The following is a 56,963-nucleotide window of genomic DNA, read 5'->3' on the forward strand; positions in this document are numbered from 1 at the left end:
CCCGCGCCCGCCTGGACGCGTTCCTGGACGGCGAGGGCCGTTACGAGGTCGGCCAGGAAGTGCTGCCCGTCGATGCGCTGAAGTTCAAGGACAGCAAGAAGTACCCCGATCGCCTCAAGGAAGCGCTGGAATCCACCGGCGAGACCGACGCGCTGATCGTGATGGGCGGCGCGGTGATGAGCATGCCGGTCGTGGTGGCGTGTTTCGAGTTCGACTTCATGGGCGGCTCGATGGGCTCCGTGGTCGGCGAGCGTTTCGTGCGCGGCGTGGAAACCGCGATCGAGCAGAAGACGCCGTTCATCTGCTACACCGCCACCGGCGGCGCGCGCATGCAGGAAGGTCTGCTGTCGCTGATGCAGATGGCCAAGACCAACGCGGCGCTGACGCGTCTGGCCAAGGCGAAGCTGCCCTACGTCAGCGTGCTGACCGACCCGACGATGGGCGGCGTGTCGGCGAGCTTCGCGTTCGTCGGCGACATCGTCATCGCCGAGCCCAAGGCGCTGATCGGCTTCGCCGGCCCGCGCGTGATCGAGAACACCGTGCGCGAGAAGCTGCCCCCGGGCTTCCAGCGCGCCGAGTTCCTGATGGAAAAGGGCGCGATCGACATGATCGTGGACCGCCGCAAGCTGCGCGAGGTCATCGCCCGCAACCTGGCCATCCTGCAGCGCCAGAGCAGCGACGCGGTCGCCTGACCGGCGCGGCGCCCCGGCGCCGTCCGACACTCAGCCACGGCCAGACCCGCCCCGGTCTGGCCGTCTTCATTTGAGCTTGAGGTTCCGAATTCCAATGTCTTCGTCCCTTCCTCCGTCCACACCGTCGTCGTCCGCGCCGCCGGCATCGCCCGATCTGGCCATCCCCGTCCTGGCGCCCGGCGCCGATCCGCAGCAGGTGCTGGAGGCCTGGCTGGCGCGCTGCGAGCGCCTCCATCCCAAGGAGATCGACATGACGCTGACCCGCGTCGCGGCGGTCCGCGACGCGCTCGGCCTGGGTTTCGGGGCGGACACGCCGGTGGTGATGGTCGCCGGCACGAACGGCAAGGGCTCCACCTGCGCGATGCTGGAGAGCATCGCGCTGCAGGCCGGCTATCGCGTCGGCCTGTACATCAAGCCGCACCTGGTCCACTTCCAGGAGCGCTGCCGGGTCGCCGGCCGGCCGGTCGACGCGGCCTCGCTGATCCCGCACTTCGAGGCGGTGGAGAAGGCGCGCGGCGACGTGACGCTGACCTACTTCGAGTTCACCACGCTGGCCATCCTGCACCGGCTGGCCTCGGAGCCGCTGGACCTGGTGATCCTGGAGGTCGGCCTGGGCGGGCGGCTCGACGCGGTGAACGTGATCGACGCGGATTGCAGCGTCATCACCAGCATCGACCTGGACCACACCGAGTACCTCGGCCCCGACCGCGAATCGGTCGGACGCGAAAAGGCCCACATCATGCGGCCGGGCAAGCCGGCGATCGTGTCCGATCCGATGCCGCCGGAAACCATCGCCGCGCATGCCGCCGCGATCGGCGCGGACCTGCGCCAGCTCGGCCGCGACTTCAGCTACGGCGGCGACCGCCAGCAGTGGCAATGGGTCGGGCGCGCGCGCCGCTACAGCGGCATGTCGTATCCGGCGCTGCGCGGCGTGAACCAGTTGCTGAACGCCTCGGGCGTGCTGGCGGTGTTCGAGGCGCTCTACGAGCGTCTGCCGGTCAGCGCGCAGGCGGTGCGTGCCGGCCTGGCGCTGGTGGAGCTGCCGGGGCGGTTCCAGGTCGTCCCGGGCTCGCCGATGCTGGTGCTGGACGTGGCGCACAACCCGCACGCGGTCGCCGCGCTGGCGCAGAACCTCGACCAGATGGGCTTCTATCCGCGCACCCGCGCGGTGTTCGGCGCGATGGCCGACAAGGACCTCGCCAACATCCTGGCCCGCATCGCGCCGTTGATCGACCACTGGCACTTCTGCGACCTGCCGATCGCGCGTGCGGCGACCGCCCAGGCGCTGTCCCAGCGCTTCGACGAGGCCCGCGCCGCCGGACAGCTGCGGACGCCGGCCGTCGTCGGGGCGAGCCTGCATCCGGACCCCGCCTCGGCGCTCGCGGCGGCCGCCGCCGAGGCGGACCCCGCTGATAGAATTTTGGTCTTCGGATCGTTCTTCACCGTGGGCGGCGTGCTCAAGAACGGCACCCCGAGGTTGGGCGCCGGCGTCCAGCCCGAGGCTGACGTGTCTTGAGCCCGATGCAACGCTGCATTCGAATCCGTCGCAGTTGAAGTCGGCGGCCCTGACCGTAGCTACGGCAAGGGCCGCTTTCCGCTCCGGGACGCGGCGTTCCGAGGCATCCCGCGAATCACGTGCACCACGCGAGCGTCATGCGAACGGCGTGACGCGGCGGCAACCAGGTCATCCGACTCCATGGGTTTTCTGTCTTTCCTGAAGCGCGGTGAAGCAAGCGACGCCGGTGACCGGGCCAACGATCGCGGAGGCGACCGGGGGCGCGACGGCGGGCGTGGTCGCGGCCGCGGCGGCGCCGAGGCGGTCGACGATGTGCAGCAACTGCGCATCCGGGCGCGTCGCCGCCTGATCGGCGCGGCGGTGCTGGTGGGGGTCGGCGTGATCGTCTTCCCGCTGCTGTTCGAGACCCAGCCCCGTCCGATCCCGGTGGACCTGCCGATCGACATTCCCCGCAAGGACGGCGCCGCACCGCTGAACATCCCCGCGCCGGCGGCCCGCTCCGGCCAACCCGCCACCGAGGGCGACCGGGGCCGCGGCATCATCACCGAGAGCGCCGAGCAGGCCGCGGCCGACCGCGCCGTGCCGCCGCCCGACGCACCGCGCGACCCGGTGGTCGACCAGGTCGCCCAGGCCATGCCACCCACGCGCATGGAGACCAAGCCCGACGAACGCGCGACGATGGCCGAGCCGGCCCGTCCGCGCGTCGATGCCAGGCCGGAACACAAGCCCGAGCCGAAGCCCGAATCCAAGCCCGAGCGCAAGCCGGATCCCAAGCCGGAGAGCAAGCCGGACGTCAAGCCTGAGCGCAAGCCCGATCCCAAGCCGGACACCCGCTCCGCCGATGCCGCCCGCGCGCAGGCGCTGCTGGAAGGCCGGGCCTCGCCGGAGAAGAAGCCCGACACGGCCGCGAGCGCCGGACGCTTCATCGTGCAGGTCGGTGCCTACGCCGACGGCAAGGCGGCGCAGGACGTGCGCATGAAGGTCGAGCGGCTCGGCCTGAAGACCTACACGCAGGCGGTCGAGACCGCCGACGGCAAGCGCATCCGTGTCCGGGTGGGCCCGTTCAATTCCCGCGACGAGGCGGACAAGGCCGCGGCCAAGGTGCGTGGCGGCGGCCTGACCTCGGCCGTGCTGACGCTCTGAGCGCGCCCGGACCGGCGCGGCGCAACGGCGGCATGGATCGCACCAGGGACGGCTCGATGAATGGCTCGGTGAATGGCGGGATGAACGGCACCATGAAGGGCGATGCCCTCCGATGACCTGGGTCGACCTGGCCCTGCTGGGCATGTTCGGCATCTCGGTGCTGCTGGGCGCGTGGCGCGGGCTGGTGTTCGAGGTCATGACGATCGCGGGCTGGATCGTGGCCTACATCGCGTCGCCCTACGTCGCCCCGTGGATCGAACGTTTCCTGCCGCCCGACAAGATGGGCCCGATGCTGCTGCACGCGCTGGGGCTGGTGCTGGGGTTCATGCTGGTGCTGCTGGTGTGGGGCATCGGCGCGAAGTTGATCCGGGCGCTGATCCATGCGACGCCGCTGGGCGTGCTGGACCGGCTCGGCGGCGCGGCCTTCGGCGTGCTGCGCGGCGTGTTGCTGGGGCTGCTGACGGCGGTGATCGTGGGCATGACGCCGGCGGTGCATTCGCAGCCGTGGACGGACTCCCGACTGGCGCCGTGGCTGCGGGAAGCCCTGACGCAGGTGAGGCCGCTGTTGCCGGTGGCCCTGCACGACTACATTCCGGCCTGAACGTCACGAGCGTTCCGGCCACCATCGTTCCAAGATCGTTTTCAGAGCATTGAAGGATTAGGCATGTGCGGCATCGTCGGTGTGATTTCCAAGGCGCCGGTCAACCAGCTGATCTATGACGCGCTGCTGCTGTTGCAGCATCGCGGCCAGGACGCGGCCGGCATCGTCACCATGCAGGGCAACAAGTGCTTCATGCACAAGGCGCGCGGCATGGTGCGCGACGTCTTCCGCACCCGCAACATGCGGGGGTTGCCCGGCAACGTCGGTCTCGGCCAGGTGCGTTACCCCACGGCTGGCAACGCCTACAGCGAGGAAGAGGCGCAGCCGTTCTACGTCAACGCCCCCTACGGCATCGTGCTGGTCCACAACGGCAACCTGACCAACGCGCATGCGCTGAAGGAGGAGCTGTTCGAGGTCGACCGCCGCCACATCAACACCGAGAGCGACACCGAGGTCCTCATCAACGTGCTGGCCCACGAGCTGGAGCGCGCCGGCCGCGAGCTGCCGCTGACGCCCGCGTCGGTGTTCCAGGCGGTGAGCGCCGTGCACAAGCGCATCAAGGGCTCCTACGCGGTGATCGCGCTGATCGCGGGCCACGGCCTGCTGGCCTTCCGCGACCCCTACGGCATCCGCCCGCTGTGCTTCGGCCAGTCGGCCGACGGCGAGGTCATGGTCGCCAGCGAGAGCGTCTCGCTCGAAGGCACCGGCCATCAACTCACGCGCGACGTCGCCCCCGGCGAGGCGCTGTTCATCGACACCTCCGGCACCGTCCACACGCAGCAGTGCGCGGAAACCTCGGTGCTGAACCCCTGCATGTTCGAGTTCGTCTACCTGGCGCGCCCGGATTCGGTGATGGACGGCATCTCGGTGTACCAGGCCCGCCTGAACATGGGCGAGACGCTGGCCCAGCGCCTGATCTCGACCATCCCGCCCAGCGAGATCGACGTCGTCATCCCGATCCCGGAATCGAGCCGCCCGTCCGCGATGCAGCTCGCGCACCGCATCGGCAAGCCGTACCGCGAGGGCTTCGTCAAGAACCGCTATGTCGGCCGGACCTTCATCATGCCGGGCCAGTCCACGCGCAAGAAGTCGGTGCGCCAGAAGCTGAACGCGATCGGCCTGGAGTTCAAGGGCCGCAACGTGCTGCTGGTGGACGACTCCATCGTGCGCGGCACGACCTCGAAGGAGATCGTCCAGATGGCCCGCGAGGCCGGCGCCAACAAGGTCTACCTGGCCTCGGCGGCGCCGCCGGTGCGCTTCCCCAACGTGTACGGCATCGACATGCCGACCTCGGAGGAGCTGATCGCCCATGGCCGCTCCATCGAGGAGATCCGCCAGTTCATCGGCGCCGACGCGCTGATCTACCAGGACGTCGACGCGATGAAGCGCGTCGTGGCCCAACTGCGCCCGGGGCTGAACGGCTTCGAGGCGTCCTGTTTCGACGGCCAGTACATCACCGGCGACGTGTCGGCGGAGGACTTCGCGACCATGCAGGCGCAGCGCAAGTCCCAGCCCGAGGAAGAGGACCTGCCGGCGCGCAGCCGCCTGGCCTTGCAGAGCGGCGGAGACCAGTGATGGGCGCGGACAGTCCATCGACCAAGAAGGGCGGCATCCCGCGCGTCGAGCTGCCGGCCGATGCCCGGCTCGACACGCTGGCCGTGCGCGAGGGCCTGCCGGCGACGCCGTGGGGCGAGAACTCCGAGGCGCTGTTCCTGACCAGCTCCTTCGTGCATCCGGACGCGGCCACCGCCGCGCGCCGTTTCGCCAACGAGGAGGAGGCCTTCGTCTACAGCCGCTTCTCCAACCCGACCGTCATGATGATGGAGCGCCGCCTGGCGGCGCTGGAGGGCACCGAGGCCTGCATCGCGACCTCGTCCGGCATGTCCGCAATCATGCTGCTGGTGATGGGGCTGCTGAAGTCCGGCGATCACGTGGTGTGCTCGCGCTCGGTGTTCGGCTCCACCATCAAGCTGCTGCAGGGCGAGTTCGGCAAGTTCGGCGTCCAGACGACCTTCGTGTCGCAGACCGACCTGACCGAATGGAAGGACGCGTTGCGGCCCAACACCCGGCTGCTTTTCGCCGAGACGCCGACCAACCCGCTGACCGAGGTCTGCGACGTCGCCGCGCTGGCCGAGATCGCGCACGGGCACGGCGCGTTGCTGGCGGTCGACAACTGCTTCGCCTCGCCGGCGCTGCAGCAGCCGGCGAAGATGGGCGCGGACTTCATCATCCACTCCGGCACCAAGTACCTGGACGGGCAGGGCCGTGTGATCGCGGGCGCGATCTGCGCGTCGACCCGGTTCGTCGACGAGGTCTTCACGCCGGTGATGCGTTCGGTGGGCATGTCGCTGTCGCCGTTCAACGCGTGGGTCGTGCTCAAGGGCATGGAGACGCTGTCGGTGCGCATGAAGGCGCAGACCGCCAGCGCCGCGACGCTGGCCGCCTGGCTCGAGGCGCATCCGGCGATCGAGCGCGTTTTTTACCCCGGCCTGAAGTCGCACCCGCAGCATGAGCTGGCGATGCGTCAGCAAGGCGGGCAGGGCGGGGCGGTGGTGTCCTTCATCGTCAGGAGCGACGCCGAGCGGCCCGACGACCGGGGGCGCTCCGCGGCCTTCCATGTCATCGACCAGACGACGATCTGCTCGATCACCGCCAACCTCGGCGACACCAAGACCACCATCACCCATCCGGCCAGCACCTCGCACGGGCGCCTCACCGAGGCGCAGCGCCAGGCGGCCGGCATCACGCAAGGCCTGATCCGCGTCGCGGTCGGCCTGGAAGACATCGAAGACATCCGGGCCGACCTGGCCCGCGGCTTGAATTCCCTATGACGACTCCGAACCTGAACACGACTTCGACGCCCGCGACCCCGGTCCGCACCCGCATCGCTCCCTCGCCCACGGGCTTCCTGCACCTGGGCACGGCGCGCACGGCGCTGTTCTCGTGGGCCTATGCGCGGCACTTCGGTGGCCAGTTCGTGCTTCGCATCGAAGACACCGACGTGGCGCGCTCCACGCAGGATTCGGTCGAGCAGATCCTGGCCTCGATGAGCTGGCTGGGGCTGGACTACGACGAGGGACCGGTCTACCAGATGCAGCGTCTGGCGCGCTACCACGAGGTGGTGGAGCAGATGATCGCCGCCGGCACCGCCTACCGCTGCTACTGCACGCCCGCGGAGCTGGACGAGATGCGCGAGGCCCAGAAGGCCCGCGGCGAGAAGACCCGCTACGACGGCCGCTGGCGCCCCGAGGCCGGCAAGACGCTACCCGCGATCCCGGCCGGCGTGAAGCCGGTGGTGCGCTTCAAGAATCCGGTCGACGGCGACGTGACCTGGCACGACCTGGTCAAAGGCCCGATCACGATCAACAACCGCGAGATCGACGACCTGATCATCATGCGTCCCGCCGACGCGGCGTCGGATGCGGATGCGCTGGGCGTGCCGACCTACAACTTCGCCGTCGTCGTCGACGACTGGGACATGGCGATCACGCATGTCTTCCGCGGTGACGAGCACATCAACAACACGCCCTGGCAGATCAACATCTTCAACGCGCTGGGCGCGCCGCTGCCGGCCTTCGGGCACATCCCGGTGATCCTGGGCGACGACGGCTTGAAGCTGTCCAAGCGCCGCGGCGCGGTCAGCGTGACCGCGTACGAGGAGAACGGCTACCTGCCCGAGGCGATGCTGAACTACCTGTCGCGCCTGGGCTGGAGCCATGGCGACGACGAGCTCTACAGCGTGGAGCAACTGGTGTCGTGGTTCGACGGCGGCCACATCTCCAAGAGTCCCGCGCAATGGGATCCGGCCAAGCTGGAATGGGTCAACGCGCACTACATCAAGCAGGCGCCGGACAGTCGCCTGGCGACGCTGGTCAGCGCGCAACTGGCCAGGCGCGGCCTGCCCGTGCCGGAGCGCCTGGAAGCGCTGTGCGCCTTGTTCAAGGACCGCTGCAGCACGACCGTGGCCATCGCGGACTGGCTGGCGATGTACGTCGCGCCGGTCACGCCGTCCGACGAGGACCGCGCCGCGCACCTGACCGATGCCATCAAGCCGGCGGTGCTGGCGCTGGCGGACAAGCTGGAGACGGCGGCGTGGGACAAGGCCTCGATCAACGCGGCGATCAAGGAAACCATCGCCGCGTTCGGCCTGAAGATGCCGCAGCTGGCCATCCCGGTGCGGGTGCTGGTGTGCGGCCGCACGCAGACGCCGTCGGTGGATGCGGTGCTGGAACTCTTCGACAAAGAAATTTTGTTGAACCGCTTGCGTTCCGTTTAAATCCCGATCTATACTCTCGTTCTCGCTTGAACAGCGCGGCACCAAAACGGTCCCGGTGCAAGGCGAATCGAAAACGGGGAGCGAAAGCTCCCCGACAAGATTCGGACCCGGCAAAAGGATTGGACAGGATGCTCCGGGGGTATAGCTCAGCTGGGAGAGCGCTTGCATGGCATGCAAGAGGTCAGCGGTTCGATCCCGCTTACCTCCACCAAGAGATTCTCTTCGTGGCGCGCGGTTCAAGAGAAGAAGGTTCAGTCCCCTTCGTCTAGAGGCCTAGGACACCACCCTTTCACGGTGATTACAGGGGTTCGAATCCCCTAGGGGACGCCAAGTCATCGAACTTGGTTACTCGCCAGAGATTGAGCGACAAATCGAGATTCTTTCGAAAATCGATTTGATCGACGTCAAAATCAGGTATAGTAACGAAATCGATCGCAATGACGACAATGTCGTGATTGCGGCAGTAAAAATTGATGCAATGACCGAAAGGTCGGCGTATCTGGAGTGGTAGTTCAGTTGGTTAGAATACCGGCCTGTCACGCCGGGGGTCGCGGGTTCGAGCCCCGTCCACTCCGCCAACACAGTTGAGACTCGGGCGGCGTACCGATTCGATGCGAAAGCATTCGGGGGTATAGCTCAGCTGGGAGAGCGCTTGCATGGCATGCAAGAGGTCAGCGGTTCGATCCCGCTTACCTCCACCAGATTTTCTTCGGGAATGACGGACGCAAGGTACGCGCGGTTCGAGTCGCAACAAGAAGGTTCAGTCCCCTTCGTCTAGAGGCCTAGGACACCACCCTTTCACGGTGATTACAGGGGTTCGAATCCCCTAGGGGACGCCAAGTTTGACAAGGCTTGGCTGCACGACGATCCAGCAATGGATTGGATGAGGCAGCGAAACTTGTTCGCAAATGATATCGATGCGCTCAACAGCATCGTATCTGGAGTGGTAGTTCAGTTGGTTAGAATACCGGCCTGTCACGCCGGGGGTCGCGGGTTCGAGCCCCGTCCACTCCGCCAACATTAAAACCCTGTCGATGCAAATCGGCAGGGTTTTTTCTTTGGCGCGAAGAATTTCCTGAAACCTGTTCAGGCCGCCGCATTTCCGGGGTATGTCGATCGGCGGGTATCTAGGGGCGCAAGGGCGGCGCAACCTCATGATTGCATCGAGTATGCGATGCGGGCTTCCCTTAACTGGTAATCAGGTGCCGGCAATCAGATGCCGGGATACTGCGCCTTGCGTTGGGGCGTATATCGCCACCAATCTCGTGGCGCGGCGCCATTCATGAAGTCGACCGCGGCCATGAAGGTATCCAGGACGCAGGGGTCGTGACGTTGCATCGTCAATGTGCATAGCCGTTGATATAGCGCGAACGCATCCGCGCCGACCAGATCATCGGGTGTGCGAATACCCAACAACCCGAAGTCCTTCACCATCGCCGGCCCGACATTGGGGATCTGCCGCAACTGCTGGCAGTCCTCGGCGGAAGCGGCCTTGGTCGCTGCCTTGGCGGCCGGCCAAAGCGCCGTTCCAGTGGAGGACTTCGGCATCGCGTCGCTCAATGGAAGCCGGCGCGGATCAGGCCCACGGCCAGGCCTTCGATCGCGAAACTCTCATCGTCGGCGGGCACCTCGATCGGCTCGAAGTCCGAGTTCTCCGGCAGCAGCCGGATACCGCCCGCATGACGTTGGAAACGCTTCACGGTGACCTCGTCGCCGATGCGCGCCACAACGACCTGGCCATTGCGCGCCTCGCTCGTTTTCTGCACCGCCAGCAGGTCGCCGTCGATGATGCCGATGTCCTTCATGCTCATGCCTTTCACGCGCAGCAGGAAGTCCGGCGCTCGGGAGAACACGGCGGGGTCGACGCTATAGTGCTGCTCCACATGTTCCTCCGCGAGGATGGGGGAGCCCGCCGCGACGCGGCCCACCAGCGGCAACGTCAATTGCGCCAGATGGGGAAGGGGCAGCGAGAACTGGCTGTGCTCTCGGGCCCGATTGACCTGGCGCAGCGTGGGCGTCGGCAGGCGGATGCCGCGGGCCGTGCCGCCCACCAGCTCGATCACGCCCTTGCGGGCCAGGGCCTGCAGGTGTTCCTCGGCGGCGTTGGCGGAGCGGAAACCGAGCTGCTGCGCGATCTCCGCCCGAGTGGGGGGCGAGCCGGTGCGCTCGATGCTGTCGCGAACCAGGTCGAGGATCTGCTGTTGGCGGGCGGTGAGTTTCGGCGGTGTGTCCACGAGCGGCCTTTATGTAGAGCGATGGGAATCCTCATCAGCATCGCCCGTATGTTCGGAACGAGCCTGAGTATCCATCCAGCATCTGTATTTTTATCCAGGAGACGGCAAATTGCAAAGCGCGGGTCAAACCATCGTCATCATCGGCACCGGCGGCACGATCGCGGGCGCGTCCGGTAGCGCCACGGACAACGTCGGCTACACCGCCGGCCAGTTGTCGGTGGCGTCGCTGGTGGCGGCGATTCCCGCGCTCGCCGCGCAGCCGCTGGAGGCTGAGCAACTGGCGCAACTCGACAGCAAGGACATGGACCACGGGACCTGGGCCCGACTGGCGCGACGGGTGCAGGAGCACCTCGATCGCCCGGAGGTCCGCGGCATCGTCATCACGCATGGCACCGACACGCTGGAAGAGACGGCCTACCTGCTGCAGCGCGTGCTCGCGCCCGGCAAGCCGGTGGTGCTGACGGCGGCCATGCGGCCCGCGACGGCGATCCAGGCCGACGGGCCGCAGAACCTGCTCGACGCAGTGGCAGTCGCCGGCGCGGACGGCGTGCGCGGCGTGGTCGCCGTGGTGGCTGGGCAGGCGTGGTCCGGCCTGGAGGTGCGCAAGGTGCACAGCTACCGGTTGGATGCCTTCGAGGCTGGCGCCGATGCCGGGCCGCTGGCGGTGGTGGAGGAGGGCCAGCCGCGCCGCTTCCGCGACTGGCCGGCGGGCGATGCGCTCGGCGCGTCGCTGCTGCCCGAGGACGCGTCGGCCTGGCCTTGGGTGGAGGTGCTCGGCAGCCATGCCGGCGCGGATGCTCGCGCGCTCGATGCGTGGCGCGCGGCCGGCCTGCAGGGGCTGGTGCTGGCCTGCACGGGCAACGGCACCTTGCACCGTGCGCTCGAAGCGTCGGTGCAGACGCTGACCGATGCGGGCGTGCCGGTGTGGCGCACGACGCGTTGCGCGCAAGGGCGCATCGTCGGTGCGGCCGGGGGGGCCGCCGCGGCGCTGTCGCCGTGGGCGGCGCGCATCGAGCTGATGCTGGCGCTGCTCGCCAAGCGGCGCTGACGGCGCGACGAGTCGCCATCGCGCGCCCATGAAAAAAGCGCCGCATCGCGGCGCTTTTTCGTTTCCGGGCACCTCTTCGATCACGCAAGGCCTGACCCCGCGCGATCGAATCGGTGGCCGTGGTTCAGACCACGGTCAGCGTGACGTCGATGTTGCCGCGGGTGGCGTTCGAGTACGGGCAGACCTCGTGGGCGGTCGCGACCAGCGTTTCCAGCTGCGAGCGATCCATGCCCGGCACCGAGATCTTCATCGCCACGGCGATGCCGAAGGCACCCGGCTTGTCGGCGTGCGGGCCGATGGAGACGTCGCTGGTGATCGACACTTCCGCCGGCAACTGGATCTTCTGGCGGGCCGACACGGCCTTCATCGCGCCGATGAAGCAGGCCGAGTAGCCGGCCGCGAACAGCTGTTCCGGGTTGGTGCCGTTGCCGCCCGCGCCGCCGAGTTCCTTCGGCGTGGACAGTTCGACCTTCAGCGCGCCGTCGGACGATTGCGCGGTGCCGGCGCGGCCGCCGGTGGCAGTGGCGGTGGCGGTGTAGAGGGCTTTTTCGATGGCCATGTGGCGCTCCTTGGTGGGTGAGGGGTGAGACGGGGTGTCGATGGGTGCCGCGGTCATTCCGCGGCGGGGTCGCGGGCGATGTGGTTCAGCACATTGCTCCGCAATTCGTGCAGGCGTCGCGTCAGTGTCTGAAGCTCCTGCGGTTGGCAGGCGCTGGCGCAAGCCAGTTCCTGAGGAATCGAGACCGCCTGTTCGCGCAGGGCGCGACCCGCGGCCGTCAGGTGAATCTCGACGCGGCGCTCGTCCGAGGCATTGCGGCGGCGCTCGATCAGATCTTGCGCCTCCAGCCGCTTCAACAGTGGGGTCAGCGTGCCGGAATCCAGGCTCAGGCGTTGCCCCAGCTCGGACACGCCGGGACCGTCGGACTCCCACAGCACCAGCATCACAAGGTATTGAGGGTAGGTCAGGCCCAACGGAGCCAGCAGCGGCTTGTAGAGACGGGTCATCGCCAGCGAGGTCGAATACAGCGCGAAGCACAGCTGCACGTCGAGCTGCAGCCAGTCGATCGTCGCAGCGGCCGACGTCGCGTCGACCGCCGACGTGGCGTCGCGGGACCGGGAAGAGGCGTTGTCGTTCGGCATGGACGAGAATGTAGCGAGCAATTCAATTGCACGCAATCGAAATGGTCTTTCGCGGCGGTTGAGAGCAGCTATCGCCGACCTCGACCTCGACCTCGCCGCCCGTCTCCAAGTCGGCAAGAGAAGCCGGCCCCAAGAAAAAACGCCCCGGACGAGTGTCTCGGGGCGTTGTCTTGTCCGCGTCGAGCGCGGTGATCAGCCGGCTGCCTGCATCGCGTCGATCTGCTCGCTCAACGCCAGCCAGCGCATCTCGGCCGCTTCCTGCTCGTCGCCGATCGCCTTGAGCCGCTTGCCGGCATCGGCGATCTGCGCCGGCGACAGACCGGCGCCCGACAACTGCGCCTCGAGCGACGCGCGTTCCGAGGTCCACGCCTTCATCTTCGCGTCGATCTGGTCCATCTCCTTGCGCAGTGGGCGGGTCTGCTCGGCGATCTTCTGGCGTGCCTGGCCGCTGACCTTGCGGTCCTCGCGCTTGACCGGCGCTGGCGCGGCGACCGGGGCCGCGGCCGGCGCGGGCGGTGGCGCGGCCGGCTCGGCGGCAGGCAGGCCGGCATCGCGGCGCGCCTGCTGCCTGGCCATTTCCTTGGCCAGCTTCGCCGCTTCCTTGGACTGGTCCAGCAGCCACTTCTGGTAGTCGTCCAGGTCGCCGTCGAACGGGCCGACCTTGCCGCCGGCCACCAGCCAGAACTCGTCGCAGACCTCGCGCAGCAGCGCACGGTCATGGCTGACCAGCATCACGGTGCCCTCGAACTCGTTGAGCGCCATCGACAGCGCCTCGCGGGTTTGCAGGTCCAGATGGTTGGTCGGCTCGTCCAGCAGCAGCAGGTTGGGGCGCTGCCAGACCAGCATCGCCAGCACCAGCCGCGCCTTCTCGCCGCCGGACAGGCTGCCGACCTCCTGGTTGACCATGTCGCCGACGAAGCGGAACTGGCCGAGGAAATCGCGCAGCTCCTGTTCGCGGGCGCCCGGGCTGACCTCCTTGGCCAGCCGGATCATGTGCATCAGCGGGCCCTCGTCGGGCCGCAGCACGTCCATCTCCTGCTGGGCGAAATAGCCGATCGACAGGCCCTTGCCCTCGGTGATCGTGCCGCCCATGGCGCGCTGCATGCGCGCCACCGTCTTCACCAGCGTCGACTTGCCCTGGCCGTTCGCGCCCAGGATGCCGAAACGCTGGCCGGCCAGCACCGAGCGGTCGATGCCGCGGACGATGATCTTCTCGCCCTCGTCGGTGTCATAGCCCACCGCGACGTTGTCAAACATCAGCATCGGGTTGGGCAGGTTCAGCGGCTCGCGGAACTCGAAGCTGAAGTCGGCGGAGGCCAGCACCGGCGCCAGCTTCTCCATCCGCTCCAGCGCCTTGACGCGGCTCTGCGCCTGCTTGGCCTTGCTGGCCTTGGCCTTGAAGCGGTCGATGAACTTCTGCAGGTGGGCGACCTTGTCCTGCTGCTTGGAATAGGCCGCCTGCTGCTGCTCCATGCGCTCGGCGCGCATCATCTCGAAGGTGGTGTAGTTGCCGCCGTAACGCGTCAGCTTGGCCTCGTCCAGATGCAGCGTGACCTTGGTGATCGCGTCCAGGAACTCGCGGTCATGGCTGATGATGAGCAGCGTGCCTTCGTAGCGCTGCAGCCAGGCTTCCAGCCAGACCAGCGCGTCCAGGTCCAAGTGGTTGGTGGGCTCGTCCAGCAGCATCAGGTCGGCCGGGCACATCAGCGCGCGCGCCAGCTGCAGGCGCATGCGCCAGCCGCCGGAGAAGCTGTTGACCGGCGCATCGACCTGCGCGCCCTTGAAGCCCAGGCCCATCAGCAGCGCCTGCGCGCGGGCGCGGGCGTCGAAGACACCGGCGTCCATCAGCATGCCGTGCGCCTCGGCGATCGCGTGGCCGTCGCCGGACGCATCGGCCTCTTCCAGCGCCCGGTTCGCGGCCATCAGGCGGATGTCGCCTTCCAGCACGAAGTCGGTCGCGGGCATGTCCGTCTCGGGCATGTGCTGGGCGACCTCGCCGACCGCCCATTGGCGGGGGATGGACACCTCGCCCTTGTCGCTCTGCAGACGGTCGGTCAGCAGCGAGAACAGGCTGGACTTGCCGGCGCCGTTGCGGCCCACCAGGCCGATCTTCTCGCCCGGCTGCAGGGTGACGCTGGCGTCGTTGAGGACGATCTTGGTGCCGCGGCGCAGCGTGACATCGCGCAAGGTGATCATGCGAGCTCCTTCAGCGCTTCGCGCGTCAGCAGCAGGACCTGGTCCTCGCCCGCCGAAGTGTCGAGCCACGCGGCCTCCAGGCGCGGGAAGGCGGCTTCGAAGAACTCGCGCTCGTTGCCGATCTCCAGCACCAGCACGCCGTGTTCGGACAACTGGGCCGGGGCCTCGGCCAGCAGCTTGCGGATGAAGTCCATGCCGTCGGCGCCGCCGGCCAGCGCCAGCGCGGGCTCGGCGCGGTACTCGGCGGGCAGGGCGTCCATCGACGCGCTGTTCACGTAGGGCGGATTGCACAGGATCAGGTCGTACGGACCTTGCGCCGGCGCCAGGCCGTCCCCCTGCAGCAGGCGGATGCGGTCGCCGAGTCCATGCCGCTCGACATTGATCTTCGCGACGGCCAGCGCGTCCTCGCTCAGGTCGATGGCGTCGACGCTCACGTCGGGCCAGGCCATCGCGGCCAGCACGGCCAGGCTGCCGTTGCCGGTGCACAGGTCCAGCACGCGGGTGGTGTGCTCCGAGAGCCAGGCGTCGATCGTGGTTTCGGCCACCAGCTCGGCGATGAAGCTGCGCGGCACGATCGTGCGTTCGTCGACGTAGAACGGCACGCCCTGCAGCCACGCCTCGCGTGTCAGGTAAGCGGCCGGCTTGCGCGTGGCGATGCGCTCGCCGACGAGCGCTTCGACCTGCGCGCGGGCGGCGTCGTCGACCGGGTCGGTCTCATGGTCGCCCAGCGTGTGCAGCGGCAGGTCCAGCTTCCACAAGGTGAGCCAGGCGGCCTCGTCGAACGCGTTCGTCGTGCCATGCCCAAACGAAACGCCCGCCTCGTGGAGGCGGGCGGCCTGGGCCTCGATCAATTCCAGCAAAGTCACAGCAGCAAATTCTCCAGGGTGCGTCGGTAGATGCGCGTCAACGGCGCGATCTGGTCCAGCGGCACGTATTCGTCGATCTTGTGGATGCTCGCATTGAGCGGTCCGAATTCCACCACTTGCGGGCAGAGCTTCGCGATGAAACGACCGTCGGATGTCCCGCCGGTCGTCGAAAGTTGGGCGGTCACGCCGGTTTCGGACGCGATGGCGGCGCCGATCGCCGCGGACAGCTCACCCACCGGGGTCAGGAAGGGCTCGCCCGACAGCGTCCAGTCTAGAACGACCTCCAGCCCGTGACGGTCGAGCAGCGCCCGCACGCGCCGGCGCAGCGATTCTGGCGTCGATTCGGTCGAGAAACGAAAGTTGAAGTCCACCGCCAGTTCGCCGGGGATCACGTTGCCGGCGCCGGTGCCGGCGGCGATGTTGGAGATCTGGAAGGTCGTCGGCGGAAAGTGATCGTTGCCGCCGTCCCATTCGGTGACGGCGAGCTCCGCCAGCGCCGGCGCCGCCTGATGCACCGGGTTGCGCGCCAACTGCGGATAGGCGACGTGGCCCTGCACGCCGATCACGCGCAGGCGCCCCGACAGCGATCCGCGACGACCGTTCTTGACGGTGTCGCCGAGCCGCTCGACCGAGGTCGGCTCGCCGACGACGCAATAGTCCAGCCGCTGGCCGCGCTGGCGCAGGCGCTCCACGCAGACGACGGTGCCGTCGCGCGCCGGGCCTTCCTCGTCGCTGGTCAGCAGGAAGGCGACGCTGCCGGCGTGGCCGGGGTGGCGCGCCACGAAGTCCTCGGCCGCGACGACCATGGCCGCCAGCGAGGTCTTCATGTCCGCCGCGCCGCGCCCGAAGAGACGGTCGCCGCGGACGGTGGGCACGAACGGGTCACTGGTCCACCGGGCGAGGTCGCCGGTGGGCACGACGTCGGTATGGCCCGCGAAGACCAGCACTGGGCCGTCGGCGGACGTGCCGCGCCGCAGCGCCCACAGGTTGTGGACGCGCGCGCCGTCCGGGCCGCTGTCCATCCGCTCCAGGTCGAAGCCGGCGGCGGCCAGGCGGGCGCCGATCAGCTCGAGGCAGCCGGCGTCATCCGGCGTCACCGATGGCCGGGCGATCAGCTGTTCGAGCAGGGGCAGCGTCAGGTCGTCCATGAAATAGGCAGGCAGGCCATCGTGCGGGGCAGGGGGCGAATGGGGCGGGCCGGGTTAAACGTCCAGCGTGATGGAGGTGAAGGTGGCCGCGTCGTTGGCGGGCTCTTCCTTCTTCTGCGCGCCAGGGCCGCCGGGCTTGATGCCGGGGCCGTCGTTCTGTAGTCGCCAGAGCAGGTTGGTCGGCGAGTCGGCGAAGGCCAGGCCCTCCTCGCGGGTGATCGTGCCCTCGGTGATGAGCTGCGCGAAGTGTTCCTCGAAGCTCTGCGAGCCCTCGGCGATGGACTTCTCCATCGCCTCCTTGACGCCCGCGAAGTCGCCTTGCTCGATCAGCTCGGCGATCAGCTTGGTGTTGAGCAGGATCTCGGTGACCGGCACGCGGCCGCCGGCGGCCGCGCGCACCAGGCGCTGGGAGACCACCGCCTTCAGGCCGGCGCCCAGGTCGTTGAGCATCGCCGGGCGGGACTCCGGCGTGTAGAACGACATGATCCGGTTCAGCGCGTGATAGCTGTTGTTGCCATGCAGCGTCGCGACGACCAGGTGGCCGGACAGCGCGTAGGAGATCGCGGCGGTCATCGTCTCGCGGTCGCGGATCTCGCCGATCAGGATGCAGTCCGGGGCCTGGCGCAGCGCGTTCTTCAGCGCGATCTGCAGCGATGCGGTGTCGCGGCCGACCTCGCGCTGGTTGACCAGCGAGCGCTTGTTGGTGAACAGGTACTCGAGCGGATCCTCGATCGTCAGGATGTGGCCCGACATCGTCTGGTTGCGGTGCTCCAGCATCGAGGCGAGCGTGGTGCTCTTGCCGGTGCCGGTGGCGCCGACCATCAGGATCAGGCCGCGCTTCTCGGTGATCAGCTTGCCCAGGATGGGCGGCAGGCCCAGGCTGTCCAGCGTCGGGATCACATGCGGGATGTGGCGGAACACCGCCGCGATCGAGCCGCGCTGGCGGAAGCCCGACAGCCGGAAGCTGCCCACCTTGGGGATGGACACCGCCATGTTGAGCTCGCCGTTGGTGTCGAGCTCGGTCATGTGGCTGGGCTCGATGACTTCCGAGATCAGCGCGCGCGGCTGCGCCGGCGTCAGCAACTGGTCCGACAGTTGCAGCATCTGCCCGTTGATCCGGATCAGCACCGGCATGTTGGCCGACAGGTAGGTGTCGGAGGCGCCCTTCTCGGCCATCAGCCGCAGGATGCGTTCCATGTTTCCGGTGCTCATCTCCGTCCCTTCCTGGTCGACGTCTCAGCGTCGGATCGTATGCGGTCCGCCGCCCTGGCGGTCCGCGGTGGCGGTCTGTCCCCACCCCGCTGAGCCCGGCGCGCCGGCCGGCGGGGAGGGGCCGGACTCAGGCGCGCAGCAGCTCGTTGATGCTGGTCTTGGCGCGGGTGCCGGCGTCGACCTTCTTCACGATGATGGCGGCGTACAGGCTGTACTTGTCGCTCTTGGGCAGGCTGCCGCTGATGACGACGGAGCCGGCCGGGATGCGGCCGTAGCTGACGGTGTCAGTCTCGCGGTCGTAGATCGGGGTGCTCTGGCCGATGTAGACGCCCATCGAGATGACCGAGTTCTCCTCGACGATCACGCCCTCGACGACCTCGGAGCGGGCGCCGATGAAGCAGTTGTCCTCGATGATGGTCGGGTTGGCCTGCAGCGGCTCCAGCACGCCGCCGATGCCGACGCCGCCGGACAGGTGGACGTTCTTGCCGATCTGCGCGCAGGAGCCGACGGTGGCCCAGGTGTCGACCATCGTGCCCTCGTCGACGTAGGCGCCGATGTTCACGTAGCTGGGCATCAGCACGACGTTGCGGGCCATGAAGCTGCCGCGGCGCGCGACCGCCGGCGGCACGACGCGCACGCCGGTGGCGCGCAGTTGCTCGTCGCTGAGATGGCCGAACTTGGTCGGGACCTTGTCGAAGAAGGTCATGTCGCCGGCGCCCATCTGGCGGTTGTCGTTCAGGCGGAACGACAGCAGCACGGCCTTCTTGACCCACTGGTGCACGGTCCATTCGCCGACGGCCTGGCGCTCGGCCACGCGCAGCGTGCCGGCGTCCAGGCGGGCGATGACGTCGTCCACGGCGGCGCGCACGTCGGGGCTGTTGGCCGGGGTCAGGTTGGCGCGGCCTTCCCAGGCGAGGTCGATGATCGATTGCAGGTCTTGCGTCATGGCGGTTCCGGAAAGGGTCGGAGGAGTCGGAAAGATCGAAGAAGAATCTGGCGGGCTTGCGGGAGCGCGGGCGCCGGACCGGTGACGGTCAGGCGCGTTGCTTGGCGAACTGCGCGATGCGGTGGGCCGCTTCCAGGCACTCGGCCTGTTCGGCCACCAGCGCGAGCCGGATGCGGCCCGCGCCCGGATTGACGCCGTGCGCTTCGCGGGCCAGCAGGCTCCCGGGCAAAACGCCGACATTGTATTGAGCGAGCAGATCCTGGGCGAAGCCAATATCGTTACCGTCTGGCACGGCGGCCCACAGGTAGAAACCCGCGTCGGGCAGGGCGACGTCCAGCACCTCGGCCAGCACCGGTGTCACGGCCGCGAACTTGGCGCGGTACTGCGCGCGGTTGGCGACGACATGGTCCTCGTCGTTCCAGGCGGCGACGCTGGCGGCCTGGATCATCGGGCTCATGGCCGAGCCGTGATAGGTGCGGTAGAGCAGGAAGCGCTTGATCCAGGCGGCGTCGCCGGCGACGAAGCCGGAACGCATGCCCGGCACGTTCGAGCGCTTGGACAGGCTGGTGAACGCGATCAGGTTGCGGAAGTCCGGGCGACCGAGCCGCGCCGCGGCCTGCAGGCCCGACAGCGGGGCGGCGTCGGGACCGTCGCGGAAGTAGATCTCGGAGTAGCACTCGTCCGACGCGATCACGAAGCCATGGCGGTCGCTGAGCTCGAACAGCGTCTTCCATTCCGACAGCGGCATCACCGCGCCGGTCGGGTTGCCGGGCGAGCAGACGTACAGCAACTGCGTGCGGGCCCAGGTCGCGTCGTCGATCCGGGACCAGTCGGCGGCGAAGTTGCGGGCCGGATCGGAATTCGCGAACGCGGGCGTGGCGCCGGCCAGCAGCGCGGCGCCCTCGTAGATTTGATAGAACGGATTGGGGCAGACGACGGTGGCGCCGGGGCGCGACGGGTCGATCACCACCTGCGCCAGCGCGAACAGCGCTTCCCGCGAGCCGTTGACCGGCAGGATCTGCGTGGCCGGGTCCAGGCTCAATGCGTAGCGGCGCTGCAGCCAGGCGGCGATCGCCTCGCGCAACTTGGGCTCGCCGGCAGTGGCCGGGTAGCTGGACAAGCCCTTCAGGTTGGCCATCAGCGCGTCCTCGACCAGCTTGGGCGCGGGGTGCTTGGGCTCGCCGATGCCAAGCGAGATGGCGCGGTAGTCAGGGTTCGGGGCGATGCCTTGCGTCAGGGCGCGCAGGCGCTCGAACGGGTAGGGGTTCAGCAGGGCCAGTCGTGGATTGACCGGAGGCGTGGCAGGGGTCGTGCTCATGCAAGGAATCATAGGCGGGCGGGGCTGTCGGTCCCTTACTTACGTCGACAACGGAGGGTTGCGCATGGGACGTAAGGTGCGCGGATGGTCAGCCTGCGGGGATGGCGTAGCGATGCCATCGCACCGACTCGTCGGGCATCAGAAAGACATCGAGCGCTTGATTCACCAGGTCGGCGCCGTGCGAGGCGATGAGATCCAGCGTGTACTCGAACAACGCCACCTGCAGCGCCTTGGTCAGCGGGGCCTCCGAGTTCAGGCAAACCAGCCCGGCATGGATCGGCTGCCTGGCGTGTTCGCCGCCGAGGTCGTCCGGTCCATTGCCTCGAAAGTCGATCGAGTTCCGTGTGACCAGCGTGAAGTCTTCGGCCACCACGCGCTCGATCAGTTGATGGTCCTTCATGCCTGACCAGCCCCGGTCGCGCACGCAAGTGGAGGCCACATGCCCCGCTCGTATCGCGATGTTGACGAGCGCTGGCGACAGGCATTCATCGATCAGGAACTTGAGGATCATGAGCGCCGCAGCTTCAGCCTGCCGGTGCCGCTGCTGATGAGTTTGGCAGTCGAGCGAGCATCTGACGGCTGCCGCGGACGCCCCCGTCGCGGATGCACGGCGCTGTAGATGCGGGCGGCGTCGATGTGGGCCTCCGTCAGGAACGGATAGTCCACCTGGATGCTGGCGGGGTCTTCTCCGCTGTCGAGGGTCGCGAGGACGGCGTCGATGGGTACGCGCGTGTGCATGAAGCATGGCGTGCCGCCCAGGATCTCGGGATCCGAGATCACCAGCCGATCCGCGTTGTCGACATCCTTGGCACGGCTCGTCGCCTCGGCCACGAAGCTGGAGATGTCGATCACCACGCCGTGGCCGGGCAGGACCACGATCCAGTCGACGTCATGCGGCACCAGCCGAAGCCCGAAGAGCTGCTCCCGGGACTTGGACCGTTCGACGCGGGCCGTGAGATCCGCCAGCACCTGTTTCCGCGTCGCGGCCTGCAACACGGCATCGTTCGCGAAGAAGAACCGCGCGTACGCGGCCAGGATGCGGGCCACCCGGCGGACGCTCCCATCGCGCTGGAACAGCGAGTCCGGCACGAGGTGCTCATCCACGAGCCGGTTCACCTGGCCCGCGGTCACATCACCGATGTACGCGACTTCGGCGGCCGGAACATAGGGGAGTGGCATGCTCATGATTAATCCTTCCGAATCTTCGGAAGATATATTGAAAGCAGGCCGGGGTCAAGAAAACGGGGGGCTTGGGTGGGGTGGAGGGGGGGCTCACAGCGCGCCGCGACAGCCCACGGCCCCGCAGCGGCAAGCCAATCGCCCCTCGTGATGCGTCACCCCGTAGTCGACGGTGATCTCCTCGCCCGGGGCGATCGCTCGTAGCGCGAAGAAGCTGATCTCGCCGTCCTCGACCTGGATGCGGGCGTTGGGCTGGCAGCTGTGATTGGTGAAGCGCATCGCGTCGTGCGACCGGCTCGCGTCGATCGCGCGCGACGGGGAGAGCTCCACCAACATCAGCCGCCGGCCTTCCTGCGCGCGGCGGCGGGCCTCGGCGACGGTGATGGAGGCGCCGGTCAGCAGGCCCAGCTTCGTGCCGGGCGGGATGGTCTCGCCCGCGAAGACGCCGTAGCCATCGATGCGGCTGCGCTTGAGCGCGACCGCGACGAACTGCGTGGCGGCGTCGTAGGCGAGGGCCATCCGGGGCGACGCCCGCTCAGCGCAGCAGGCCGGATTCGAAGCCGTGCGCCGGCAGGTCGACCGCCGGCAGCGGCTTCCAACCCTTCTTGCGATGCTCGGCCACGACGTTCGTGTAGATGCCGCCGCGCACGTACCACTTCGCGGTGATGCGGATGAAGCGCGGGTTCGTCACCTTCACGATGTCCTCGAGGATCGTGTTGGTCACCTTCTCGTGGAACGCGCCCTCGTCGCGGTAGCTCCAGAAGTACATCTTCAGGCTCTTCAGCTCGACGCAGTACTCGTCCGCGATCATGTCGATCGTGAAGTGCGCGAAGTCCGGCTGGCCGGTCAACGGGCAGTGGCAGGTGAACTCGGGAATCTGGAACTGGATGACGTAGTCCCGCTCCGGCGCCGGGTTGGGGAAGACGTGGATTTCCTTGCTGGGGCGGCTCGGCGGATTGGGCGGCATCTCGCGCATCTTGGGCGCGTCGGCGGTGGCGGCCTTGATCGGCGCAACGGTCTTCAGCGCCTTGGACGCCTTCGGTGCCTTGGAAACCTTCACGGAAGACGAGGAGGCGGCAGCCGACGCGGCCGGCTTGGCGGGGGTGTTCTTGGCCATGGGAGCGGGGATTGGGTTCTTGAGCCGGACAGGTCGCTGCTTCAGAGGGCGGCGCAGGCCGGAAGACGAAGGGCGCGATGGTATCATCCGCCGCGAACAGAGCGCCCCTTCAAGGGGCGTTTCCACAATCAAATCAAAGGCTTAGCTACGATCGGCGGCGCGTTGCGGGGCCTCCCGCGGCGGCCCCGGTCCGAACGTCTCGATGCGACTGAACTCGATCAAGCTCTCGGGCTTCAAGTCCTTTGCCGATCCCACCAACTTCCAGTTGCCGGGGCAACTGGTCGGCGTGGTCGGGCCGAACGGGTGCGGCAAGTCCAACATCATGGACGCGGTCCGCTGGGTGCTGGGCGAAAGCAAGGCCAGCGAGCTGCGCGGCGAGTCCATGCAGGACGTGATCTTCAACGGCTCGGGCAACCGCAAGCCGGCGAGCCGCTCCAGCGTGGAACTGGTCTTCGACAACGCCAGCGCCCGCGCCGGCGGCCAGTGGAACCAGTTCACCGAGATCGCCGTCAAGCGCGTGCTCACGCGTGAAGGCACCAGCAGCTACTTCATCAACAACCAGCCGGTGCGGCGCCGCGACGTGCAGGACGTGTTCCTGGGCACCGGCCTGGGCCCGCGTGCCTACGCCATCATCGGCCAGGGCACCATCAGCCGGATCATCGAGTCCAAGCCCGAGGAACTGCGCATGTTCCTGGAGGAGGCCGCCGGGGTCTCCAAGTACAAGGAGCGCCGCCGCGAGACGGAGCTGCGCCTGCGCGACACGCGCGAGAACCTGACCCGCGTCGAAGACATCCTCCGCGAGCTCAACGCCAACCTGGAGAAGCTGGAGCGTCAGGCCGAGGTCGCCGCCAACTACCGCAACCTGCAGGACCAGGGCACGCTGAAGCTGCATCAGCTGTGGTTCCTGAAGCATCGCGACGCCTCGGGCGAGGCCACGCGCGTGAAGGCCGAGCACCTGGAGGCCGTCAACGCGCTCGAAGCCAAGATGGCCGAACTGCGCCAGCTCGAGGCCGAGCTGGAAACGATCCGCCAGTCCCATTACGCCGCCGGCGACGACCTGCACGCCGCGCAAGGCCGCATGGCCGAGGCGCAGATGGAGGTGAGCCGGCTGGAAGAGCGCATCCGCTACGTCGTCGAGGGCCGCCAGCGGCTGGAGCAGCGCCTGGTCGAGCTGCAGGCGCAGAACCAGCAATGGCAGGAACGCGCCGAGCAGGCCCAGCTGGACCTGGACGACGTCGCCACCCAGATCGCGCAGGCCGAGGAGCAGAGCGAGATCCTGGCCGCGCAGGCCGAGGACCAGGCGATGAAGCTGCCCGAGGTCGAGGACCAGTTGCGCGCTGCGCAAGGCCGCGCCAACGAGCAGCGCACCCAGGTCACGCAGGTGCAGCAGCAGATCCAGGTGCTGGCTGCGGAGAGCCGCAGCGTCGACGAGCAATTGAAGGGCCTGCGCGGACGTCGCGACCGGCTGGCGCAGGAACGCCAGGGCCTGGCCGCGCCGCAGCACGACAAGCTCGACGAGGTGAAGCGGCTGTCGGTGGCCGCCGACGAGCAGCAGGCCGTCGCCGACGCGCGCCTGGGCGAGCTCGCCGAAGCCACCCCCGCCGCGGACGAGGCACGCCAGCACGCCCAGCAGGAATCGCAGCGCCAGGCGGCCCGCCTGACCGACATCGTGGCGCGTCTGACCGCCTTGCGCGCGCTGCAGGAGAAGGTGCAGACCGAGGGCAAGCTCAAGCCCTGGCTGGCCAGGCACGGGCTGCAGGACATCAAGGGCCTGTGGACGCAGCTCCACATCACGCCGGGCTGGGAGAACGCGCTGGAAGCGGCGCTGCGCGAGCGCATGGGCGCGTTGTCGGTGGGCCGGCTGGAGACGGTGCAGGCCTTCGCCACCGATCCGCCGCCGGCGCGGCTGGCCTTTTATTCGCTGCCCTCGGGCGACATCGCCAACACGCATCGCGCGCTGGCGCCGCTGAGCGATCTGCTCAAGCTGGAGTCCGGCGGCCTGAAGGCGCTGATGAACGACTGGCTCGAAGGCGTCTATACCGCCGAGTCGATCGCGCAGGCGCTGTCCCAGCGTCCGCAATTGAGCCACGGCGAGGTCATCATGACCCGCGAGGGCCACGCGGTGAGCCAGTTCGCCGTCAGCTTCTACGCCGCCGACTCCGAGACCGCCGGCCTGCTGGCCCGCGCGCAGGAGATCGAGAACCTGGAGCGCGAGCAACGCGCCCAGACGCTGATCGCCGACGAGGCCCGCGCCCAGGCGATCCGCGCCGAGGCCGCCTACACCGATGCCGCCCAGCGGCTGGCCGTGCTGCGCCGCGAGGCCACCGAGACGCAAGGCCGCGCGCATCAGCTGCAGGTGGAGCTGCTGCGCCTGGCGCAGCAGACCGAGGCCGCCGTCGCGCGCCGCACGCAACTGGACGACGAACTGGCCGAGATCGACGGGCAGGTCGAGGCGCTGCTGGAGCGCCGCATGGAAGGCGAGGCCCGTTTCGAGGAGCTCGACCAGCAGCTCGCGACGACGCAGGAGCGGCACGCGGAGCTCGACGAGGCGGTGATCCTGGGCGAGCGCAAGGTCGCCGAGGCCCGCGAGCATCAACGCGTGCTGGAGCGCCGCGCGCAGGAGGCGGTCTTCAGCGCCCGCGCGCTGGCGGCCAAGCGCGGCGAGCTGCAGCGCAGCATCGAGACCTCGCGCCAGCAGGTGCAGGTCAACGAGCAGACCGTGCAGAACATGGCGCGCGAGCGCGCCGAGCTCGACGACGCCGCCGCGCAGGCCGGCCTGCAGGACGCGCTGGCGCTGAAGATGGAGCGCGAGCTGGCGCTGGCGCTGGTCCGCGCCAGTTACGACGACCTCAGCCTGCGCCTCAAGCGCAGCGAGGAGCAGCGCATGACGATCGAGCGCGCCCTCGATCCGCTGCGCGAGCGCATCACCCGGTTGCAGCTCGACGAGCAGGCGGCCGCCCTCGGCGGCCAGCAGTACATGGAGCAACTGGCCGCCGCCGGCGTGGACCTGGCGGTGCTGGCCAAGGGCATCGAGGACGGCGGCGTCAAGCTCTACGGCCTGCAGGGCGAGATCGACCGCATCACCCGCGACATCGCGGCACTGGGGGCGGTCAACCTCGCGGCGTTGGACGAGCTGGGCGCGGCGCGCGAGCGCAAGACCTTCCTGGACTCGCAGTTCGGCGACCTGACCAGCGCGATCACGACGCTGGAGGACGCGATCCACAAGATCGACCTGGAGACGCGCGACCTGCTGGCCACGACCTTCAACCAGGTCAATGAACACTTCGGGCGCATGTTCCCCAGCCTGTTCGGCGGTGGGCAGGCCAAGCTGGTGATGACCGGCGACGAGATCCTGGACGCCGGCGTGCAGGTGATGGCGCAGCCCCCGGGCAAGAAGAACTCCACCATCCACCTGCTGTCGGGGGGCGAGAAGGCGCTGACGGCGATCGCGCTCGTGTTCGCGATCTTCCAGCTCAATCCGGCGCCGTTCTGCCTGCTGGACGAGGTGGACGCGCCGCTGGACGATGCCAACACCGAGCGCTATGCGCGGCTGGTGGCGGAGATGAGCAAGATCACGCAGTTCCTCTTCATCTCGCACAACAAGATCGCGATGGAGATGGCCGAGCAATTGATCGGCGTGACGATGCAGGAACAGGGCGTGTCGCGCATCGTGGCGGTGGACATGGAGTCCGCGCTGGCGATGGCGGAGCAATGACGGCGATGAACGTGAACAGGACGCGCGCTGGCGCGATGACGCGATGACGACGGACTGGAATCTCACAACCCTGCTCGCCGTGCTCGGCGGCGTGGTGCTGGTCGGGCTGCTGGCGCAAGGCTGGTGGAGCGCGCGCCGCGCGGGCCCGCGCCGCGCCGATCCGGTCGCGCCGGCCGGCGACCGCCACGAGCCCAGCCTGGGCGCCAACGGCGAAGCCGGCGCGCCGGCCATCACGCTCGACGGCGCGCCGCTGCCCGACCCGGGCGCGCTGGACGACGGCACGATGCCCGCGGTGGTGCGCCCGCGCAAGGCGTCGACGCGCATCGACGCGTTGATCGACGCCATCGCCACGATGGCGCCGGACGCGCCGGTCAGCGGCGAGATGGCGCTGTCGCACCTGCCGGGCAGCCGGCGCGCGGGCACCAAGCCGTTCCAGATCGAGGGCTTGAACGCCGAGTCCGGCGACTGGGAACTGCCGCACCCGGGCCAGCGCTACGGCGAGTTCCAGGCCGGCGTGCAGATGGCCAACCGCAGCGGCGCGCTCAACGAGATCGAGTACTCCGAGTTCGTGCAGAAGATCCAGGCCTTCGCCGACGGCATCGGTGCGATGCCGGAGTTCCCGGACATGCTGGACGTGGTCGGCCGCGCGCGCGAGCTGGACCAGTTCGCCGCCGGCCACGACGCGCAGCTGGCGATCGTGCTGCGGGCGCGCGGCGCCGCGTGGACGCTGGGTTTCGTGCAGCAGGGCGCGCTGCGTCACGGCTTCCTGCCGGGCTCGATCCCGGGCCGGCTGGTGCTGCCGGCGGCCGAGGAGGGCGCGCCGCCGCTGCTGACGCTGAACTTCGACGCGCAGGCGGCGCTGGCGGACGATCCGCAGGCCTCGTCGCTGCGCGAGCTGACGCTGGCGCTGGACGTGCTGCAGACGCCGGAAGCGCTGGAGCCCTTCGCCACCTGGCAGGAATCCGCCCGCAACCTCGCGCGCGACTTCGAGGCCGATGTCTGCGACGACCGCGGCCAGATCCTCAACCTGCACGCGTTCCAGTCGATCGGGCAGGAACTGGGCGAGCTCTACAAGTCGCTGGCGGCGCGCGACCTCGCGGCCGGCAGCGCGGTGGCGCGGCGACTGTTCAGTTGATCCGCCGCGCCGGGCGTCGAGACTCCCGTCCCCCCAGCCGCCCCACATGAAGAGCCGCGCCGACCAGTCGACCTACAGCACGCGGGCGCGCCGCGCCGACGGCAAGAGCATGCATGGCCGCATCGTCGGCGAGCTGGGCCTGATGATCGTCTCGGGCGAGCTCCAGCCCGGCGACCGCTTGCCTGGCGAGCTGCAACTGCTGGACCGCTACGAGGTCAGCCGCCCGGTGCTGCGCGAGGCGGTGCGCGTGCTCGTCGCCAAGGGCCTGGTGGTTTCGCGGCAGCGCGCCGGCGCGATCGTGCGTCCGCGCGGCGAATGGCACCTGCTCGACCCCGACGTGCTGTGCTGGTTGATCCAGGCCCGGCCGTCGCGGGAGTTCATGAACACGCTGCTGGAGGTGAGGCGGATCTTCGAGCCGGCCGCCGCGGCGCTCGCCGCCCGTTCCGCGACCGAGGCGCAGGTGCGGGGCATCGAGCAGGACTACGCCGACATGGTCGCCGCGACCGATGTCGAGCAACTGCTGGAGCCCGACCTGGCCTTTCACCGCCACATCGCCGAGGCCACCAACAACGACCTGCTGGCCTACATCGGCAACATGCTGTCGCTGGCGCTGCGCGAATCCTTCCTGCTCAGCAGCCAGTTGCCCGACATGCATCAGATCGCCCTGCCGCGGCATCTGGCGATCCTGGCGGCGATCCGCAACCGCGATCCGCTCGGCGCGCGACAGGCGACGCTGGTGCAGTTGCAGACGGCCAGCGAGGTCCTCGCGAGCGTGCTGGCGACCCAGGGCGGCGCGGACCGCTGAGGCTTCGCGCGCGACGATCCCGCGCGTCAGGCCACCGGTTCCGGCGGCCGTACCGGCACCCGCACCCGGAACGTCGTGCCCTGTCCCGGCACGCTGTCGACCTCGATGCGGCCCGCGTGCTTCTGCACGATGGAGTAGGACAGCGACAGCCCCAGGCCCGTGCCCTGGCCCACCGGCTTGGTGGTGAAGAAGGGCTCGAAGATGCGCCGCCGGACGTCCTCCGGCATGCCCACGCCGGTGTCCTCGACCTCGACGCAGACCCAGTCGTCCTCGGCGCGCGTGCGCAGGCGGATCTCGCCACGCTCCGGGATCGCATGCGCGGCGTTGACGATCAGGTTCATGAAGACCTGGTTCAGTTGCGCGGCGATGCAACGCACCGGCGGCAGCACGCCGAAATCCTTGCGCACCTCGGCCTTGTACTTGACCTCGTTCATGACCACGTTGAGCGTCGATTCCAGGCCGGCGTTCAGGTCCGCGTCCTGCCACTCGGCGTGGTCCACGCGCGAGAAATCCTTCAGGTCCTGCACGATCTTCTTGACCCGGACCAGGCCGTCCTCGCTCTCGTCGAGCAACTGCGGCAGGTCCTCCTTGACGAAGGACAGATCGATGCGCCGGTCCAGGTCGCGCAGGGCGGCCGCGACCGTCTCCGGCAACGCGCCGGCCGGCTGCGCGGCCAGCACGTCGAGCAGCCCGAACAGCGGCTCGACGTAGCTCCGCAGCGTGCCCATGTTGGAGCTGACGAAGCCGACCGGGTTGTTGATCTCGTGCGCCACGCCCGCCGCCAGTTGCCCGATCGAGGCCATCTTCTCGGACTGCAGCAGCTGGTTCTGCGCTTCCTCCAGCCGGGCGTTGGTCTGCTTCAGGCGCTGGTAGTTGTCCTCGATCTCGGTCTGCACGCGGCGCACCTCGGTGCGGTCCTGCAGCAGCCACCAGGTCTGCGAGGACGGGTCGAGCGGATTGGCCACGTAGGCGATGACCTGCACCCACAGCCGCCGGCCCTGCGCGGTGACCATCTCCATCTCGTGCAACAGCGATTCGCCGCGGGACAGCACCGGAAAGGCCACCGCGCCCAGCGCCTCGTAGTCCTCGTCGCTGGCGAAGAAACGCCGCGTGGACAGGCCGCTCGCGGAGAGGTCGCCCAGCTCGAACATGTCGGCGAACTTGCGATTGCCGCGCGTGGTGCGCTGGTTCTGGGTCGAGATGATGCCGACCGAGGCGTTCTCCAGGAAGGCCTCCAGCTCGTGGTGGGTCAGCAGCAGTTCCGCGGTGCGTTCGTTGACCAGGTCCTCCAGCTCGGCGCGGTGACGGCGGACCTCTTCTTCGGCGCGGCGCCGATGGGTCACGTCCTGCAGCGTCTCGATCGCGCCCACCACCGCGCCCTGCGCGTCCCGCAGCGGCGCGGCGGTGAAGAACAGCCAGCGTCCGTCGTCCATGGCGGGGAAGAAGGACTCGGCCTCGTACGCGTCGTCGATGGTCTCGGAGCGGCGGCAGCGGCCGCCGTACAGCGCGTCGCACTGGGCCTCGATGGTGCCGTCGATGATGAGGTCGGCCAGCAGCGGCCGCTCCTCGGGGTAGAAGCCTCGCCAGGCGTCGCGCCGGCCCAGCATGTCGAAGCTGTCGTGGCCCGTCAGCTGCGCGCAGGCCGCGTTCCAGTGCGTCACGCGGTGCTCGGCGTCGAGCACGAGGCTGGCGACCGGGTTGTTCTCGATGATCTGGTGCAGCACGCGGCCGACGTCGAGCAGGCTGGTCTGCACGTGCCGCATGTCGCTCAGGTCCTGCACCGTCAGCACGTTCAGGCGCCGACCGTCGACGGTCACCGGGCGGGCCGTGAGCTCCAGCGAGCGCACCGAGCCGCTGGCGGTCAGCGCGTCGATCTCGATCGCCGGGGGCAGGCCGTCCTGGCTGATCGCCTGCAGCCCGTAGGTCTTCAACGCGTCGCGATGCGACGGCGCGGCCCAGGCATCGAAGGGCATCGCGGCCAGCGCATCCGGGCCGTAACCCAGCAGGCGCTGCATCGCCGCGTTGACGTGCACCACGGCATCGACGCCGTGGACCAGCACCGGCACCGTGACCGCCTCCCAGGCGGCGGCGAGCACGGCCAGTCCACGCGTCGGGTCGAGGTCAGACGGTGCGCGGTCGTTCATAGCTTCACGTCGCCGGGGTCTTCCAGGATGAAGGACCCGTCGTCGGCCCACGCCACCTGCGTGATGCCGGGCTCCAGCTGTTCCAGGCGCCGCAGCTCCGCGTCCTGGGCGCTGATCTGCCCTTGTTGCCGACGTACCTGATCGGCGAGCCGCCGGTTCTCCAGCGTCAGCTCGCGCACGTGCAGCACCTGGCGCACGGCGCTGAGCAGCTCGTAGTCGGCCCACGGCTTGGCGATGAAGCGGGCGATGGCGGCGTCGTTGACGGCGCGCACCAGCGCGTTCAGGTCGGTATAGCCGGACAGCACGATCCGCTCGCACTCCGGCTGCAAGGTGCGCAGCGCGGTGAGGAAGTCCACGCCGTTCATCACCGGCATGCGGTAGTCGGAGATGGCCAGCGCGTAGACGTGGGAGCGGGCCCGCTCCAGCGCCTGCGCGCCGTCGGCGCATTCGTCGACGATGTAGCGGCTGCCGTCCGCCGCGGTCAGCCCGTGGCGCAGCAGCCGATGCAGCGCGTGGAGGATGCCGGGCTCGTCGTCCACGATGAGGATGCGCTCAGCCATGGGAGGCTCCTTGCGGGGCCGGCCGCGGCGGCGCGGCGGTGGCCTGCGGCGATGCGGCCGAGGACGCGGGCGGGGAGAGGGGGGCGGACGACGGCGCGCCATCCTCGGTCCGCCGGATGTAGAGCGAAAGCCGGACGCCTTCCCGGCCGGCGAACTCCCGGATCTGCCGGACCAGCCGCGCGTCGAAGACGTGGCCGGCGGCGAGCAGCAGGGTGCCCTTGGGCGTGAGCAGGTCGCGCGCCAGCACCATGCCGGGCACGACGTCCTGCGGGCTGATCGCGCGGTCGGTCGGTACGTCCAGCGGCTCGTCGGTCAGCGCCAGTTCGAGCGCCTCCACCACCTCCGGCTCGTAGCGCGTGCGCGCGCCGCCGCGCACCAGCGACAGCGCCTGGGCGGGCGTGAAGCGCTGCTCCGCCATCCGGCCCGTCTGCGCCGCGTGGAAGTCGCTGACGGCGCTCAGGATCTGCGCGCCCAGCGGGATGGCGTCGCCGATCAGACCGTCCGGAAACCCCTTGCCGTCGATGCGCTCATGCTGCATCCGGACCAGCCGCGCGACCTGCTGCAACTGGCCCAGGGGCAGCAGCGCGGCCTCGCCGTCGAGCGTGTGGCGGCGGTAGTGGGCCAGCTCCTCGGCGTTCATCAGCGAGACCGGCTTGCGCAGCAGCGTGTCGGGGAAACTGATCTTGCCGATCTCGTGCAGCAGGCCGGCGATGTGGAGGTCTTCCTCCAGTCGCGGCCCCAGGTTCATGCGCCGCGCGGTGCGGCGCGCCAGGTCGGCCACCTGCCGGGAGTACCCGGCCAATCCGCCCTCGCGCAGCTCCAGCAGGCCCGAGAACACCTGGATGGACAGCAGGAAGTTGTCCTTGAGCTGATCGAAGGACTTCTCCAGCATGCCGTTGACCTGCTCCAGCTCTTTCGTGCGGGCGCGCACGCGCTGGGACAGCTCGTTGTTGAGCGTTTGCAGCTCGGCGTTCTGGGACTTCGTCAGCTGCAGCAGCGCGCGGTTCTCGACCTCTAGCCGTCGCCTGGACAGCGCGTCGTCGATGGCCATCAACAGCTCGCGGTCGTCCCAGGGCTTGGCGATGTGGCGCTGGATCTGGCCGCGGTTGACGGCGGCCACGGTGGCCTGCACGTCCGCGTAACCGGTCAGCAGGATGCGCCCCACCAGCGGCCATCGCTCGCGCACCTGCTCCAGGAATGCGGCGCCGTCCATCTCCGGCATGCGCATGTCCGAGACCACCACGTCGACGGGTTCCTGGCTCAGGATCTCCAACGCGGGGGCGCCGCCCGGCGCGATCAGCACGCGGTAGCCCTGAGGCCGGACCAGGCGTCTGAGCGAGCTCAGGATCGAGGGCTCGTCGTCCACGAACAGGACGACGGGAGGCTGGGTCTCCGCAGTCATTGTTGTGCTCCCTGGAACTCACGGATCGCGTCGAGTGTAGGACCGCGGCGGGCGAATGGCGCGCCTGTCTGTTTCCGGAGACGCCGCCGCTCCGCGGGCGCGGCGGCCCGCGAGTCCCTGCGCGCATCCATGCACGGGGGCGGCGCTCGCGCCGGGCGGACTCGGCGGTTCCAGGGGGAGCGACGATCATTCCCTGGCCAAGGCGCCGACCTTGCGGCGACTTCACGCCGATTTCATCGGTTCAGCAGCGCCGGCACCGCCGACGCGAGCAAGGCCACGCCGGAGGCCGTCAGCAACGCCAGCACGATCTGCCGGAAACGCGCGTCCGAGATGCCCACGTACATGCGCCCGCCCAGCAGCACCGGCACCAGCATCGCGGGCGCGACGATGGCGAACAGGGGCAGCATGTCGCGGGTGACCAGGCCGCTGGTGGCGTAGATGCCCATGGTGACGGCCAGCGCCGCCAGGTTGAAGTTCTGGATGATGGCGCGCTGCTCGTCCTTGGGCAGGCCGCGCAGCGTGCACCAGACCGTCGGCACCGTGCCGGTGAAGCCGCCCAGGCCGCCCATCACGCCGCCGATGCCGCCCACGACCGCGTCGGCCAGCCGGCCGCCGAAGCGCACCTGGGGCAGCCGTGTCGCCAGCAGCATGGCCGGGCACCACACCACCAGCAACCCGCCGAGGATCGCCTTGAAGACCTGGATGTCCAGCGCGGGCAGCAGCGCCACGCCGACCGGAATGCCGGCCAGACCGCCCAGCACGAACGGCGCGAGCCGGCGCCAGTCGAAGCCGCGCCGCACCGTCACGGCGGCGATGATCTGGCCCGTGAGCGAGCCGAAGACCGACAGCGCCGCGGCGAGCTTGGGGTCCAGCGTCCAGGCCCAGAACGACATCGCGGTGAGGCCGAAGCCGAAACCCGACAGGCCCTGGACGAAGCCGGCGCAGACGGCGCCCAGCACGATGATGAAGAGGTGGTCCATGGGGCGGCGGCTGGGGATGGCGCGGTCGAGGAGGAAGTCGAGGTGAGATCGAATCGGCGAGTGTCTCGTATCCGATCGCTCCTCGATGCGCGGCTGGGCGCCTTGCGTGCGCTCGCGCCGAGGCCGTCGGCCCGGCCTTCCGCCCTGCGCTTGCGCCGGTAACGCGCGTAACGGCGTGCCGGACGTCGCGAGGCGATGGCGGGGAGGACACTCCTGGCGCTCAGCCACCCCCACAGCTTCAGAGAATGCCTTCATCGATCGCCGCCCTCCCGTCCCTGGCCCGCGCGGCCGGTTGCCTCGTTCTGGCCGCCGCCTGTCCGCTCGCGGCCCATGCCGCCGCCGACGACGCGCGTGTCCGCGCCGTCGTCGACGCCGCCGTCCGGCCCCTCATGGCGAGCCACGACATTCCCGGCATGGCGGTCGCCGTGACGGTCGACGGCCGTCGATACGTCTTCACCTACGGCGTCGCCTCGAAGGAAAGCCGCGCGCCCGTCACCGAGACCACGCTCTTCGAGATCGGCTCGGTCTCGAAGACGCTGACCGCGACGCTCGCGGCCTACGCGCAGGCGACGGGCCAGCTGTCCCTGGACGATCATCCCGGCCAGTACCTGCCCGAGCTGAAGGGCCGGCCGATCGACCAGGCCACGCTGCTGCACCTGGGCACCTACACGGCGGGCGGGCTGCCGCTGCAGTTCCCCGACCCGGTCGAGGGCGACGCGGCCGCGATGGCCTACTTCCGCGACTGGCAGCCGCGGGCCGCGCCGGGCACGCGCCGCCAGTACTCCAACCCGAGCCTGGGCCTGTTCGGGCGCGTCGCGGGGATCGCGCTGAAGGACGGCTTCGCGAAGGCCATGGAGACGACGGTCTTCCCCGCCTTCGGCATGAGGCACAGCCACCTTCAGGTGCCTCGGCGGGCGATGGCCGACTACGCCTGGGGTTACCGCCAGGACAAGGCGGTCCGCGTGAACCCTGGTCCGCTGGACCTGGAGACCTACGGCGTCAAGACGACCGCCGCCGACCTGCTGAGCTTTGTGCAGGCCAACATCGACCCGAGCGCCCTCGACGCCCCGATGCGGCGAGCGGTCGAGGCGACGCAGGTCGGTCACTTCCGCGTCGGGCCGATGGTGCAAGGGCTGGGATGGGAGCAGTACGCCTATCCGGTCTCGCGCGAATGGCTGCTGGGCGGCAACTCGCCGGAGATCATCTTCGAGTCCCAGCCGGTGCATCAACTGGCCGCCGGAGAGTGGGGCGGAGCGAGGCTCTTCAACAAGACCGGATCGACGGGCGGTTTCGGCGCCTACGTGGCCTTCGTCCCGAGCAAGCAGATCGGCATCGTGATGCTGGCGAATCGGAGCTATCCGATCCCGGCGCGCGTCGAGGTGGGGCTGGCCATCCTGAATGGCCTGACCCCCAAGGTCGAATGAGCGACCCGGCCCGCGTGCGCGCCATGCAGGGCACGAGCGCGCTGCCCTGAGGACGACGCGAACCCGACTTCAGGGAATGCGGTGGCGCGCCGCCGCGATCCGTCCCGTACGCTCTCGGCCCACGGTCGGCGCCTTCGCCGGACCAGAGGAGACAACGATGGTTCGCAAGACATCAGAGAGCAAGGCGGAGAGCAAACCCGAGGGCAAGCCGTCGGCGAAGACCGATGCCCCGAAGCTGCTCGCGGGCGGCAATCCGCAGATTCCGAAGGGCGAGGGCGACGCCCCGGTGCAGGCCTACATCGCCGCCTTGCCGGACTGGAAGCGGGACGTCGTGCGGCGCCTCGACGCGTTGATCGTCGAGGCCGTGCCGGGCGTGCGCAAGGCTGTGAAGTGGAACTCGCCGCTCTACGGCATGGATGGCACGACCTGGTTCGTCGGCATTCACGTGATGACGAAGTACGTGAAGCTCGCGTTCTTCAAGGGCAAGTCGCTGGACCCGATGCCGCCGGTCGATTCGAAGACGGCGCATGCGCGCTACCTGCATGTCGGCGAGAAAGAGCCGCTGGACGAGGCCCGGCTCGTCGCCTGGGTGAAGGCGGCGAGCGCGATGCCGGGGGAGAAGATGTGATCGCCATCGAGCGCGGGGGAGCGACGCCGGCCGCGTCTACGGCGCGTGGCAGACCGCTTCGAGGTTGTGCCCGTCCGGGCCGATGACGAAGGCGGCGTAGTAGGTCGGGTGATAGTTCGGGCGCAGCCCTGGCGCGCCGTTGTCCTTGGCGCCCGCTTCCAGGGCCGCGCGATGGAAGGCATCGACCTGCTCGCGCGTCTCGGCCGAGAACGCCAGGTGCAGGTGCGCCGGCTTCTCGTCGGTCTGGAACAGGCACAGCGAGGTCGACCCCGTCGCTGCGAGCTCCACGCCGTAGCTCGGCACGCCTTCCGAGATGATCGTCACGCCGAGCGGCGCCAGCGCCTTGGCATAAAACGTCTTGCTCGCCGCGAAGTCGCTGACGCCGAATTTGACGTGATCGAACATGGGGTCTCCTGGGTCCTGCTTCGAAGTGAATGCGAGGAGCGAGCGTAAGGGCGCGCGGGCCTGCGCGCGTGTGGCTTCAGTCATGGGGGTGGGGCGACGGATCCGACGCACCACCGCCTATTCCTGCCGCTGCGGCGCCGCCAATCCGTCGCAACTCGACGGCCGGAACCAGTACCGCGCCCCGACCGCCACGTCCTCGGCGTCATCGATCGCCACGATCACATGCCGCCAATGGCGCGCCCGGCTGTAGCGCATCAGCGCATAGCGGTGCCGCGCCGCGTCGGGGTCGGCCGCGCGGCAATCGGCGCTCACCGGCTCCGTGAACTCGCCGCCCGTCCGGACCTCCATCACCCAGCCGGTGCGCCAGCCGTCGCCGTAAGGATGCGCCGGATCGTCCCGTCCGCGCGCCGACGCGCAGCCCTGCAGCAGCACCGCGGCCAGCACGCTCGCCGCCGCGAGGCTGAGGCCGGCCATCACCCGCACCAGGCGGGTCGTCGCCTGTTGATCGTCAATCATCGCCAGCCTCCGCGCCGGAGAGCGCGCCAGAAGAAGAACCGGGAGACGGCGCGGGCGCGCCACCCGCGACGGCCGTGGGCGCGAACCAGGCCAGGTACAGGGCCGGCAGCACCAGCAGCGTCAGCAAGGTCGCGCTGACCAGACCGCCGATGACCACCACCGCCAGCGGCCGCTGCGTCTCCGCGCCGATGTCGTGCGAGAGCGCCATCGGCAGCAGCCCCAGCGCCGCCAGCAGCGCCGTCATCAGCACGGTGCGCAGGCGCTGCATCGCGCCCTCGCGCACCGCGGCCCAGGCGTCCAGGCCGCGCCGCCGCAACTGCTCGAAGACCGACAGCATCACCACGCCGTTGAGCACCGCCTGGCCCGACAGCGCGATGAAGCCGATCGCCGCCGACACCGACAGCGGAATGCCGCACAGCCACAGCGCCACGATGCCGCCGATCAGCGCCAGCGGCACGTTGAGCAGGATCAGCGCGGCCAGGCGGAACGAGTTGAACGCGTTGAACAGCAGCACGAAGATCAGCAGCAGCGAGATCGGCACCACGATGGCCAGGCGCCGCATGGCGCGCTCCTGGTTCTCGAATTCACCGGACCAGGCGACCTCGTAGCCCTCGCCGACGCGCACGTGCGCCGCCAGCCGCGCCTTCATGTCCGCCACCACCGAGCCCATGTCCCGGTCCTTGATGAAGACCCCGATCGCCATCGTGCGGCGCCCGTCCTCGCGGGCGATGTTCATGACGCCGCTGGTCTCGCGGATGGTCGCCACCGCGTCCAGCGGCACCGTGCCGCCGGGCGCGAAGATCGGCGTGCGCGCCAGCTCGCCCAGCGCGCGGCGCGATTCGGGCAGGCGCACGGTCACCGCGAACTTGCGCTCGCCTTCCCACAGGTAGGTCGCGGCGCGGCCGGCCAGCGCGGCCTCGATCACGTCCTGCACGTCGGCGACGTTCAGGCCCAGCCGCGCGGCCCGGTCGCGATCGATGTCGATGGTGACCTGTGGCAGCTCGCCCATGCGGTCGATCTCGGCCAGCTGCACGCCGGGCACCTGGCGGATCTCGCGCTGCATGTCGACGGCGATGCGGCGCAACTCGGCCAGGTCCTCGCCGGAAACCTTCACCACGATCTGGCCCTTGATCTGCGAGATCGACTCCAGCACGTTGTCCCGGATCGGCTGCGAGAACTCGGGCTCGATGCCCGGCAGATCGGACAGCGCCGCCGTCATGTCGGCGATCAGCCGCTCCCGGGTCAGGCCGGGACGCCATTCCTCCTCGGGCTTCACGTCGACGAAGACCTCGGCCATGCTGAGCGTCTTCGGGTCGGTGCCGTCCTCCGGCTGGCCCGCCTTGGACACCACCGTGCGCACCTCCGGCACCTGCCGCAGGCGCTCGCGCGCCAGCCGCAGCACGCGGACGGCCTCGGCCTGGGACAGGCTGGACGGCATGTTCCAGTTGACCCAGTAGGTGCCTTCGTCGAGCTCGGGCAGGAACTCCGAGCCCAGCCGCGTCGCCAGCACCGCGGTGCCGGCGAAGGCCAGCGCGGCCAGCACCATCAGCAGGCGTCGCCGCCCGATCGCCCATTCCAGCGCGGGACGGTAGAGCCGCTTGGCGGCGGCGACGACGCGGTTGTCCCCGTGCGGCAGGCGTCGACGCAGCAGGCGGTGGGCCAGCACCGGCACCACCGTCAACGAGCACACCAGCGCGCCTATCAGCGCCATGCTGACCGACAGCGCCATCGGCTGGAAGATCCGCCCCTCATGCCGCTGCAGCGCGAAGATGGGCACGTGCGCGGCGATGATGATCAGCATCGAGAACAGCGTCGGCCGGCCGACCTCGTCGGCGGCGTCGGCCACCAGCCGCAGCCGGGTGCGGGCGTCGAGGTTCTCGCCCTGGCCGGCGAGGCGGTGCAGGATGTTTTCCACCACGATCACCGCGCCGTCCACGACGATGCCGAAGTCCATCGCGCCCAGCGACAGCAGGTTGGCCGGCACGCCCATCACCTTCAAGCCCAGGAAGGTCGCCAGCAGCGCCAGCGGGATCACCGCCACCACCGCCAGGCTGGCGCGCAGGTTGCTCAGGAACAAGTACAGCACCAGCGACACCAGCAGCGCGCCTTCCACCAGGTTGCGGAACACCGTGGACAGCGTCTTGCCCATCAGCCAGGTGCGGTCGTAGAAGGGGTCGATGCGCACGCCCGCGGGCAGGCCGCGCGCGTTGAGCTCGGCGATGCGCGCCTTGACGCCGCGCAGCACCTGCGCCGCGTTCTCGCCCTTGCGCATCACGACGATGCCGGTGACGGCGTCGTCGTCCCCATCCTGGCCGACCACGCCCAGCCGCGGCACCGCGCCCACCACCACCCGCGCCACGTCGCGGATCAGCACCGAGCTGCCGTTGTGCGCGCCGACGACGATGGCGCCGATGTCGTCGGGCGAGCGCAGCAGCCCCAGCCCGCGGATCGCGTACTGCTGCGCGCCCTGCGCGACGTAGGAGCCGCCGGCATTGGCGTTGCCGCGACCCAGCGCGTCCAGCAGGTTCTGGAAGCTCAGGCCCATCGCGCGCAGCTTGTCGAGGTCGGGTTGCACCTCGTACTGCTTGATGAAGCCGCCCATCGCGACGACGTCGGCCACGCCCGGCACCTGCCGCAACGCGCGCTCGATGGTCCAGTCCTCGATGGTGCGTAGCTCGGTGGTGGTCTTGCCCTCGCCGCGCAGGCGGTAGCGCAGGATCTCGCCGACCGGCGTGGCGTTGGGCGCGATGTCGGCGGTGACGCCCGGCGGCAGGTCGATGCCGCGCAGCCGTTCGTTGATCTCCTGCCGCACCTGCGGCACGGCCGCGGCGTCGTCATAGGTCACGACGGTGTAGGACAACCCGAACTGCGTGTGCGAGAACACCCGGATCGAATGCGGCAGGCCCGACAGCGCCAGCTCGATGGGCAGCGTGACCTGCTTCTCGACCTCCTCGGCGGCGTGGCCGGGGTGCAGCGCGATCACGGTCACCTGCGTGTCGGTGACGTCGGGGAAGGCCTCGACCGGCAGGTTCTGGAAGGCGATCAGGCCGGCGCCGACGAACAGCAGCACGGCCAGCAGCACCAGCACCGGCTGGTTGAGGGAGAAGGCGATGAGGCGCTTCATCCGCGGGCCTTCTTGACGGCGATCGTGGCGTCGGCTGCGTTGGCTGCGTTGGCGGCGCCTGCCGCCGTCCCGGCGTCCGCGCGCGCGGGACGAGGCGGGGACGATGTCGCGGGTCCGGCCGAGGGGGCCGTCGCGGCGGGCGTGTCAGGGACCGGCGACGTCCCGGCGACGCCGCGGGTCGACACGGCCTCGCCGAGGTGGAACTGGCGCGCCAGCAGCAGTGCGTTGTCGGTGACGACGTTCTCGCCGGCGCGCAGTCCACTGGCGACGGCCGCCTGGCCCGCGCCGATGCGCGCGACCTGCACCGCGCGCGGCTCGAAGACGCCGGGCTTGGTCTGCACGAAGACCCAGTGGCGGTCGCCCTCCAGCATCAGCGCCGAGGCCGGCACGATCACGGCGGCGCCGTCGACGCGCGGTAGGCGCGCGTTGCCCAGCATCTCGGCCTTCAGCAGGCGCTCGCCGTTGTCGACCTCGGCCCGGACCTTGATGGTGCGGGTGGCCGGGTCGATCGCGTCGGAGGTGGCCGTCACCACCGCCGCGAACGAGCGCTTTGGCCAGGCCGGCACGTCCAGCGTGAAGCGGGTGCCGGGGCGCAGGGCGGCGAGGTCGTCCTCGCGCGCGTCGATCACCACCCACAGCCGCGACGGATCGCTGATGACGAACAGCGGCGGCACGCCGGGACCGGCCTGATCGGGGCGCAGTTCCGCGCCGGGGTTGAGGTTGCGTTCCACGACGACGCCGGCGATGCCGGCCCGCAGCCCGAGCCGCTGGTCGATGCCGTCGCCGGCCCCGTACAGGTTCAGGCGGTTGCGGGCGCGGGCGGCCTCGGCATCGGCGCGGGCGCTGTCGGCCTCGGCCTGTTCGAGGTCGCGGCGGGCGACGATGCCGGCCTCGCTCAACTCCCGCTGGCGCGCGAGCTGCTGTGCCGCCTGTCGTTGATCGGCCAGCGCGCGGGCGGCGTCGGCCTGCGCCTGCCCGAGGTCCGCCGACATCAGCCGCGCCAGCAGCGCGCCGCGGCGCACCGGCTGGCCGACATCGGCGCACAACTGCTCGACGCGGCCGGCCAGCGGCGCGAAGACCCGCTGGGTGCGGGACTCGTCCCAGACCACGTGGGCCGGCAGCACCAGCTCGCCGGCCTGGTCGGCGCGGGCCGGCGCCACCCGCAGCAATCGCAGCTGCGCGTGGCCGGCGGGATACCGCAGCGTCCCGCCTTCGACGGTCGGGGCGGCCTCGGGAGCGGGCGCGGCCTCGTTGCGGTCGCAGCCTGACAGGGCGAGGGCGGTCAACGCCGCCAGCGCGCCGGCCAGCACGGCGCCGCGACGGGAGGGGAATGGGTGGCGAAGGGTCATGGCGCTCAGGGTTGGGTCAACAGCCGCCACTGCGCGAGGGCGACATCGTGGTCATGGCGCGCGGCGAGCGCGTCCATCAGCGACGCGCGCAGGGTGCGGCGCGCCTCGATCAGGTCGGTGAGGGTGCTGGCGCCCTTGCGGTAGGCCAGCTCCGCCTGCGCGAGCAGGGCGCGGGCACGCGGCAGCAGGTCCGCTTCATGCGAGCGCAGCAGCGCACGGCTGGACGACAGCGCCAGCCAGCGCTGGCGCAGCGCGGTTTCGGCGTCGGCGCGCGCTTGCTGGGCCTGCTCGCGCGCCTGGTCCAGCTGCGACTGGGCGCGGCCGATCTCGCCTTGCTGTTGGTAGCCGAATTGCAGAGGCATCTGCAGGCGCAGTTCCAGCAGGCGGGTGGAGGTGCCGGGGTAATGGTCGAGCGACACGCCCCAGGTCACGTCGGCGTGTTTCCCCGCGCGGGCCAGGTCGTAGGCGGCCAGCGCCGCGCCCTGGCGGGCGTCCGCCGCGGCGACGTCGGGACTGGCGTCGATGGCGGCGCGCAGGCCGTCGGGATCGGTGGGGGTGTCGTCGCCGGCGTCGGCCGGGATGGCGGAGACGGCCGTGGCCTCACCGCCCGCATCGTCCGGCGCCGCGGCGGTCAGGCGCATCTCCGGTCGACCGATCAGGCGGCCCAGCGCCAGCGCGGCGTTCTCGCGATCCGTCCGCGCGGCGGCGACGTCGTTGGCGGCCTTGCGCGCCTCGATCTCGGCGCGGGACAGGTCCTGCGGCGCGGCGTCGCCGGCCTGCACGCGCCGGCGCATCAGCGTGGCGAGCGCCTCGGCGCCGGCCGCCAGCTCGCGCAGGTCCTCCACGCGCGACTGCGCCAGGCGCAGGTCGTGGAAGGCGGTCGCCGCCAGGATCTGCTGGTCGCGGCGCACCGCGCGCCAGTCCTGCCGCGCGGCGCCGGCGGCGGCCTCGGCCGCGGCGGTGCGCAGCGCGCGCTTGCCGCCGCGCTCCCAGGTCCAGTCGACGCCGAGGGACTTGTCGACGCGTTTCTCCGTCAGCCAGTTGCCCCCGCCCACGCCGTGCTGCAGGTCCATCGAGCTGGCCTTGGCGGTCAGGACCGGCAACGGCGCGTGGTCGGCCGCCACCACATCGGCGCGCGCCGCGTCGACCCCGAGTCGCGCGATGCGGGCATCGGCGTTGGAGGCGGCGGCTTCCAGCACGGCCGCCAGCGTGATGGGGGCCGCCGTCATCGAGCTTGCCGCGGCAGGGGGCATGGCTCCCACGGGAGCCGCGGCAAGGGGCGCCGGAGCGGCCATCGGCGCTGGAGCGGGCAGAGGCGCGGGGGTGGATGCTGCGGCGGCCGTCGATGCGGAACCCGCGGACGGCGCCCCCGCCCAGGCGGGTACCCAGGCCGCGAGCGCGACGATGGCGATGGTGGAGGCCGCGAGGCCGGAGGCGGCGGCTGCTGCGGCTCGGCGGGCCGTCGGCGCGGCGCGATGGGTGGTGCGACAAGTGGCGCGTGGGGTGGCGCGATGGGTGGTGCGGGGCGTCCTCGACATGGGGAGGGGTTATCCCAAGAGCCGCCTGACCGGAGCCTGACCTGGGGGCGACACCGGACCGCGGGGCCAGGTCTTGCATAGGCGGGGCGGCGTTGATCGGGTAACTTCGCGCCCATGCGCATTCTTGCCATCGAAGACGATCCCACGCTGCGGCTCATCGTGCAGCGAAGCCTGACCGAATCCGGACATCACTGCGACGCCGCGGCCACCGCCGCCGATGGCGGCTACCTGTGGCGCATCCAGCCGTTCGACGCCGTCCTGCTGGACCTGGGCCTGCCCGACGGCGACGGCCTGCGCCTGCTGCGCGACGCCCGCGCCCGCGGCGACCGCACCCCGGTGCTGGTGCTGACGGCGCGCAACCGCACCGACGAGCGCATCGCCGGGCTGGACGCGGGCGCCGACGATTACCTGGGCAAGCCCTTCGACCTGGCGGAGGTCGAGGCCCGCCTGCGTGCGTTGATGCGGCGCCGGCTGGACCTGAGCGACGATGTCCTCGTCGGCCGCCTGCGCCTGGACCGGCGCGCGCGCCGCCTGACGATCGGGGAGCAGGCGCTGGAGCTGCCGGCGCGGGAGTTCGACGTGCTGTGGGAGCTGCTGACCCCGCCCGGCCGCGTGGTCAGCAAGCAGCAGTTGTCCGACAAGTTGTCCGGGCTGGACGACGCGCTGGGCATGAACGCGCTGGAGGCCTTCATTTCCCGGCTGCGGCGCAAGCTGAGCGGCAGCGGCGCGGGCATCCGCACGCTGCGCGGGCTCGGCTACCTGATCGAGGCCGACGGCGCATGAGGCCGGACCACGCGGGATCGCTGCGCGCGCGGTTGTCCCGGCACCTGATTCCGCCCTTGCTGGTGATCTGGGCGATCGGCAGCGCGATCACGCTGGCCGCCGCGCACCAGGCGACGCAGCGCGCCTACGACCGCTCGATGCTGGACGACGCGCTGGTGCTCAGCGCCCACCTGATCCCGCGCGACGGGCGGCTGGAGCTGGCCATCAGCCACGGCGACCTGCGCACGATCCTGTACGACCAGAGCGAGCAGATGTTCTTCTCCATCCGCGCCGCCGACGGCCGGCTGGTCGCGGGTCAACCGGAGCTCAGCGCGCCCGACGCGCCGGACCTGCCGGTCGCCTTCAGCGACGGGCACTTCCTGGGCCGCGAGCTGCGGCTGGTGAGCCTGCGCCGCGACGCGCTGGACGGCGCGCTGATCGTGGTGGGGCAGACCACGCACAGCCGCGCCGCGCTGCTGCACCACCTGGTGTGGGTGTCGCTGCTGCCGCAGGCGCTGCTGATCGGGCTGATGCTGTGGTGGCTGCGGCGCGTCATCTCCGCGGACCTGGCACCGGTGACGCGCCTGCGCGACTGGCTGGAGCGCCGTGGGCCGGGGCGGCGCGAGCCGCTGCCGGCGTCGCTGCGCTCGCCGGCGCAGACGCGCGAGGTGGCGGAGCTGGGCGGCGCGATCGACGGCCTGCTGACGCGCATCGACGACGGCGCCGCGGCGCAGCGGGAGTTCGCCGGCACCGTCGCGCATGAGCTGCGCACGCCGTTGGCCGGCGTGCGCGCCGCCGCCGCCTACGGACTGGCCCAGACGGACCCGCAGCGCTGGCGCGCGCAACTGGAGGCGGTGCTGGCCTGCGAGTCGCGCGCCACGCACATGGTCGATCAGCTGCTGGCGCTGGCCATGGCCGAGGAGAGCGAGGCCGCCCTGACGCTGCGCCCGCTGGCGCTGGACGTCTGCGTGCGCGAGCTGCTGATCGACTGGCTGCCGCGCCTGGACCAGGCCGGCGTGCACCTGGACGCGCTGGGGCTGGACGAGCCGGTCACGCTGCCGTCGGACCGCGGTCTGGTCGAGGGCATCCTGACCAATCTGCTGGACAACGCGATCCGCTACGGCCGGCCGGCGGAAGGCGCGCACCTGATCTTCGTCGCGGTGCGGCGCGGCCCCGAAAGCGTGGTGCTGAGCGTCTGGGATCAAGGGCCGGGCCTGGCCCCGGAGGAGATGCACCGCGTCGCGCAGCGCTGGACCCGAGGCCGGCTGGCCCGCGAGATCGGCCAGGGCAGCGGGCTGGGCCTGGCGATCGTGCGCCGCTATGCCGATCTGCTGGGCGCGTCGATCACGCTGGGCGCCGGGCCGGGCGGCCTGGGCCTGCAGGTCGACGTCGTGCTGCCGCTGCGGACCGATCCCCCGCCGGCCGGCTGACCAACGACCCCAACCCGCGCAGGGTTTCAGGGGGCGGGAGGGGCGACATCAAGCCCGAAAAAAATGGCATTGCCGTGACAAGCTTGGCTTGTCTGGCCAGACTACATGTGGTCACAAGTGTTTCCGGGGCACCCCTCCGGGTTCCCCCTTAATAGGGGGCGACGCAAGTGACCAACGGCCTATCATGCGACCCTTCTCCGGCGAGCATCAAAGGGTTCGCGACGGCCGAGCCGGAGACAACGGTCAGTCGAAATCAGGGAGGCCCTATGGAAGCAGTGTCCGTTGCCCGAGTCTTCGAGGCGGCAGGAAATAGCGGCTATGCGATGCCGGCGGTGAAACGCCGGGTGCTGCTGGTCGACGACCACGAACTGGTGCGCGCGGGCATCCGCACGCTGTACCAGACGCTGGATGAGATCGACATCGAATGGATCGAGGCGTCCTCGCTGCAGGAGGGCTTGCAGGCGTACGGGACGCAGGACGCGGTGGACGCCGTGCTGCTCGACCTGAACCTGGGCGACTGCAAGGGCCTGCAAGGCCTGCGCCAGTTCATGGAGGCCCACCCGGACGCCCGCGTGGTGGTCTTCAGCGGCACGCAGGACGAGTTCGTCGTGCGGCAGGCGAGGGCGCTGGGCGCGGTCGGTTACCTGCCCAAGGGGGCCTTGATGGCGGAGATGCGCAGCACCTTGCGCGCGCTGCTCGCGGACGGTCCCCGGCACCGGTCGTCGCCGTCGGGCACCTTGTTCCCGCGGTTCCCGTCTTCCGCCATGTACGACCGCGTGGCCGAGCTGGGCCCGCGCCACCTGGAGATCCTGGAGCTGGTGCTGTCCGGCTGCAGCAACCAGGAGATCAGCAATTCCACCCAGTTGTCGCTGGGCACGGTGAAGAACTACGTGTCGTCGCTGCTGCTGGCGCTGGACGTGAAGTCGCGGTCGCACATGATCAGCCTGTTCCGCTGAGCGGATGGCGATGCGCCCGCCGGGCGTGGACGAGCGCCCGTCGGAGACGCTGTTCCCGCCCACCGAGATCCTGACCGACCCGCTGGGCGCCGACGAGGCGCCCGCGGGTCTTGCCGCGTTGGCGATGCCGGCCGGCTCGGCGTCCGCCGCGGCGGATCCCGTCGCCACGTCGGCCCCAACCGCCACCTCGGCATCGACCGCCGCACCGGCATCTGCATCGACGCCGGCCGCCGCGCCCACCGACGCGGAGGATGCGGCCGCGAAGCCGGTCAAGCGTCCGAGGCGCTCCGGCGCCTCCCGCACCGCCAGCCTGTTCGTGGCCGTCGCCGGCACCGGCGGCGAGACCGATGAAGCCGTTCAGGAAGGCCGACGCCGCGAGCGCCGCGCGATCGCGCGCCGGCTGGAGGACGCCGGCTTCGACGAGGCCTGGGCGCATTGGCCCTGGCTGTTGGCCGCGGTGGCGGTGCCGCTGGTGTCGGCGCTGGTGCGCGGCACGCCGACGCCGGGCCTGGTGGCCTGGGTCGTCGGGGTGGTGGCCCTGGCGCTGGGCTGCGTGTTCACCGCCCGCGCCTTGTCACAGCACCTGTCGTTGCAACGACAGCTGACCGGGACGCCGGCGCCGCTGGGCAATCGCGAGGGCCGCCGGTTGATGATCCTGCAGGCCTGCGGCTGCCTGCTGTTGCTGAGCCTGCATCCCTGGCTGGCGGAATCCCCCGGCTCGCGTGGCCCGCTGACCGGCCCGCTGCTGGCGGCGACCGCCGCGGTGCTGGGCGTGCTGCTGGCGCCGATGGGGCGCGGCGCGGCGTTGATCGCGCTGCTGCCGGCGTCGGAGGGCGTCGCCCGGCTGATGGATCCGGCGGCGCGGCCCGGCGCGGGGCCGATCTGGTTCACGGCCGCGACGGTGATCGGCGGCCTGGCGCTGCTGGAGCATCACCGCTGGCAGCGCGCCAAGCGCCTGCTGATGGAGCAGGACTTGCGCGTCAGCACGCTGGAGCAGGAGCGCGACGGCGCGATCCGCGCCGATCAGGAGAAGAGCCGCTTCCTGGCCATCGCCAGCCACGATTTGCGCCAGCCGGTGCATGCGCTGGGGCTGTTCGCGGCCAGCCTGGAACGGCGCCTGCAGGGCAGCCCCGAGGAACCGCTGGTGCGCAACGTGATGCGGTCCATCGAGGGGCTGGAGCGCTCGTTCAACGCGATGCTGGACATCTCGCGCCTGGACGCGGGCACCGTCGAGCCGAATCTGCAGAGCTTCCCGCTGCGGGACCTGTTCCGCCGCCTGCACATGCATTACGCCGGCCACGCGGAGGCGTCGGGGCTGGGGCTGCGGTTCTCGCCGGGCGGCAAGTCCGTCACCAGCGATCCGCAACTGCTGGAGCGCATCCTGGGCAACCTGATCCAGAACGCGCTCAAGTACACCGAGCAGGGCGGGGTGGTGGTCGTGGCGCGCTCGACGGCCACCCACCTCAACCTCGAAGTCTGGGACACCGGCATCGGCATCCGCTCGTCCGACCTGCCGCGCATCTTCGCGGAGTTCTATCAGGTCGGGCAGAGCGAGCGCAGCCGCACGCAGGGCCTGGGCATGGGGCTGGCGATCGTCAAGCGGCTGGCCAACCTGCTGGGCTACCGGCTGATGGTGGCGTCGCGGCCGGGCAAGGGCACGATGTTCCGGCTTTGCGTCCCGCTGGGCGGGCTGCCGGAGATCCCCGAGTTCACCGCCGCCGCCGACACGGTGCCGATGCCGGTGATGGAGCCGCGCTCGGTGCTGGTCATCGACGATGAGGAGCCGATCCGCGAAGGCCTCAAGCTGCTGCTGGAGGAATGGGGCTACGACGCGATCGTCGCCGCTACCGCCGAGGACGCCGCGGACGTCGTCCGCGACCGGGCGCTGCCGCCCGACCTGATCCTGTCCGACCTGCACCTGGGGGACGGGCCCGACGGCATCGCCGCCATCCGGGCGGTGCGCCGGCTGTGCGCGCGGGACGTGCCGGCCATCCTCGTGACCGGCGACACCAGCCGGGAAGAACTCCGCCGGGCGACGGAGAGCGGCCATACCGTGCTGTTCAAGCCGCTGCAGCCGCGCAAGCTGTTCAATGCGTTGCGGGGGATGGTGGCGTGAGGTCTCGGCTGCGAGTTCTCATCCGTTAGACCGAGCAGGGCCGGAGGGAGCCGGGGGGCCCCTCCTCATCAGTCCCAAAATCGTCGGGGCCCCCGGCTCCCTCCGGCCCGCGACGCACTGGCCATTCATCGTTTGCGACCCCTCGGGATGAGGGCGGGTGGAGGCAATCCCTAGCCTGAGCCGGTCCACCGCGGCCAAAGTGACTTTCGACCACTGCGCGCCGTAACACGTGTCTCTAGAGTCCGGTGCATGCAACCGAACTGGCGCGTCCGACGCGATGGCTGACCTCGATCTCGACTCCCTGCTGGCTCCTCTCCAGGACGACGCGCCGTGTGGCGCGGACCTGGAGTACGACGCCGCGTTCCACGCGCTGCAGAAGGCAGGCGCGGGCAAGCCCGAGCAGCAGTACGGCGACACGCTGATCCCCGCCGAAGGTCCCGACTGGCCCGCCGTGCATGAGCAGGCCCTCGCCCTGGCCCGCCGCACCCGCGATCTGCGCGTCGCCGTGTGGCTGGTGCGCGCCGGCGCGCGGCTGCAGGGCTACGACGCGGCGCTCGACGGCCTGGCGCTGATCCGCGGTCTGCTGGAGCGCCATTGGGACCATGTCCATCCGCAGCTGGACGCCTCGGACAACAACGACCCGACGATGCGCCTGAACGCGCTGCTGCCGTTGATCAGCGAGGCCGCGGTGCTGGACGACCTGCGCGCCGCCAGCCTGACCGGCCAGCGCGGCGGCCCGCGCGTGCGCGACCTGGAATTGGCGCTGGGCAACGGCGAGCCCCGGCCCGACGAGGCCGTGCCGTCGCCGCAAGGCCTGATGGAGGCCCTGACCGCGCAGGCCGCCCGCGACGCCGCGCTGCCGACGCGCCTGCAGGACGGCGCGCCGACCGCGCAGGCGATCCAGGCCGCCATCGACGCCCACCTCGGCCAGGGGCAGGGCCCCGAGTTCGCGCCGCTGGTGCGCCTGCTCAAGCCGCTGGCCCAGGCCGCCGCGCAGTTGCAGGGGACGCCGGACCCGGCCGCGCCCGAGGGCGATGCCGCCGCCGCGCCGCAGGGCTTCGCCGCCGCGCCGCAACACGCCGCGCCCGGCACGATCGCCAGCCGCGAGGACGCTGTCCGCGCGTTGCAGCGCGCCTGCGAATGGATCGAACGCCACGAGCCCAGCAACCCCGCGCCGCTGCTGATCCGCCGCGCGCAGCGGCTGATGAGCAAGAACTTCATGGAAATCATGCGCGATCTCGTGCCCGAGGGCGTGCACGAGATCGAGAAGCTCGCCGGCACGCCCAGCGAGTGACCGCGCAGCGACCGTCACGCGATTTCTGACCCACCGACCTCAGCCCTCTCACCGATCCACGCCTCAAGGAGCACCCCATGGCCACCAGCAGCCAGAAGTTCATCGCCAGGAATCGCGCCCCGCGCGTGCAGATCGAGTACGACGTCGAGCTCTACGGCGCCGAGAAGAAGGTCCAGTTGCCCTTCGTGATGGGCGTGCTGTCGGACCTGGCGGGCAAGCCCACCGAGCCGCTGCCGCCGGTGGCGGACCGCAAGTTCCTCGACTTCGACGTGGACAACTTCGACGCCCGCATGAAGGCGATGAAGCCGCGCGTCGCGCTGCAGGTGCCCAACACGCTGACCGGCGAGGGCAACCTGATGGTGGACATCACCTTCGAATCGATGGACGACTTCTCGCCCGCCGCCGTGGCGCGCAAGGTCGACGGCCTGAAGCAGTTGCTGGAAGCCCGGCAACAGCTCGCCAACCTGATCACCTACATGGACGGCAAGGCCGGGGCCGAGCAGCTCATCGCCAAGGTCGTCAAGGACGAGGCGCTGCTCAAGTCGCTGGCCACGGCGCAGAAGCCGGCCGACGGCGCCGCGCAGTGAACGCCACGCCGTAAGCGCCGCGGCAACGCCACGCAGTCAACGCCGCCCGGCACGTCAGGTCACGCGACGCGTGGCATCCCAGGCAAACGGAAATCGGAAACATCGGAGCAAGCACCATGGCCGAAGAGACTCTCGCCCAACCCTCGGCACCGCTGCAGGGCATCGAATACGAGGGCGGCGCGTTCGCGTCGCTGCTGAACAAGGAATTCAAGCCCAAGACGGACGAGGCCAAGTCCGCCGTCGAGCAGGCCGTCTTGACGCTGGCGCAGCAGGCGCTGTCGCAGACCACGCTGATCGGCAGCGACGTGATCGTGTCCATCGAGGCCATGATCGCGGAGATCGACAAGAAGCTCTCCCAGCAGGTCAACGCGATCCTGCACCACGCGGAGTTCCAGCAGCTGGAAAGCGCCTGGCGCGGCCTGCACTACCTGGTCAACAACACCGAGACCGACGAGCAGCTCAAGATCCGCGTGATGAGCATCTCCAAGGCCGAGCTCGGCAAGACGCTCAAGCGCTACAAGGGCGCGGCCTGGGATCAGAGCCCGCTGTTCAAGCGCGTCTACGAGGAGGAGTACGGCCAGTTCGGCGGCGAGCCCTTCGGCGCCCTCGTCGGCGACTACTACTTCGACCACAGCCCGCCGGACGTGGAGCTGCTGGGCGAGATGGCCAAGGTCTCCGCCGCCGCGCATTCGCCGTTCATCGCCGCGGCCAATCCGTCGCTGATGCAGATGGGCTCGTGGCAGGAACTGGCCAATCCGCGCGACCTGACCAAGATCTTCGGCACGCCCGAGTACGCCGCCTGGAAGTCGCTGCGCGAGTCCGACGACGCGCGCTACATCGGCCTGGCCATGCCGCGTTTCCTGGCGCGCCTGCCCTACGGCTCGAAAACCAATCCGGTCGAGGACTTCAACTTCGAGGAAGAGACCGGCGGCGGCGAGCACAACAGCTACACCTGGGCCAACGCGGCCTATGCGATGGCGGCCAACATCAACCGCTCGTTCAAGGCCTACGGCTGGTGTACCCGCATCCGCGGCGTGGAATCGGGCGGCGCGGTCGAGGGCCTGCCGGCCCACACCTTCCCGACCGACGAGGGCGGCGTGGCGATGAAGTGCCCGACCGAGATCGCCATCAGCGACCGCCGCGAGGCCGAGCTGGCCAAGAACGGCTTCATGCCGCTGGTCCACCGCAAGAACTCGGACTTCGCCGCGTTCATCGGCGCCCAGTCGTTGCAGAAGCCCGCCGAGTACGACGACCCCGACGCCTCCGCCAACGCCAACCTGGCCGCGCGGCTGCCGTATCTCTTCGCCTGCGCGCGCTTCGCGCACTACCTGAAGTGCATCGTGCGCGACAAGGTGGGCTCCTTCAAGGAGCGTAGCGACATGGAGAAGTGGCTCAACAAATGGATCATGAACTACGTCGACGGCGATCCCGCCAACTCCTCGGAGACGACGAAGTCGCAGAAGCCGCTGGCCGCCGCCGAAGTGCTGGTGGAGGAGATCCCGGGCAACCCCGGCTACTACACGTCCAAATTCTTCCTGCGCCCGCATTACCAGCTGGAGGGCCTGACCGTCTCGCTGCGCCTGGTGTCGACGCTGCCGTCGCAGAAGGGCAAGTGATCCGCAGCGGCCGGAACCTCCGATGCCATCGAGGGTCCGGGCGATGCCGGGTGAAGCCGGGCCGCCGTCGCGACGAGAGCCGCGACCAGGAGTCAAGACAAGAATTCGCGCGCCACGACGCGCGACGACCGTCCTAGGGAGCGCTGACGCCAGCGCCGATCCGAGTTCCTAGTTTTTATCCGGGTCCACCGACCCGCCATTCCGGTCCCCGCGCGCATCGCGTTGGCGCGGAGGCTGTTTTCAAGAGTCCATCAAGGAGAAACCGACCATGACGATCGACGCCAATCTGAAGTTCGCCGGAGTCGAAGGCGAATCCACCCACAAGGACCACAAGGGCGAGATCGACCTGCTGGCCTGGTCGTGGGACGTGCGCCAGGAAAGCACCGCCAACGCGGGCTCCGGCTCGGGCAAGGGCAAGGGCATCCCCGGCCAGTTCGTGTTCGCGCACTACTACGACAAGGCCTCGCCGGTCCTGGCCAAGGCCTGCGCCAGCGGCAAGCACTTCGACCAGGCTGTCCTGACCTGCCGCAAGGCCGGCGAAGGCCAGCAGGACTTCCTGAAGGTCACGCTCAAGCAAGTGCTGGTGACGTCCGTGTCGCCGTCCGCCTCGGCCGGCGGCGAGATCTCGGAAAGCGTGTCGGTGAGCTATGCCGACATCGAGTTCGAGTACAAGGCGCAGGACCCCAAGGGCGGCCTGGGCGGCGCGGTGAAGTTCGGCTGGAACGTGTCCACGACCGAGACCCGTTGAACGGTCGCCGTCGAGCGCCACACATCGCCGCGGCGCGCCGGTCCCTCGCGGGTCCGGCGTTGCCGAGGCGGCTGCCTCGCGTCACCGCGCCGCGTGCGCGGTGACGCGCCTGCTTCACGTCGGACTCGCTTTTCCCGAGCCTGTCCTGGCGTTCCCTTCGAGTCCCGTCCGAGTCCCTTTCCCACACGGACAACGCATGCCGGTCGCGCGCCGTCATCCGTTGTCCACGCCGGAGCCAGAGATGAATCCCATGAGCAGCAGCGGCGCGACCAGCGCCGACATGTACCTCGACCTCACGCTCAAGCGGGCGGGCAAGGTCAAGGGCGAGTCGGTGGCCGCAGGCCACCCGTCCGACATCGTGGTCCGCGGCTTCAGCTGGGGCGTGGGCGCGGCCGGCGACGCGGTCGCGGGCCAGGCCACCGGTCGCCGCAGCTACCGCCAGCTCGTCATCACCAAGGGGCTGGACACCGCCAGCACCGCGCTGATGAGCGCCGTCGCCACCAACGACGAGGTGCGCAGCGCCAAGCTCTTCCTGCGCAAGGCGGGCGGCGAGCAGGAGGACTACTTCTGCCTGACGCTGGAGAAGGCCCGCATCGCGTCCTACGACATCGAGGCCGATGCCGACGGCACGCCGGTCGAGCGCGTGGCCATGAGCTTCCAGAAGGTCTCCGTCGAGTACAAGCCGCAGAGCGGCAAGGGCCAGTCGGGCGGCTCGCACACCTTCAACGACGACCTCACGTGAGGCGGGGAGCACATCGATGAGCGCAGTTCAGGAGCTGCTCGCGGCAGGGCGTCCGACCGAGGCGCTGGCCGCCGCGCAGGCCGAGGTCCGCCAGCGCCCGCAGGACGCGCGGCTGCGCACGATGCTGTTCCAGCTGCTGGCCGTGACCGGCCAGTGGGCGCGCGCCGCCGCGCAGCTGGAGGTCTGCGGCGAGCTCGACGCCGGCACGCTGGCGATGGTCAATACCTACCGCGAGGCGCTCAAGTGCGAGCTCGTGCGCGAGGCCGTCTTCGACGGCAAGACCACGCCGATGGTGATGGGCGAGCCGGCCGAGTGGGTCGCGAGCCTGGTGCAGGCGCTCAAGGTCGAGGCCGACGGCGACGCCGGGGGCGCCCGCGCGCTGCGCGCGCAGGCGCTGGAGCAGGCGCCGGCCACCGCCGGCACGCTCGACGGCCAGGCCTTCGACTGGCTGTGCGACGGTGACTCGCGCCTGGGCCCGGTGCTGGAGGCGGTGATCAACGGCCGCTACTGCTGGGTGCCGTTCTCGGCGCTGGCGAAGATCCACGTCGAGCCCCCGACCGACCTGCGCGACCTGGTCTGGGCGCCGGCGCACCTGGAGTTCCCCAACGGCGGCGCCTCGGTGGCGCTGATCCCGACGCGGTACCCGCGCAGCCACGCCTTCGACGACGAGCGCGTCTGGATGTCCCGCCGCACCGAGTGGCAGCCGCTGCCGGGCGCCGGGAACGATCAATACGCCGGTGTCGGTCAGCGCGTGCTGATGACCGAGGGCGGCGAGACGGGTCTGCTCGACACGCGGCTGATCGAGCTGCGCGCCGGATGACGGCGTCGCCGCCGCGCAAGCCGTCATGAGCCAGATCAACCGCGACCGCCTGCAGCCGGCCTTGCTGGACCGGCTGACCGACGACGATCCCGCCCACCGCCTGGAGGCGGAAGAGCGCCGGGTGATGAGCAAGTCGCAATTGCGCCAGGCGGTGCTGCGCGACCTGGGCTGGCTGTTCAACGCGATCCAGCCGCTGGGCAAGGTCTCCGAGCCCTATGCCCGCGTGGCCGAGAGCGTGCTGAACTTCGGGCTGCCGGCGCTGTCCGGGCAGCTCGCGTCCAAGGTCGACGTGCACCTGCTGGAGAAGGCGATCCGCCTGGCCATCGTGCGTTTCGAGCCGCGCATCCTGCCGGACACGCTGGAGGTGCGCGCCGTGGAGACCGACAGCGTGCTGGACACCCACAACGTCATCGAGTTCGACATCCGCGGCCACCTCTGGTCCCAGCCGGTGCCGCTGGAGATCCTGCTGCGCACGCAGCTGGACCTGGAAGCCGGCCAGGTCGAGGTCCGCGAGGGCTGAGCCGGAAAGGCCGAGGAAACAAGCGCATGGACCCGCGGCTGCTGCGCCTCTACAACGACGAGCTCACCCACCTGCGCGAGGTGGGGGCTGAATTCGCGCGCGACTTCCCGAAGATCGCGGCGCGCCTGGGCATGGAGGACGCCGAGGTCGCCGATCCCTACGTGGAGCGGCTGCTGGAGGGTTTCGCCTTCCTGTCCGCGCGGGTGCAGCTCAAGCTGGACGCGGAGCATCCGCGGCTGATCTCGCACCTGCTCGAATCGATCTATCCGAACTTCCTGGCGCCGGTGCCGTCGATGATGGTGGCGCGCCTGACCGTCGATCCCACCGATCCCAATCTGTCCAAGGGCCATCCGGTGCCGCGCGGCAGCGTGCTGCAGTCCGCCGTGCCGCGCGGGCAGGACACGCGCTGCGAGTTCCGCACCGCCCACGCGGTGACGCTGTGGCCGCTGGAGCTGACCGGCGCGCAGTACTTCAGCCACGCGCCGGACCTGCCGATGTCGCGCCTGCCCGATGCCGCCGGCAGCCGCGGCGGCCTGCGCCTGCGGCTGCGCACCGGGGGCGGCATTCCGATGCGGCAGCTCGGGCTGGACCGGCTGCAGCTGTACCTGAGCGCGCCCGACGATGTCGCCTTCCGCCTGCATGAACTGGCGCTGGGCGCACCGCTGGGCACCTACGTCACCGGCGACGGCATCGCCGCGGCGCAGGTCGCGTCCCAGTGGCGCCCGGCGGACAGCGTGCGCCCGGTGGGTTTCGCCGCCGACGAGGCGCTGTTGCCCGAGACGCACCGCAGCTTCTCAGGCAGCCGGCTGATGCAGGAGGCGGCGGCGATGCCGCGCCGTTTCCTGTTCCTGGAGGTCACCGGCCTGGCCGACCGCCTCGCACGCATCGACGGGACGGAAGCCGAGATCGTGCTGTTCTTCAGCCGCGGCGACGCCGGACTGGAGGCGCTGGTGGACGGCGACAGCGTCGCGCTGCATTGCACCCCGGCGATCAACCTGTTCCCGAAGCGGCTGGACCGCATCCAGCTCGGCCCGGGCAGTTGGGAGTACCACGTCGTGCCCGACCGCACGCGGCCGATGGATTACGAGATCCACAGCCTGCAGTCGGTGACCGGCTACGGCGCCGGCACGCTGGGCCAGCAGACCTTCTGGCCGCTGTACGCGACCTACCACGAGGCACCGCCCGAGGCGCCCGGCTTCTACACCGCCCGGCGCGAGCCGCGCCTGCTGTCGTCGCGCCAGAAGGACCAGGGACCGCGCACGGCCTACATCGGGGACGAGGTCTTCCTGTCCCTGGTCGACCCGCGCCATGCGCCGTACCGGGAAGACATCCGGCAGCTGTCCGTCAGCGCGCTGGTGACCAACCGCGACCTGCCGCTGCTCCTGCCCCACAACGGCGCCGGCACATGGCGGCTCGATGCCGCCGGCCCGGTGCTCAAGGTCGAGGCGGTGCACGGTCCGACGCGCCCGGTGAGCCGCCAGCCGGCGGGCGAGGCGGGCTGGAGCCTGGTGGGCCTGCTGACGCAGCAGCAACTGCCCTGGGCCGACGAGGCGCCGGCGCAGGCCGCGGCGACGCTGCGGCGGCTGCTCGCGCTGTACGGGCCGCCGGGCGATCCGGCGTGGCTGCGTCAGGTCGAGGGCATCCGCGCGGTCAGCGCCAGGCCGGTCGTGCGGCGGCTGCCGTTCACCGGACCGCTGAGCTTCGGCGCCGGCACCGAGATCGATCTGGAGCTGGACGAGCTCTCGTTCCAGGGCCACAGCGCCTTCCTCTTCGCGAGCGTGCTGGAGCGCTACTTCTCGCGCCATGCCGCGATCAACAGCTTCATGCAACTGAGCCTGCGCACCGCGCAACGCGGCCCGGTCAAGCGCTGGGCGCCGCGCATCGGCGGCGACGTCGAGGGCAACGCATGAACGTGGGCGCCGCTCCCGGCGACGGTCCCGGCGGCACGCCGGGCGGCCTTCCGACGGGTGTCCCATCCGGCGTCTCGAGCGGGACCGTCGGTGCCGCCGCCAGCAGCGCCGCCAGTGGCGCGGTGGGCGACGAGCGGGATCCGGCCTTGCTGCTGCTGCGCCAGCGCGAGCGCCGCACGGCGCGCGAGGCGGCGCTGCAGTCGCTCTTCGAGGACGTCGAGTCGCGCCCCTGGGCGTACGATTTTTTCGCGCTGCTGCGCCGCATCGAGGGCCTGACGCCGGATGCGCCGCGCCTGGGCCGCGGCGTGCGGCCGTCGCAGGAGGCGATCCGCCTGGGCGAGGAGCCGGAGCTGGACTTCGCGCCCGCCGCGCTTGCCAGCCTGACGCGCGGCGCGGGCCCGGCGCCGCGGCTGGGCGTGCGGTTCTTCGGCCTGCTGGGCCCGCAGGGGCCGATGCCGCTGCACCTCACCGAATACGCCCGCGAGCGCCTGCACCAGCGCGGCGACGCCACGCTGACGCGTTTCCTGGACGTCTTCCATCACCGCCTGCTGCTGCACTTCTACCGCGCCTGGGCGCAGTCGCAGCCGGCCGTGCAGCACGACCGCCCCGCGAGCGACCGTTACGGCGCATGGCTGGGCGCGGCGGTGGGGCTGGACGACGGACTGCGGCCCAGGGACTCGCTGCCGCAGACGGCGCGGCTGTTCCAGGCCGGCCTGCACGGCGGGCGCGCGCAGCATCCGGAGGGGCTGGCGAAGATCGTCTCGCTGCACTTCGGCGTGCCGGTGCGCATCGAGCAGCATGTCGCTCATTGGCTGCCGGTCGAGGACGGCGAGCGCACCCGGCTCGGCCACGCGCGCAATCGCGGCGAGCGCATCGGCGCGGTGTCGCCGGCGCTGGGCCGCAACACGACGGCCGGCAACAAGGCCTGGGACCGCCAGTACCGCTTCCGCGTCGTGCTGGGTCCGCTGACGCTGCGCCAGTACCAGCGCTTCCTGCCCGACGGCGACGCGTGGAAGCCGCTCAACGACTGGATCCGGCAGTACGTCGGCCACAACCTGCAATGGGAGCTGCAGCCGGTGCTGCGCCGCGACGAGGTGCCCGCGGC

At 70.1% G+C, this 56,963-nt stretch carries 49 protein-coding genes and 6 tRNA genes (2 of these 55 cut by a window edge); 32 read left to right on the top strand and 23 right to left on the bottom strand.

What is annotated here, in order from left to right:
• From accD to CDN99_RS24875, 13 genes are all read left to right on the top strand, one after another.
• Positions 1-692, top strand: the 3' portion of a protein-coding gene (gene accD, locus CDN99_RS24815; protein WP_088387872.1) for an acetyl-CoA carboxylase, carboxyltransferase subunit beta. Its footprint begins 181 nt before the window's first position; 692 of the gene's 873 nt are visible here — the last part of the coding sequence; its start codon lies beyond the left edge, outside the window; it ends in the stop codon at positions 690-692.
• A 94-nt stretch (positions 693-786) separates the two neighbouring features.
• Entirely contained in the window at positions 787-2,208 is a 1,422-nt protein-coding gene (gene folC / locus CDN99_RS24820) for a bifunctional tetrahydrofolate synthase/dihydrofolate synthase (protein WP_088387874.1), read from the top strand.
• Between the two features lie 180 nt (positions 2,209-2,388).
• Positions 2,389-3,351, top strand: coding sequence for an SPOR domain-containing protein (locus CDN99_RS24825; protein WP_141100977.1), 963 nt, complete (start codon positions 2,389-2,391; stop codon positions 3,349-3,351).
• Positions 3,352-3,463: 112 nt separating this feature from the next.
• Positions 3,464-3,952 (top strand): CvpA family protein, encoded by a 489-nt coding sequence (locus tag CDN99_RS24830; protein WP_088387876.1) that lies wholly within the window; start codon positions 3,464-3,466, stop codon positions 3,950-3,952.
• A 63-nt stretch (positions 3,953-4,015) separates the two neighbouring features.
• Positions 4,016-5,527 (top strand): amidophosphoribosyltransferase, encoded by a 1,512-nt coding sequence (gene purF / locus CDN99_RS24835; RefSeq protein ID WP_088387878.1) that lies wholly within the window; start codon positions 4,016-4,018, stop codon positions 5,525-5,527.
• A complete protein-coding gene (locus CDN99_RS24840) occupies positions 5,527-6,783 on the top strand; it encodes an O-succinylhomoserine sulfhydrylase (RefSeq protein WP_088387880.1) in 1,257 nt (418 codons plus the stop codon). The genes purF and CDN99_RS24840 overlap by 1 nt, the downstream gene beginning before the upstream one ends.
• Positions 6,780-8,228, top strand: coding sequence for a glutamate--tRNA ligase (gene gltX / locus CDN99_RS24845; protein WP_088387882.1), 1,449 nt, complete (start codon positions 6,780-6,782; stop codon positions 8,226-8,228). The genes CDN99_RS24840 and gltX overlap by 4 nt, the downstream gene beginning before the upstream one ends.
• Before the next feature lie 135 nt (positions 8,229-8,363).
• Positions 8,364-8,439, top strand: a tRNA-Ala gene (locus CDN99_RS24850).
• Between the two features lie 43 nt (positions 8,440-8,482).
• A tRNA-Glu gene (locus CDN99_RS24855) sits at positions 8,483-8,558 on the top strand.
• A 171-nt stretch (positions 8,559-8,729) separates the two neighbouring features.
• Positions 8,730-8,806 (top strand) — tRNA-Asp (locus CDN99_RS24860).
• Positions 8,807-8,853: 47 nt separating this feature from the next.
• Positions 8,854-8,929, top strand: a tRNA-Ala gene (locus CDN99_RS24865).
• A 62-nt stretch (positions 8,930-8,991) separates the two neighbouring features.
• Positions 8,992-9,067: transfer RNA gene (locus CDN99_RS24870), tRNA-Glu, on the top strand.
• 101 nt (positions 9,068-9,168) lie between these two features.
• A tRNA-Asp gene (locus CDN99_RS24875) sits at positions 9,169-9,245 on the top strand.
• Between the two features lie 195 nt (positions 9,246-9,440).
• Here the strand turns inward: CDN99_RS24875 and CDN99_RS24880 are convergent.
• Both CDN99_RS24880 and lexA read right to left on the bottom strand, forming a co-directional pair.
• Positions 9,441-9,776, bottom strand: a complete 336-nt coding sequence (locus tag CDN99_RS24880; RefSeq protein ID WP_088387884.1) for a helix-hairpin-helix domain-containing protein — start codon at positions 9,774-9,776, stop codon at positions 9,441-9,443.
• Between the two features lie 8 nt (positions 9,777-9,784).
• Entirely contained in the window at positions 9,785-10,462 is a 678-nt protein-coding gene (gene lexA / locus CDN99_RS24885) for a transcriptional repressor LexA (protein ID WP_088387886.1), read from the bottom strand.
• Between the two features lie 109 nt (positions 10,463-10,571).
• On the opposite strand from lexA, the gene CDN99_RS24890 reads away from it, so the two are divergent.
• Positions 10,572-11,510 (top strand): asparaginase, encoded by a 939-nt coding sequence (locus CDN99_RS24890; protein ID WP_088387888.1) that lies wholly within the window; start codon positions 10,572-10,574, stop codon positions 11,508-11,510.
• Between the two features lie 124 nt (positions 11,511-11,634).
• On the opposite strand, the gene CDN99_RS24895 is transcribed toward CDN99_RS24890, so the two are convergent.
• From CDN99_RS24895 to queF, 12 genes are all read right to left on the bottom strand, one after another.
• Positions 11,635-12,069 carry an organic hydroperoxide resistance protein gene (locus tag CDN99_RS24895; protein WP_088387890.1) on the bottom strand — a complete coding sequence of 145 codons (435 nt, stop codon included), beginning with the start codon at positions 12,067-12,069 and terminating at the stop codon, positions 11,635-11,637.
• 53 nt (positions 12,070-12,122) lie between these two features.
• Positions 12,123-12,650, bottom strand: a complete 528-nt coding sequence (locus CDN99_RS24900; protein ID WP_088387892.1) for a MarR family winged helix-turn-helix transcriptional regulator — start codon at positions 12,648-12,650, stop codon at positions 12,123-12,125.
• A gap of 192 nt (positions 12,651-12,842) precedes the next feature.
• A complete protein-coding gene (locus CDN99_RS24905; protein ID WP_088387894.1) occupies positions 12,843-14,846 on the bottom strand; it encodes an ABC-F family ATP-binding cassette domain-containing protein in 2,004 nt (667 codons plus the stop codon).
• A complete protein-coding gene (gene prmB / locus CDN99_RS24910) occupies positions 14,843-15,712 on the bottom strand; it encodes a 50S ribosomal protein L3 N(5)-glutamine methyltransferase (protein WP_088387896.1) in 870 nt (289 codons plus the stop codon). Before prmB ends, CDN99_RS24905 begins: the two co-directional genes overlap by 4 nt.
• Positions 15,709-16,860: a succinyl-diaminopimelate desuccinylase gene (dapE, locus tag CDN99_RS24915; protein ID WP_088387898.1), complete on the bottom strand. Its 1,152-nt coding sequence runs from the start codon at positions 16,858-16,860 to the stop codon at positions 15,709-15,711. Before dapE ends, prmB begins: the two co-directional genes overlap by 4 nt.
• Before the next feature lie 54 nt (positions 16,861-16,914).
• A complete protein-coding gene (locus tag CDN99_RS24920; protein WP_088387900.1) occupies positions 16,915-18,072 on the bottom strand; it encodes a PilT/PilU family type 4a pilus ATPase in 1,158 nt (385 codons plus the stop codon).
• A 127-nt stretch (positions 18,073-18,199) separates the two neighbouring features.
• Complete coding sequence (dapD, locus tag CDN99_RS24925; RefSeq protein ID WP_088387902.1) at positions 18,200-19,018, bottom strand: 2,3,4,5-tetrahydropyridine-2,6-dicarboxylate N-succinyltransferase; 819 nt, start codon at positions 19,016-19,018, stop codon at positions 18,200-18,202.
• An 88-nt stretch (positions 19,019-19,106) separates the two neighbouring features.
• The gene (dapC, locus tag CDN99_RS24930; RefSeq protein ID WP_088387904.1) at positions 19,107-20,336 is read right to left on the bottom strand and encodes a succinyldiaminopimelate transaminase; all 1,230 of its coding nucleotides are present in this window, start codon (positions 20,334-20,336) and stop codon (positions 19,107-19,109) included.
• An 88-nt stretch (positions 20,337-20,424) separates the two neighbouring features.
• Complete coding sequence (locus CDN99_RS24935) at positions 20,425-20,847, bottom strand: DUF5615 family PIN-like protein (protein WP_088387906.1); 423 nt, start codon at positions 20,845-20,847, stop codon at positions 20,425-20,427.
• Positions 20,844-21,521 carry a DUF433 domain-containing protein gene (locus tag CDN99_RS24940; RefSeq protein ID WP_088387908.1) on the bottom strand — a complete coding sequence of 226 codons (678 nt, stop codon included), beginning with the start codon at positions 21,519-21,521 and terminating at the stop codon, positions 20,844-20,846. Before CDN99_RS24940 ends, CDN99_RS24935 begins: the two co-directional genes overlap by 4 nt.
• 87 nt (positions 21,522-21,608) lie before the next feature.
• Positions 21,609-22,034, bottom strand: a complete 426-nt coding sequence (locus tag CDN99_RS24945) for an SET domain-containing protein (RefSeq protein WP_238139696.1) — start codon at positions 22,032-22,034, stop codon at positions 21,609-21,611.
• A gap of 16 nt (positions 22,035-22,050) precedes the next feature.
• On the bottom strand, positions 22,051-22,482 hold the full coding sequence (gene queF, locus CDN99_RS24950) for a preQ(1) synthase (protein ID WP_088387985.1): 432 nt from the start codon (positions 22,480-22,482) through the stop codon (positions 22,051-22,053).
• A 352-nt stretch (positions 22,483-22,834) separates the two neighbouring features.
• On the opposite strand from queF, the gene smc reads away from it, so the two are divergent.
• From smc to CDN99_RS24965, 3 genes are read left to right on the top strand one after another with little or no spacing between them, the layout of a single operon-like run.
• Positions 22,835-26,347 (top strand): chromosome segregation protein SMC, encoded by a 3,513-nt coding sequence (gene smc, locus CDN99_RS24955; RefSeq protein ID WP_088387910.1) that lies wholly within the window; start codon positions 22,835-22,837, stop codon positions 26,345-26,347.
• Positions 26,348-26,390: 43 nt separating this feature from the next.
• Positions 26,391-27,482, top strand: a complete 1,092-nt coding sequence (locus CDN99_RS24960) for a cell division protein FtsZ (protein WP_088387912.1) — start codon at positions 26,391-26,393, stop codon at positions 27,480-27,482.
• Positions 27,483-27,528: 46 nt separating this feature from the next.
• Entirely contained in the window at positions 27,529-28,287 is a 759-nt protein-coding gene (locus CDN99_RS24965; RefSeq protein WP_088387914.1) for a FadR/GntR family transcriptional regulator, read from the top strand.
• Between the two features lie 26 nt (positions 28,288-28,313).
• Here the strand turns inward: CDN99_RS24965 and CDN99_RS24970 are convergent, their stop codons facing one another.
• From CDN99_RS24970 to CDN99_RS24985, 4 genes are all read right to left on the bottom strand, one after another.
• Positions 28,314-30,431, bottom strand: a complete 2,118-nt coding sequence (locus tag CDN99_RS24970) for an ATP-binding protein (RefSeq protein WP_088387916.1) — start codon at positions 30,429-30,431, stop codon at positions 28,314-28,316.
• On the bottom strand, positions 30,428-30,991 hold the full coding sequence (locus tag CDN99_RS24975) for a response regulator (RefSeq protein WP_088387918.1): 564 nt from the start codon (positions 30,989-30,991) through the stop codon (positions 30,428-30,430). Before CDN99_RS24975 ends, CDN99_RS24970 begins: the two co-directional genes overlap by 4 nt.
• Positions 30,984-32,393, bottom strand: coding sequence for a response regulator c-di-GMP phosphodiesterase, NosR family (gene nosR, locus CDN99_RS24980; protein ID WP_088387920.1), 1,410 nt, complete (start codon positions 32,391-32,393; stop codon positions 30,984-30,986). The genes CDN99_RS24975 and nosR overlap by 8 nt, the downstream gene beginning before the upstream one ends.
• A gap of 233 nt (positions 32,394-32,626) precedes the next feature.
• A complete protein-coding gene (locus tag CDN99_RS24985) occupies positions 32,627-33,373 on the bottom strand; it encodes a sulfite exporter TauE/SafE family protein (protein ID WP_088387922.1) in 747 nt (248 codons plus the stop codon).
• 245 nt (positions 33,374-33,618) lie between these two features.
• On the opposite strand from CDN99_RS24985, the gene ampC reads away from it, so the two are divergent.
• Together ampC and CDN99_RS24995 are read left to right on the top strand one after the other, a co-directional pair.
• Positions 33,619-34,797, top strand: coding sequence for a class C beta-lactamase (gene ampC, locus CDN99_RS24990; protein WP_088387924.1), 1,179 nt, complete (start codon positions 33,619-33,621; stop codon positions 34,795-34,797).
• A 157-nt stretch (positions 34,798-34,954) separates the two neighbouring features.
• The gene (locus CDN99_RS24995; RefSeq protein WP_088387926.1) at positions 34,955-35,425 is read left to right on the top strand and encodes a DUF1801 domain-containing protein; all 471 of its coding nucleotides are present in this window, start codon (positions 34,955-34,957) and stop codon (positions 35,423-35,425) included.
• Between the two features lie 36 nt (positions 35,426-35,461).
• Here the strand turns inward: CDN99_RS24995 and CDN99_RS25000 are convergent, their stop codons facing one another.
• The 5 genes from CDN99_RS25000 to CDN99_RS25020 form a co-directional block, all read right to left on the bottom strand.
• Complete coding sequence (locus CDN99_RS25000; protein ID WP_088387928.1) at positions 35,462-35,830, bottom strand: VOC family protein; 369 nt, start codon at positions 35,828-35,830, stop codon at positions 35,462-35,464.
• Positions 35,831-35,947: 117 nt separating this feature from the next.
• A complete protein-coding gene (locus tag CDN99_RS25005) occupies positions 35,948-36,346 on the bottom strand; it encodes a hypothetical protein (protein WP_088387930.1) in 399 nt (132 codons plus the stop codon).
• Entirely contained in the window at positions 36,339-39,470 is a 3,132-nt protein-coding gene (locus CDN99_RS25010) for an efflux RND transporter permease subunit (protein WP_088387932.1), read from the bottom strand. The genes CDN99_RS25005 and CDN99_RS25010 overlap by 8 nt, the downstream gene beginning before the upstream one ends.
• Positions 39,467-40,819, bottom strand: coding sequence for an efflux RND transporter periplasmic adaptor subunit (locus CDN99_RS25015; protein WP_088387934.1), 1,353 nt, complete (start codon positions 40,817-40,819; stop codon positions 39,467-39,469). Before CDN99_RS25015 ends, CDN99_RS25010 begins: the two co-directional genes overlap by 4 nt.
• A 5-nt stretch (positions 40,820-40,824) precedes the next feature.
• Positions 40,825-42,048 carry a TolC family protein gene (locus tag CDN99_RS25020; RefSeq protein ID WP_158218956.1) on the bottom strand — a complete coding sequence of 408 codons (1,224 nt, stop codon included), beginning with the start codon at positions 42,046-42,048 and terminating at the stop codon, positions 40,825-40,827.
• A 423-nt stretch (positions 42,049-42,471) separates the two neighbouring features.
• Here CDN99_RS25020 and CDN99_RS25030 point away from each other — a divergent pair, with 423 nt between their 5' ends.
• The 13 genes from CDN99_RS25030 to tssG form a co-directional block, all read left to right on the top strand.
• A complete protein-coding gene (locus tag CDN99_RS25030; protein ID WP_088387940.1) occupies positions 42,472-43,140 on the top strand; it encodes a response regulator transcription factor in 669 nt (222 codons plus the stop codon).
• Entirely contained in the window at positions 43,137-44,549 is a 1,413-nt protein-coding gene (locus tag CDN99_RS25035) for a sensor histidine kinase (protein WP_088387942.1), read from the top strand. Before CDN99_RS25030 ends, CDN99_RS25035 begins: the two co-directional genes overlap by 4 nt.
• 266 nt (positions 44,550-44,815) lie before the next feature.
• Positions 44,816-45,505 carry a response regulator transcription factor gene (locus CDN99_RS25040; protein WP_202820320.1) on the top strand — a complete coding sequence of 230 codons (690 nt, stop codon included), beginning with the start codon at positions 44,816-44,818 and terminating at the stop codon, positions 45,503-45,505.
• Between the two features lie 4 nt (positions 45,506-45,509).
• A complete protein-coding gene (locus CDN99_RS25045) occupies positions 45,510-47,621 on the top strand; it encodes an ATP-binding response regulator (RefSeq protein ID WP_088387945.1) in 2,112 nt (703 codons plus the stop codon).
• A 277-nt stretch (positions 47,622-47,898) separates the two neighbouring features.
• Positions 47,899-48,915 (top strand): type VI secretion system protein TssA, encoded by a 1,017-nt coding sequence (gene tssA, locus CDN99_RS25050; RefSeq protein ID WP_088387947.1) that lies wholly within the window; start codon positions 47,899-47,901, stop codon positions 48,913-48,915.
• 77 nt (positions 48,916-48,992) lie between these two features.
• Complete coding sequence (gene tssB / locus CDN99_RS25055) at positions 48,993-49,502, top strand: type VI secretion system contractile sheath small subunit (protein WP_088387949.1); 510 nt, start codon at positions 48,993-48,995, stop codon at positions 49,500-49,502.
• Positions 49,503-49,618: 116 nt separating this feature from the next.
• Positions 49,619-51,118 carry a type VI secretion system contractile sheath large subunit gene (tssC, locus tag CDN99_RS25060; protein WP_088387951.1) on the top strand — a complete coding sequence of 500 codons (1,500 nt, stop codon included), beginning with the start codon at positions 49,619-49,621 and terminating at the stop codon, positions 51,116-51,118.
• Positions 51,119-51,368: 250 nt separating this feature from the next.
• A complete protein-coding gene (locus CDN99_RS25065; RefSeq protein ID WP_259374729.1) occupies positions 51,369-51,866 on the top strand; it encodes an Hcp family type VI secretion system effector in 498 nt (165 codons plus the stop codon).
• Positions 51,867-52,107: 241 nt separating this feature from the next.
• The gene (locus CDN99_RS25070) at positions 52,108-52,608 is read left to right on the top strand and encodes an Hcp family type VI secretion system effector (RefSeq protein ID WP_158218957.1); all 501 of its coding nucleotides are present in this window, start codon (positions 52,108-52,110) and stop codon (positions 52,606-52,608) included.
• Between the two features lie 16 nt (positions 52,609-52,624).
• On the top strand, positions 52,625-53,428 hold the full coding sequence (locus CDN99_RS25075; protein WP_088387957.1) for a type VI secretion system accessory protein TagJ: 804 nt from the start codon (positions 52,625-52,627) through the stop codon (positions 53,426-53,428).
• Between the two features lie 25 nt (positions 53,429-53,453).
• A complete protein-coding gene (tssE, locus tag CDN99_RS25080) occupies positions 53,454-53,948 on the top strand; it encodes a type VI secretion system baseplate subunit TssE (protein ID WP_088387959.1) in 495 nt (164 codons plus the stop codon).
• Positions 53,949-53,974: 26 nt separating this feature from the next.
• Positions 53,975-55,858, top strand: coding sequence for a type VI secretion system baseplate subunit TssF (gene tssF, locus CDN99_RS25085; RefSeq protein WP_088387961.1), 1,884 nt, complete (start codon positions 53,975-53,977; stop codon positions 55,856-55,858).
• A protein-coding gene (gene tssG, locus CDN99_RS25090; protein ID WP_088387963.1) for a type VI secretion system baseplate subunit TssG crosses the window boundary here: on the top strand, positions 55,855-56,963 show its 5' portion. 187 nt of this gene lie beyond the right edge of the window; 1,109 of the gene's 1,296 nt are visible here — the first part of the coding sequence; it begins with the start codon at positions 55,855-55,857; its stop codon lies beyond the right edge, outside the window. Before tssF ends, tssG begins: the two co-directional genes overlap by 4 nt.

This window comes from Roseateles aquatilis (genome assembly GCF_002205645.1).
GTDB lineage: Bacteria > Pseudomonadota > Gammaproteobacteria > Burkholderiales > Burkholderiaceae_C > Roseateles > Roseateles aquatilis.

Bases quoted from the DNA above. Each gene is read 5' to 3' on its own strand.
- folC (WP_088387874.1), top strand. From the start codon at position 787: ATGTCTTCGTCCCTTCCTCCGTCCACACCGTCGTCGTCCGCGCCGCCG.
- CDN99_RS24825 (WP_141100977.1), top strand. From the start codon at position 2,389: ATGGGTTTTCTGTCTTTCCTGAAGCGCGGTGAAGCAAGCGACGCCGGT.
- CDN99_RS24830 (WP_088387876.1), top strand. From the start codon at position 3,464: ATGACCTGGGTCGACCTGGCCCTGCTGGGCATGTTCGGCATCTCGGTG.
- purF (WP_088387878.1), top strand. From the start codon at position 4,016: ATGTGCGGCATCGTCGGTGTGATTTCCAAGGCGCCGGTCAACCAGCTG.
- CDN99_RS24840 (WP_088387880.1), top strand. From the start codon at position 5,527: ATGGGCGCGGACAGTCCATCGACCAAGAAGGGCGGCATCCCGCGCGTC.
- gltX (WP_088387882.1), top strand. From the start codon at position 6,780: ATGACGACTCCGAACCTGAACACGACTTCGACGCCCGCGACCCCGGTC.
- CDN99_RS24880 (WP_088387884.1), bottom strand. From the start codon at position 9,776: ATGCCGAAGTCCTCCACTGGAACGGCGCTTTGGCCGGCCGCCAAGGCA.
- CDN99_RS24895 (WP_088387890.1), bottom strand. From the start codon at position 12,069: ATGGCCATCGAAAAAGCCCTCTACACCGCCACCGCCACTGCCACCGGC.
- CDN99_RS24900 (WP_088387892.1), bottom strand. From the start codon at position 12,650: ATGCCGAACGACAACGCCTCTTCCCGGTCCCGCGACGCCACGTCGGCG.
- CDN99_RS24905 (WP_088387894.1), bottom strand. From the start codon at position 14,846: ATGATCACCTTGCGCGATGTCACGCTGCGCCGCGGCACCAAGATCGTC.
- dapE (WP_088387898.1), bottom strand. From the start codon at position 16,860: ATGGACGACCTGACGCTGCCCCTGCTCGAACAGCTGATCGCCCGGCCA.
- CDN99_RS24920 (WP_088387900.1), bottom strand. From the start codon at position 18,072: ATGAGCACCGGAAACATGGAACGCATCCTGCGGCTGATGGCCGAGAAG.
- dapD (WP_088387902.1), bottom strand. From the start codon at position 19,018: ATGACGCAAGACCTGCAATCGATCATCGACCTCGCCTGGGAAGGCCGC.
- dapC (WP_088387904.1), bottom strand. From the start codon at position 20,336: ATGAGCACGACCCCTGCCACGCCTCCGGTCAATCCACGACTGGCCCTG.
- CDN99_RS24935 (WP_088387906.1), bottom strand. From the start codon at position 20,847: ATGATCCTCAAGTTCCTGATCGATGAATGCCTGTCGCCAGCGCTCGTC.
- CDN99_RS24940 (WP_088387908.1), bottom strand. From the start codon at position 21,521: ATGAGCATGCCACTCCCCTATGTTCCGGCCGCCGAAGTCGCGTACATC.
- CDN99_RS24945 (WP_238139696.1), bottom strand. From the start codon at position 22,034: ATGGCCCTCGCCTACGACGCCGCCACGCAGTTCGTCGCGGTCGCGCTC.
- queF (WP_088387985.1), bottom strand. From the start codon at position 22,482: ATGCCGCCCAATCCGCCGAGCCGCCCCAGCAAGGAAATCCACGTCTTC.
- smc (WP_088387910.1), top strand. From the start codon at position 22,835: ATGCGACTGAACTCGATCAAGCTCTCGGGCTTCAAGTCCTTTGCCGAT.
- CDN99_RS24960 (WP_088387912.1), top strand. From the start codon at position 26,391: ATGACGACGGACTGGAATCTCACAACCCTGCTCGCCGTGCTCGGCGGC.
- CDN99_RS24965 (WP_088387914.1), top strand. From the start codon at position 27,529: ATGAAGAGCCGCGCCGACCAGTCGACCTACAGCACGCGGGCGCGCCGC.
- CDN99_RS24970 (WP_088387916.1), bottom strand. From the start codon at position 30,431: ATGAACGACCGCGCACCGTCTGACCTCGACCCGACGCGTGGACTGGCC.
- CDN99_RS24975 (WP_088387918.1), bottom strand. From the start codon at position 30,991: ATGGCTGAGCGCATCCTCATCGTGGACGACGAGCCCGGCATCCTCCAC.
- nosR (WP_088387920.1), bottom strand. From the start codon at position 32,393: ATGACTGCGGAGACCCAGCCTCCCGTCGTCCTGTTCGTGGACGACGAG.
- CDN99_RS24985 (WP_088387922.1), bottom strand. From the start codon at position 33,373: ATGGACCACCTCTTCATCATCGTGCTGGGCGCCGTCTGCGCCGGCTTC.
- ampC (WP_088387924.1), top strand. From the start codon at position 33,619: ATGCCTTCATCGATCGCCGCCCTCCCGTCCCTGGCCCGCGCGGCCGGT.
- CDN99_RS24995 (WP_088387926.1), top strand. From the start codon at position 34,955: ATGGTTCGCAAGACATCAGAGAGCAAGGCGGAGAGCAAACCCGAGGGC.
- CDN99_RS25000 (WP_088387928.1), bottom strand. From the start codon at position 35,830: ATGTTCGATCACGTCAAATTCGGCGTCAGCGACTTCGCGGCGAGCAAG.
- CDN99_RS25005 (WP_088387930.1), bottom strand. From the start codon at position 36,346: ATGATTGACGATCAACAGGCGACGACCCGCCTGGTGCGGGTGATGGCC.
- CDN99_RS25010 (WP_088387932.1), bottom strand. From the start codon at position 39,470: ATGAAGCGCCTCATCGCCTTCTCCCTCAACCAGCCGGTGCTGGTGCTG.
- CDN99_RS25015 (WP_088387934.1), bottom strand. From the start codon at position 40,819: ATGACCCTTCGCCACCCATTCCCCTCCCGTCGCGGCGCCGTGCTGGCC.
- CDN99_RS25020 (WP_158218956.1), bottom strand. From the start codon at position 42,048: ATGACGGCGGCCCCCATCACGCTGGCGGCCGTGCTGGAAGCCGCCGCC.
- CDN99_RS25030 (WP_088387940.1), top strand. From the start codon at position 42,472: ATGCGCATTCTTGCCATCGAAGACGATCCCACGCTGCGGCTCATCGTG.
- CDN99_RS25035 (WP_088387942.1), top strand. From the start codon at position 43,137: ATGAGGCCGGACCACGCGGGATCGCTGCGCGCGCGGTTGTCCCGGCAC.
- CDN99_RS25040 (WP_202820320.1), top strand. From the start codon at position 44,816: ATGGAAGCAGTGTCCGTTGCCCGAGTCTTCGAGGCGGCAGGAAATAGC.
- CDN99_RS25045 (WP_088387945.1), top strand. From the start codon at position 45,510: ATGGCGATGCGCCCGCCGGGCGTGGACGAGCGCCCGTCGGAGACGCTG.
- tssA (WP_088387947.1), top strand. From the start codon at position 47,899: ATGGCTGACCTCGATCTCGACTCCCTGCTGGCTCCTCTCCAGGACGAC.
- tssB (WP_088387949.1), top strand. From the start codon at position 48,993: ATGGCCACCAGCAGCCAGAAGTTCATCGCCAGGAATCGCGCCCCGCGC.
- tssC (WP_088387951.1), top strand. From the start codon at position 49,619: ATGGCCGAAGAGACTCTCGCCCAACCCTCGGCACCGCTGCAGGGCATC.
- CDN99_RS25070 (WP_158218957.1), top strand. From the start codon at position 52,108: ATGAATCCCATGAGCAGCAGCGGCGCGACCAGCGCCGACATGTACCTC.
- CDN99_RS25075 (WP_088387957.1), top strand. From the start codon at position 52,625: ATGAGCGCAGTTCAGGAGCTGCTCGCGGCAGGGCGTCCGACCGAGGCG.
- tssE (WP_088387959.1), top strand. From the start codon at position 53,454: ATGAGCCAGATCAACCGCGACCGCCTGCAGCCGGCCTTGCTGGACCGG.
- tssF (WP_088387961.1), top strand. From the start codon at position 53,975: ATGGACCCGCGGCTGCTGCGCCTCTACAACGACGAGCTCACCCACCTG.